Origin of the sequence: Streptomyces roseofulvus (assembly GCF_039534915.1) — a bacterium.
Taxonomy (GTDB): Bacteria; Actinomycetota; Actinomycetes; order Streptomycetales; family Streptomycetaceae; genus Streptomyces; species Streptomyces roseofulvus.
The window spans coordinates 5,691,272-5,747,047 of record NZ_BAAAWE010000001.1 but is presented as its reverse complement, the minus strand read 5'-3'; the positions used below and the strand labels follow the sequence as shown (position 1 = coordinate 5,747,047).

General features: G+C 72.3%; 51 protein-coding genes, 5 tRNA genes and 1 pseudogene (1 of these 57 running past the window's edge). 19 read left to right on the top strand and 38 right to left on the bottom strand.

Translation table 11 applies throughout. From position 1 onward, the window contains the following. Positions 1 to 121: 121 nt before the first annotated feature. The 5 genes from ABFY03_RS26690 to ABFY03_RS26670 all read right to left on the bottom strand — a co-directional run bounded on the left by ABFY03_RS26690 (position 122) and on the right by ABFY03_RS26670 (position 6,378). Positions 122 to 1,159, bottom strand: coding sequence for a F0F1 ATP synthase subunit B (locus ABFY03_RS26690; RefSeq protein WP_319007919.1), 1,038 nt, complete (start codon positions 1,157 to 1,159; stop codon positions 122 to 124). A gap of 110 nt (positions 1,160 to 1,269) precedes the next feature. Further along, positions 1,270 to 1,749: a pantetheine-phosphate adenylyltransferase gene (gene coaD / locus ABFY03_RS26685; RefSeq protein ID WP_319007934.1), complete on the bottom strand. Its 480-nt coding sequence runs from the start codon at positions 1,747 to 1,749 to the stop codon at positions 1,270 to 1,272. Positions 1,750 to 1,775: 26 nt separating this feature from the next. Next, a complete protein-coding gene (rsmD, locus tag ABFY03_RS26680) occupies positions 1,776 to 2,354 on the bottom strand; it encodes a 16S rRNA (guanine(966)-N(2))-methyltransferase RsmD (RefSeq protein WP_319007920.1) in 579 nt (192 codons plus the stop codon). Between the two features lie 68 nt (positions 2,355 to 2,422). Further along, positions 2,423 to 4,630, bottom strand: coding sequence for an ATP-dependent DNA helicase RecG (gene recG / locus ABFY03_RS26675; protein ID WP_319007921.1), 2,208 nt, complete (start codon positions 4,628 to 4,630; stop codon positions 2,423 to 2,425). A 62-nt stretch (positions 4,631 to 4,692) separates the two neighbouring features. Beyond that, the gene (locus ABFY03_RS26670) at positions 4,693 to 6,378 is read right to left on the bottom strand and encodes a DAK2 domain-containing protein (protein WP_319007922.1); all 1,686 of its coding nucleotides are present in this window, start codon (positions 6,376 to 6,378) and stop codon (positions 4,693 to 4,695) included. 232 nt (positions 6,379 to 6,610) lie between these two features. Between ABFY03_RS26670 and rpmB the strand changes: the two genes are divergently transcribed. Beyond that, on the top strand, positions 6,611 to 6,796 hold the full coding sequence (rpmB, locus tag ABFY03_RS26665) for a 50S ribosomal protein L28 (protein ID WP_003957616.1): 186 nt from the start codon (positions 6,611 to 6,613) through the stop codon (positions 6,794 to 6,796). A gap of 147 nt (positions 6,797 to 6,943) precedes the next feature. Here rpmB and thiD read toward each other — a convergent pair whose 3' ends face one another. Both thiD and ABFY03_RS26655 read right to left on the bottom strand, forming a co-directional pair. After that, a complete protein-coding gene (gene thiD / locus ABFY03_RS26660; RefSeq protein WP_346170992.1) occupies positions 6,944 to 7,747 on the bottom strand; it encodes a bifunctional hydroxymethylpyrimidine kinase/phosphomethylpyrimidine kinase in 804 nt (267 codons plus the stop codon). After that, entirely contained in the window at positions 7,744 to 8,706 is a 963-nt protein-coding gene (locus ABFY03_RS26655; RefSeq protein ID WP_319007924.1) for a thiamine-phosphate kinase, read from the bottom strand. The genes thiD and ABFY03_RS26655 overlap by 4 nt, the downstream gene beginning before the upstream one ends. A 233-nt stretch (positions 8,707 to 8,939) precedes the next feature. Here ABFY03_RS26655 and ABFY03_RS26650 point away from each other — a divergent pair, with 233 nt between their 5' ends. Then, positions 8,940 to 9,173, top strand: a complete 234-nt coding sequence (locus ABFY03_RS26650; RefSeq protein ID WP_030496958.1) for an Lrp/AsnC family transcriptional regulator — start codon at positions 8,940 to 8,942, stop codon at positions 9,171 to 9,173. A 20-nt stretch (positions 9,174 to 9,193) separates the two neighbouring features. Continuing rightward, positions 9,194 to 9,682, top strand: coding sequence for a DUF3515 domain-containing protein (locus tag ABFY03_RS26645; protein ID WP_319007925.1), 489 nt, complete (start codon positions 9,194 to 9,196; stop codon positions 9,680 to 9,682). A gap of 36 nt (positions 9,683 to 9,718) precedes the next feature. Here the strand turns inward: ABFY03_RS26645 and ABFY03_RS26640 are convergent, their stop codons facing one another. From ABFY03_RS26640 to ABFY03_RS26630, 3 genes are all read right to left on the bottom strand, one after another. After that, on the bottom strand, positions 9,719 to 10,858 hold the full coding sequence (locus ABFY03_RS26640) for a D-alanine--D-alanine ligase family protein (RefSeq protein WP_031013928.1): 1,140 nt from the start codon (positions 10,856 to 10,858) through the stop codon (positions 9,719 to 9,721). An 82-nt stretch (positions 10,859 to 10,940) separates the two neighbouring features. Then, positions 10,941 to 11,942 (bottom strand): NAD(P)H-dependent glycerol-3-phosphate dehydrogenase, encoded by a 1,002-nt coding sequence (locus tag ABFY03_RS26635; RefSeq protein WP_319007926.1) that lies wholly within the window; start codon positions 11,940 to 11,942, stop codon positions 10,941 to 10,943. Further along, entirely contained in the window at positions 11,939 to 12,691 is a 753-nt protein-coding gene (locus ABFY03_RS26630; protein WP_319007927.1) for a lysophospholipid acyltransferase family protein, read from the bottom strand. Before ABFY03_RS26630 ends, ABFY03_RS26635 begins: the two co-directional genes overlap by 4 nt. Positions 12,692 to 12,838: 147 nt before the next feature. Here ABFY03_RS26630 and cofC point away from each other — a divergent pair, with 147 nt between their 5' ends. Together cofC and ABFY03_RS26620 are read left to right on the top strand one after the other, a co-directional pair. Continuing rightward, positions 12,839 to 13,486, top strand: a complete 648-nt coding sequence (cofC, locus tag ABFY03_RS26625; RefSeq protein WP_319007928.1) for a 2-phospho-L-lactate guanylyltransferase — start codon at positions 12,839 to 12,841, stop codon at positions 13,484 to 13,486. Between the two features lie 10 nt (positions 13,487 to 13,496). Further along, a complete protein-coding gene (locus ABFY03_RS26620) occupies positions 13,497 to 13,706 on the top strand; it encodes a hypothetical protein (RefSeq protein ID WP_319007929.1) in 210 nt (69 codons plus the stop codon). 113 nt (positions 13,707 to 13,819) lie between these two features. On the opposite strand, the gene ABFY03_RS26615 is transcribed toward ABFY03_RS26620, so the two are convergent. The 4 genes from ABFY03_RS26615 to leuC all read right to left on the bottom strand — a co-directional run bounded on the left by ABFY03_RS26615 (position 13,820) and on the right by leuC (position 17,014). After that, positions 13,820 to 14,515 carry an HU family DNA-binding protein gene (locus tag ABFY03_RS26615; RefSeq protein WP_319007930.1) on the bottom strand — a complete coding sequence of 232 codons (696 nt, stop codon included), beginning with the start codon at positions 14,513 to 14,515 and terminating at the stop codon, positions 13,820 to 13,822. A gap of 143 nt (positions 14,516 to 14,658) precedes the next feature. Further along, entirely contained in the window at positions 14,659 to 14,886 is a 228-nt protein-coding gene (locus ABFY03_RS26610) for an SCO5555 family protein (RefSeq protein ID WP_031013922.1), read from the bottom strand. A 104-nt stretch (positions 14,887 to 14,990) separates the two neighbouring features. Further along, positions 14,991 to 15,584: a 3-isopropylmalate dehydratase small subunit gene (leuD, locus tag ABFY03_RS26605; RefSeq protein ID WP_319007931.1), complete on the bottom strand. Its 594-nt coding sequence runs from the start codon at positions 15,582 to 15,584 to the stop codon at positions 14,991 to 14,993. A 5-nt stretch (positions 15,585 to 15,589) separates the two neighbouring features. Continuing rightward, on the bottom strand, positions 15,590 to 17,014 hold the full coding sequence (leuC, locus tag ABFY03_RS26600) for a 3-isopropylmalate dehydratase large subunit (RefSeq protein WP_319007932.1): 1,425 nt from the start codon (positions 17,012 to 17,014) through the stop codon (positions 15,590 to 15,592). Between the two features lie 139 nt (positions 17,015 to 17,153). On the opposite strand from leuC, the gene ndgR reads away from it, so the two are divergent. Beyond that, positions 17,154 to 17,870 carry an IclR family transcriptional regulator NdgR gene (gene ndgR, locus ABFY03_RS26595; RefSeq protein ID WP_005311436.1) on the top strand — a complete coding sequence of 239 codons (717 nt, stop codon included), beginning with the start codon at positions 17,154 to 17,156 and terminating at the stop codon, positions 17,868 to 17,870. 131 nt (positions 17,871 to 18,001) lie between these two features. On the opposite strand, the gene ABFY03_RS26590 is transcribed toward ndgR, so the two are convergent. The 9 genes from ABFY03_RS26590 to ABFY03_RS26550 form a co-directional block, all read right to left on the bottom strand. After that, positions 18,002 to 18,074, bottom strand: a tRNA-Glu gene (locus tag ABFY03_RS26590). 36 nt (positions 18,075 to 18,110) lie between these two features. After that, a tRNA-Gln gene (locus tag ABFY03_RS26585) sits at positions 18,111 to 18,182 on the bottom strand. Positions 18,183 to 18,204: 22 nt separating this feature from the next. After that, positions 18,205 to 18,277, bottom strand: a tRNA-Glu gene (locus ABFY03_RS26580). A 62-nt stretch (positions 18,278 to 18,339) separates the two neighbouring features. Then, a tRNA-Glu gene (locus tag ABFY03_RS26575) sits at positions 18,340 to 18,412 on the bottom strand. A gap of 42 nt (positions 18,413 to 18,454) precedes the next feature. Next, positions 18,455 to 18,526 (bottom strand) — tRNA-Gln (locus ABFY03_RS26570). A 92-nt stretch (positions 18,527 to 18,618) separates the two neighbouring features. After that, positions 18,619 to 19,344, bottom strand: a complete 726-nt coding sequence (locus ABFY03_RS26565; RefSeq protein ID WP_319007933.1) for an HAD family hydrolase — start codon at positions 19,342 to 19,344, stop codon at positions 18,619 to 18,621. Between the two features lie 112 nt (positions 19,345 to 19,456). Further along, complete coding sequence (gltX, locus tag ABFY03_RS26560; protein ID WP_346170991.1) at positions 19,457 to 20,929, bottom strand: glutamate--tRNA ligase; 1,473 nt, start codon at positions 20,927 to 20,929, stop codon at positions 19,457 to 19,459. Beyond that, positions 20,922 to 21,707, bottom strand: coding sequence for a fumarylacetoacetate hydrolase family protein (locus tag ABFY03_RS26555; protein ID WP_346170990.1), 786 nt, complete (start codon positions 21,705 to 21,707; stop codon positions 20,922 to 20,924). The genes gltX and ABFY03_RS26555 overlap by 8 nt, the downstream gene beginning before the upstream one ends. A gap of 119 nt (positions 21,708 to 21,826) precedes the next feature. Next, positions 21,827 to 22,024, bottom strand: a complete 198-nt coding sequence (locus ABFY03_RS26550) for a hypothetical protein (protein ID WP_319012776.1) — start codon at positions 22,022 to 22,024, stop codon at positions 21,827 to 21,829. 572 nt (positions 22,025 to 22,596) lie between these two features. Between ABFY03_RS26550 and ABFY03_RS26545 the strand changes: the two genes are divergently transcribed. The 8 genes from ABFY03_RS26545 (at position 22,597) to ABFY03_RS26510 (ending at position 33,278) form a co-directional block, all read left to right on the top strand. Then, positions 22,597 to 26,526, top strand: coding sequence for a sensor histidine kinase (locus ABFY03_RS26545; RefSeq protein ID WP_346170989.1), 3,930 nt, complete (start codon positions 22,597 to 22,599; stop codon positions 26,524 to 26,526). A gap of 9 nt (positions 26,527 to 26,535) precedes the next feature. After that, positions 26,536 to 26,949: a roadblock/LC7 domain-containing protein gene (locus ABFY03_RS26540; protein WP_030496942.1), complete on the top strand. Its 414-nt coding sequence runs from the start codon at positions 26,536 to 26,538 to the stop codon at positions 26,947 to 26,949. A 156-nt stretch (positions 26,950 to 27,105) separates the two neighbouring features. After that, on the top strand, positions 27,106 to 27,516 hold the full coding sequence (locus tag ABFY03_RS26535) for a DUF742 domain-containing protein (RefSeq protein WP_030496941.1): 411 nt from the start codon (positions 27,106 to 27,108) through the stop codon (positions 27,514 to 27,516). Then, on the top strand, positions 27,497 to 28,078 hold the full coding sequence (locus ABFY03_RS26530; protein ID WP_346170988.1) for a GTP-binding protein: 582 nt from the start codon (positions 27,497 to 27,499) through the stop codon (positions 28,076 to 28,078). Before ABFY03_RS26535 ends, ABFY03_RS26530 begins: the two co-directional genes overlap by 20 nt. A 350-nt stretch (positions 28,079 to 28,428) precedes the next feature. After that, on the top strand, positions 28,429 to 31,659 hold the full coding sequence (locus tag ABFY03_RS26525) for a sensor histidine kinase (RefSeq protein ID WP_346170987.1): 3,231 nt from the start codon (positions 28,429 to 28,431) through the stop codon (positions 31,657 to 31,659). Positions 31,660 to 31,669: 10 nt separating this feature from the next. Continuing rightward, a complete protein-coding gene (locus ABFY03_RS26520) occupies positions 31,670 to 32,083 on the top strand; it encodes a roadblock/LC7 domain-containing protein (RefSeq protein WP_030496939.1) in 414 nt (137 codons plus the stop codon). 93 nt (positions 32,084 to 32,176) lie between these two features. Further along, positions 32,177 to 32,716 carry a DUF742 domain-containing protein gene (locus ABFY03_RS26515; RefSeq protein WP_319011842.1) on the top strand — a complete coding sequence of 180 codons (540 nt, stop codon included), beginning with the start codon at positions 32,177 to 32,179 and terminating at the stop codon, positions 32,714 to 32,716. After that, positions 32,697 to 33,278, top strand: coding sequence for a GTP-binding protein (locus tag ABFY03_RS26510; protein ID WP_346170986.1), 582 nt, complete (start codon positions 32,697 to 32,699; stop codon positions 33,276 to 33,278). Before ABFY03_RS26515 ends, ABFY03_RS26510 begins: the two co-directional genes overlap by 20 nt. A gap of 88 nt (positions 33,279 to 33,366) precedes the next feature. Here the strand turns inward: ABFY03_RS26510 and ABFY03_RS26505 are convergent, their stop codons facing one another. The 3 genes from ABFY03_RS26505 to ABFY03_RS26495 form a co-directional block, all read right to left on the bottom strand. Beyond that, positions 33,367 to 33,570 carry an acyl-CoA carboxylase subunit epsilon gene (locus ABFY03_RS26505; RefSeq protein ID WP_319011767.1) on the bottom strand — a complete coding sequence of 68 codons (204 nt, stop codon included), beginning with the start codon at positions 33,568 to 33,570 and terminating at the stop codon, positions 33,367 to 33,369. Positions 33,571 to 33,595: 25 nt separating this feature from the next. Then, positions 33,596 to 35,179 carry an acyl-CoA carboxylase subunit beta gene (locus tag ABFY03_RS26500; protein WP_319011768.1) on the bottom strand — a complete coding sequence of 528 codons (1,584 nt, stop codon included), beginning with the start codon at positions 35,177 to 35,179 and terminating at the stop codon, positions 33,596 to 33,598. Between the two features lie 206 nt (positions 35,180 to 35,385). Then, positions 35,386 to 35,895 carry a hypothetical protein gene (locus ABFY03_RS26495; RefSeq protein ID WP_346170985.1) on the bottom strand — a complete coding sequence of 170 codons (510 nt, stop codon included), beginning with the start codon at positions 35,893 to 35,895 and terminating at the stop codon, positions 35,386 to 35,388. A gap of 269 nt (positions 35,896 to 36,164) precedes the next feature. On the opposite strand from ABFY03_RS26495, the gene ABFY03_RS26490 reads away from it, so the two are divergent. Then, positions 36,165 to 36,776: a YceI family protein gene (locus tag ABFY03_RS26490; protein WP_319011770.1), complete on the top strand. Its 612-nt coding sequence runs from the start codon at positions 36,165 to 36,167 to the stop codon at positions 36,774 to 36,776. Positions 36,777 to 36,921: 145 nt separating this feature from the next. After that, a complete protein-coding gene (gene dnaN / locus ABFY03_RS26485) occupies positions 36,922 to 38,031 on the top strand; it encodes a DNA polymerase III subunit beta (protein WP_319011771.1) in 1,110 nt (369 codons plus the stop codon). A gap of 18 nt (positions 38,032 to 38,049) precedes the next feature. On the opposite strand, the gene ABFY03_RS26480 is transcribed toward dnaN, so the two are convergent. From ABFY03_RS26480 to ureA, 6 genes are all read right to left on the bottom strand, one after another. After that, positions 38,050 to 39,402 (bottom strand): hypothetical protein, encoded by a 1,353-nt coding sequence (locus ABFY03_RS26480; protein WP_346170984.1) that lies wholly within the window; start codon positions 39,400 to 39,402, stop codon positions 38,050 to 38,052. 54 nt (positions 39,403 to 39,456) lie between these two features. Beyond that, complete coding sequence (cimA, locus tag ABFY03_RS26475; RefSeq protein WP_319011773.1) at positions 39,457 to 41,073, bottom strand: citramalate synthase; 1,617 nt, start codon at positions 41,071 to 41,073, stop codon at positions 39,457 to 39,459. 283 nt (positions 41,074 to 41,356) lie between these two features. Continuing rightward, positions 41,357 to 41,929, bottom strand: coding sequence for a TetR/AcrR family transcriptional regulator (locus tag ABFY03_RS26470; protein WP_346172306.1), 573 nt, complete (start codon positions 41,927 to 41,929; stop codon positions 41,357 to 41,359). 93 nt (positions 41,930 to 42,022) lie between these two features. Further along, positions 42,023 to 43,042, bottom strand: a complete 1,020-nt coding sequence (locus tag ABFY03_RS26465) for an agmatine deiminase family protein (protein ID WP_319011774.1) — start codon at positions 43,040 to 43,042, stop codon at positions 42,023 to 42,025. An 11-nt stretch (positions 43,043 to 43,053) separates the two neighbouring features. Beyond that, positions 43,054 to 44,736 (bottom strand): urease subunit alpha, encoded by a 1,683-nt coding sequence (locus ABFY03_RS26460; protein ID WP_319011775.1) that lies wholly within the window; start codon positions 44,734 to 44,736, stop codon positions 43,054 to 43,056. Further along, positions 44,736 to 45,434 carry an urease subunit gamma gene (gene ureA, locus ABFY03_RS26455; RefSeq protein ID WP_346170983.1) on the bottom strand — a complete coding sequence of 233 codons (699 nt, stop codon included), beginning with the start codon at positions 45,432 to 45,434 and terminating at the stop codon, positions 44,736 to 44,738. The genes ABFY03_RS26460 and ureA overlap by 1 nt, the downstream gene beginning before the upstream one ends. A gap of 132 nt (positions 45,435 to 45,566) precedes the next feature. On the opposite strand from ureA, the gene ABFY03_RS26450 reads away from it, so the two are divergent. Next, positions 45,567 to 46,988, top strand: a complete 1,422-nt coding sequence (locus tag ABFY03_RS26450; protein ID WP_319011777.1) for a cytosine permease — start codon at positions 45,567 to 45,569, stop codon at positions 46,986 to 46,988. Position 46,989: 1 nt separating this feature from the next. On the opposite strand, the gene ABFY03_RS26445 is transcribed toward ABFY03_RS26450, so the two are convergent. The 3 genes from ABFY03_RS26445 to ABFY03_RS26435 form a co-directional block, all read right to left on the bottom strand. After that, a complete protein-coding gene (locus ABFY03_RS26445; protein WP_319011778.1) occupies positions 46,990 to 48,081 on the bottom strand; it encodes a branched-chain amino acid aminotransferase in 1,092 nt (363 codons plus the stop codon). Between the two features lie 247 nt (positions 48,082 to 48,328). After that, a complete protein-coding gene (locus ABFY03_RS26440; protein ID WP_319011779.1) occupies positions 48,329 to 49,369 on the bottom strand; it encodes a 3-isopropylmalate dehydrogenase in 1,041 nt (346 codons plus the stop codon). 79 nt (positions 49,370 to 49,448) lie between these two features. Next, positions 49,449 to 49,580: a hypothetical protein gene (locus ABFY03_RS26435; RefSeq protein WP_319011780.1), complete on the bottom strand. Its 132-nt coding sequence runs from the start codon at positions 49,578 to 49,580 to the stop codon at positions 49,449 to 49,451. A 260-nt stretch (positions 49,581 to 49,840) separates the two neighbouring features. Here ABFY03_RS26435 and ABFY03_RS26430 point away from each other — a divergent pair. After that, positions 49,841 to 50,209 (top strand): annotated as a pseudogene (locus tag ABFY03_RS26430) (alpha/beta fold hydrolase); the annotation flags it as partial. Between the two features lie 77 nt (positions 50,210 to 50,286). Here the strand turns inward: ABFY03_RS26430 and pruA are convergent. Further along, positions 50,287 to 51,918, bottom strand: a complete 1,632-nt coding sequence (pruA, locus tag ABFY03_RS26425; RefSeq protein ID WP_319011782.1) for an L-glutamate gamma-semialdehyde dehydrogenase — start codon at positions 51,916 to 51,918, stop codon at positions 50,287 to 50,289. A gap of 36 nt (positions 51,919 to 51,954) precedes the next feature. Next, positions 51,955 to 52,881, bottom strand: coding sequence for a proline dehydrogenase family protein (locus ABFY03_RS26420; RefSeq protein WP_319011783.1), 927 nt, complete (start codon positions 52,879 to 52,881; stop codon positions 51,955 to 51,957). A gap of 194 nt (positions 52,882 to 53,075) precedes the next feature. Here ABFY03_RS26420 and ABFY03_RS26415 point away from each other — a divergent pair, with 194 nt between their 5' ends. Continuing rightward, positions 53,076 to 54,410 (top strand): helix-turn-helix domain-containing protein, encoded by a 1,335-nt coding sequence (locus tag ABFY03_RS26415; protein WP_346170982.1) that lies wholly within the window; start codon positions 53,076 to 53,078, stop codon positions 54,408 to 54,410. A gap of 73 nt (positions 54,411 to 54,483) precedes the next feature. Here ABFY03_RS26415 and serA read toward each other — a convergent pair whose 3' ends face one another. Continuing rightward, on the bottom strand, positions 54,484 to 55,776 hold the 3' portion of the coding sequence (serA, locus tag ABFY03_RS26410; RefSeq protein ID WP_319011785.1) for a phosphoglycerate dehydrogenase. 297 nt of this gene lie beyond the right edge of the window; the window shows 1,293 of its 1,590 coding nt (coding positions 298–1,590); the start codon falls outside the window, past its right edge; the stop codon is at positions 54,484 to 54,486.

Here is a 55,776-nt window from a genome sequence, read left to right as displayed (position 1 = left end):
TCGCGTCGCAAGTTTCACGGGGGCTGCCGCTCGCGGGCAGCCCGGATCGCGGGCATACACGCGACCGAAGAGCTAGGATACTGGACGCTTCGCCCAGGGCCCAATCCGGCCCCTCGGCCGGCTACTGGCCCTGCTCGTACCGGCGCAGCTGCTCCAGGTCGATCATGCTCGTGTCGAAGAAGCTGGTCTCGTCGAGCGCGGCCGGCTGCTGCTGGACCTGGGGCTGCTGCTGGTAGGCGTAGGGGTCCTGCTGCGGGTAGCCGTACGCGTCGACCTGCTGGGGCTGCTGGTACGCGTACGGGTCCTGCTGCGGGTAGCCGTACGGGTCCACCTGCTGGGGCTGCTGCTGGTAGGCGTACGGGTCGGGCTCGTGCTGCGCCGGGATCTGCGCGGCGACCGGCGCGGGCGCGGGGGCGGCGGCCGGCTCCGGGTCGGCGAGCTCGGCCAGTCCGGCGAGGTAGTCGGCGTCGCTGGTGTGCACGGAGTGGCCGAGGCCGTCCTGGGCGGCCATGTGCTCGCCGAGGGCGTCGGTGGCGATCCGGCCGTGCAGCTTCTGCCGGCCGCGGCCGACGGCCTCCAGGGTCTTGGAGAGGACCGCCTCGAAGGCGCCCAGCTTGGCGTCCACGTACTCGTCGGCGCGCCCGATCAGCGTCTGCGGGTCGGCGCTGTACTCGGGGGCGTCCTCGTCGGCGTAGCCGTGCTCGTCCAGGCCCGGGCCGCGGCCGAGGAGCTTCTCGCGGCCGCGGTCGACGGCGCCGATGGTCTTGTTGAGGACGACCTCGAAGTTGGCGAGCTTGGAGTCGACGTACTCGTCGGCCTCGGCGCGGATCTCCTCGGCCTCGCGGCGGGCCTCGGAGAGGATCCGGTCGGCCTCCTCCTGGGACTGCCGGGCGATCTGGGTGTCGGAGACGATCGTGCCGCGCTCGGCGTGCGCGGCCTCGATGATCCGCTCGGCCTCCTGGCGGGCCTGCTCGACCATCTGCTCCCGCCCGCCGATCAGCTCCTGGGCCTGGGCGAGGGAGTTCGGCAGGGCGCCCCGCACCTCGTCGAGGAGGGCGAGCAGCTCGGCGCGGTTGACCACGCAGGAGGCCGACATGGGCATCGAGCGGGCGTTCTGTACGGTCGCGACGATCTCGTCGAGCTTCTTCTGCACGTCCACCGGGTGCTCGCCACTCTCTACAGCTGGATGGAGACGGACGGGACGACTGTAAGGGCAGTCGTGGCCCGTCCGACACCAGGTGACGGAGCGTCAGCGGCGGTGGCCGCGCGTCACTTCCGCCCGAGCCGCTCGGTGAGCCGGCCGAGGACCGCGGGGGGCACCAGGTGGGAGACGTCGCCGCCCCAGGCCGCGACCTCCTTGACCAGGGACGACGACAGGAAGCTGTAGGTGGGGTTGGTGGGCACGAAGAGCGTCTCGACGCCCGACAGGCCGTTGTTCATCTGGGCCATCTGCAGCTCGTAGTCGAAGTCGCTGACCGCGCGCAGGCCCTTGACGATGGCGGGGATGTCGCGCTGCTTGCAGAAGTCGACGAGCAGGCCCTGGAAGGACTCCACCTCGACGTTGCCGAAGTCGGCGGTGACCTCGCGGATCAGCTCGATCCGCTCCTCGACCGAGAACAGGCCCTTCTTGGACTGGTTGATCATCACCGCGACGTGCACGACGTCGTACAGCTTCGAGGCGCGGGCGATGATGTCGAGGTGTCCGTTGGTGATGGGGTCGAAGGACCCCGGGCAGACGGCGCGGCGCATCGTGTCTTCCTCGCTCTCCGGTGCGGTCATCGGTGGTCCTCGCCGGCCGTGACGCGGCCGTACCAGAACGTTCCCTCACCGTAGCGGCGGGAGCGCAGGGCCTCGAAGCCGTCCGGCCAGCCGAACTCCCCGCCCCGCGTGGCGCGCTCCACGGTGACGACGGCATCCTCGCTCAGCCAGCCCCCCGCGCGCAGTGTGAGGAGGATCTCGCGCAGCTCCTCGTCCGGGACGGCGTAGGGCGGGTCGAGGAAGACCAGGTCGTACGGCTCTGCCGGGGCCGGTCCGGTGACGACCTGCTCGGCCTTGCCGGTGCGGGCCTCGGCGCCGGGCAGGCCGAGCGCGCGCACGTTCTCGCGGACGGTGCGGGCGGCCCGGGCGTCGGCCTCGACGAGCAGGGCGTGGGCGGCGCCGCGGGAGAGCGCCTCCAGGCCCACGGCGCCGGAGCCGGCGTACAGGTCGGCGACCCGGGCGCCCTCGATGCCGAAGAGCGCCTCCCAGGTGGAGAAGAGGCCCTCGCGCGCCCGGTCGGAGGTGGGGCGGGTGCCGTTGCCCGGGGGCACGGCCAGGCGCCGTCCGCCGGCGGTGCCGGCGATCACGCGGGTCATCGGTGTCCTCGTCCTGAGTCGTCCAGTGCGTACGTCTCAGGATATGGCGGTACGCGCCGGGAGCGCGGTCAGCCCTTCTCCAGGTACTCCTCCCGCTCCTCGCTGAGCAGGGCGTCCAGGGCGGTGCGCAGGCCCGGGTGGGCGGCCAGGTCCGGGTCGGCGAGGACGAGGGCGGTGGCCTCCTCGCGGGCGGCGGCGATGACCTCCTCGTCGTCGATGACGGCGAGGACCCGCAGGGACGAGCGGACGCCGGACTGGGCCTGGCCGAGGACGTCGCCCTCGCGGCGCTGTTCGAGGTCGATGCGGGAGAGCTCGAAGCCGTCGAGGGTGGAGGCGACGGCGCCGAGGCGCTGCCGGGCGGGGCTCGCCTCGGGCATCTCGGTGACGAGGAGGCAGAGGCCGGGGGCGGAGCCGCGGCCGACGCGGCCGCGGAGCTGGTGGAGCTGGGAGACGCCGAAGCGGTCGGCGTCCATGATCACCATGGCGGTGGCGTTGGGCACGTTGACGCCGACCTCGATGACGGTGGTGGCGACGAGGACGTCGAGCTCGCCGGCGGCGAACCGGCGCATGACGTCGTCCTTGTCGTCGGGGTGCATGCGCCCGTGCAGGACGGCGATCCGGAGCCCGGCGAGGGGGCCGGCGGCGAGCTTCTCGGCGACGTCGAGGACGGCGAGCGGGGGGCGCTTCTCGGCCTCGTCCTCGGCGGAGGGCTTGCGCTTGGCGGCCTTCTTCTCGGCCGCCTCGTCGACGTCGTCGCCGATGCGGGGGCAGACCACGTACGCCTGGTGGCCGTTCTCGACCTCCTCCCGGACGCGCTCCCAGGCGCGGGCGAGGAAGTGCGGCTTGTCGGCGGCCGGGACGACGTGGCTGGCGATCGGGGAGCGTCCGGCGGGGAGCTGGTCGAGGACGGAGGTCTCCAGGTCGCCGAAGACGGTCATGGCGACGGTCCTGGGGATGGGGGTCGCGGTCATCACCAGCAGGTGCGGCGGCTGCTTGCCCTTGCCGCGGAGCGCGTCGCGCTGCTCGACGCCGAAGCGGTGCTGCTCGTCGACGACGACCAGGCCCAGGTCGTGGAACCTGACCTTGTCCTCGATGAGCGCGTGCGTGCCGATGACGACGCCGGCCTCGCCGGTGACCAGGTCGAGGAGGGCCTGGCGGCGGGCGGCGGCCCCCATGGAGCCGGTGAGGAGCACGACCTTGGTGGCCTGGTCGGCGCCGCCGAGCATGCCGCCCTCGGCGAGCTCGCCCATCATCTCGGTGACGGACCGGTGGTGCTGCTGGGCGAGGACCTCGGTGGGGGCGAGCATGGCGGCCTGTCCCCCGGCGTCGACGACGGCGAGCATGGCCCGCAGGGCGACCATGGTCTTGCCCGAGCCGACCTCGCCCTGGAGCAGGCGGTGCATGGGGTGGTCGGTGGCGAGGTCGTCGAAGATCTCCTTGGAGACCTTGAGCTGGCCGTCGGTGAGCGTGAAGGGCAGCTTGGCGTCGAAGGCGGTGAGGAGGCCGTCGGGGGCGGGGCGGCGGGGGACGGCGGGGAGCTGGGTGTCGGCGTGCCGGCGGCGGGCGAGGGCGACCTGGAGGACGAACGCCTCGTCCCACTTGAGCCGTTCGCGGGCGGCGGCGATGTCGGCCTGGGTGCGGGGGCGGTGGATCAGGCGGAGCGCGTCGGGGAGTTCGGCGAGGCCGCGGCCCTCGCGCAGGGCGGCGGGGAGCGGGTCGACGGCGTCCGCGGCGCTCGGCAGGACCGCGTCGACGGCCTTGGCGATCTTCCAGGACTCCAGCTTGGTGGTCGCCGGGTAGATCGGGATGAGCGCGCCGGCCCAGGCGTCCACCGCCGCGTCGCCGTCGCCGCGCAGCAGCTCGTAGGCCGGGTGGGCGAGCTGGAGGCGGCGGTTGAAGAGGGAGACCTTGCCGGAGAACATCGCGCGGGTGCCGGGCACGAGGTCGTGGTGGGGCTTGTGGACGCCCTTGCCGAAGAAGACCAGCTGGAGCCGGCCGTAGCCGTCGGTGATGGTCACTTCGAGCCGCTGGCTGCGGCCCTTGGCGCCGTTGAAGGTGTGCACCCGGGCGTCGGAGACCTGGGCGACCACCGTCACGTGCTCGTCGAGCGGCAGGTCGGAGAGGGTGGTCAGCTCGCCCCGCTCGGCGTACCGCCGGGGGTAGTGGTGGAGGAGGTCGCCGACCGTGTGCAGGTCGAGGGCCTCGGCCATGACCTTGGCGGTGGCGGGGCCGAGGGACTTCTTGAGGGGTTCGTCGAGCGCGGGCACGTCCTCCATTGCACACCACGACGCCGACAGTCGGGGCGATGCCTGTGGACAACCCGCCGGGCCGGGTCCGGCTACTCGACCCCGATGAGGAGCGGCGGGGCGCCGGCGCCCGCGTGGTAGGTGACGGTGTCGACGGCCAGGTAGCCGCGGCGGACGTGGGCTTCGAGGATGCCGGCGAGGCCGGGCGGGGTGCCGTCGGCGACGACGAGGGTGACGAGTTCGCCGCCGGCCTGGAGCATCCGGTCGAGGACGGTGCGGGCGGTGTCGGTGAGGTCCTGGCCGATGACGGCGACGTCGCCCTCGATGAGGCCGAGGACGTCCCCGGCCTGGCAGACGCCGGCGGAGGTGAAGGACTGGCGTTCGGCGACGGCGAGTTCGGCGTAGCGGGTGGCGCCGGCGGCGGCGGTCATGGCGACGACGTCCTCGTCGAAGCTGCGCTCGGGTTCGTGGACGGCGAGGGCGGCGATGCCCTGGACGGCGGCCCGGGTGGGGATGAGGGCGACCCGGATGCCTTCGGCGCGGGCGCGTTCGGCGGCGGTCGCGGCGGCGGCCCGCAGGTCGGTGTCGTTGGGCAGGAGGACGACCTCGCGCGCGTGGGCGCGGCGGACGGCGGCGAGGAGTTCGTCGTCCGCGGGCGGTTCGCCGGGCCGGGCCTGGACGGTGGTGGCGCCGGCCTCGGCGCAGAGTCCGGCGAGCCCTTCGCCGGGGAGGACGGCGACGACGGCCCGGGCGGCCCGTTCCTCGCGCGCGTGGGCGGCGGAATCGGCCGGGACGCCCGCGGCGGGCGCGGTGCTCGCGAAGTGGGTGATACGGATCCGGTGCGGCCGGCCGGCCTCGATCCCGGCCTCGACCGCGGCGCCGGCGTCGTCCACGTGGACGTGGACGTTCCAGAGCCCGTCGCCGCCGACGACGACGAGGGAGTCGCCGAGGGCGTCGAGCCGGGCCCGGAGGAGTTCGACGGCGGCGTCCTCGGCCTCCAGGAGGTACAGGACCTCGTACGCGGGCCCCTCGTCGGCGGGCCCGCAGGGCTCGCCCGGTCCGTCGGGCAGCGCCCGTACGCCGGGGGACGGCGGGAGCGCTGCCGGGGCCGAGCCGGTCACCGTCTCCACCAGTGCGCCGAGGACGGCCACCAGGCCCTGTCCGCCCGCGTCCACGACCCCCGCGCGGCCGAGGACGGCCAGTTGCCCGGGGGTGGCCTCCAGGGCGGTCCTGGCCCCCTCGTAGGCCCTCCTGGCCACGTCCGCGAGGGTGCCGCCGCCCGCGCAGCACGCCGCCGCGGCGGAGGCGACGGTGAGGATGGTGCCCTCCTCGGGGTGGGCGACGGCCGCGCGGGCGGAGGCGGCGGCGGTGGAGAGGGCGCGGGCCAGGTGGTCGCCGTCGGCGCCCTCGGCCAGCACGCCGGCCATGCCGCGGAGCAGCTGGGACAGGATGGTGCCGGAGTTGCCGCGGGCGCCGAGCAGCGCGCCGTGGGCCATGGCCCGTACGGCGTCGCGGGTGTCGGGCGCGGAGTCGCCGGCGGCGCCGGGGGCGGTGAAGACGGCCTCGACGGCCCGGTGGGCGGCGTCGGCGGTCAGGTAGAGGTTGGTGCCGGTGTCCCCGTCGGCGACCGGGTAGACGTTGATGGCGTCGATGGCGGCCCGCTCCCGTCCGAGCGCCTCGGCCGTCCGCGCGCTCCAGGCCCGTACCGTCCCGGCGTCGAGGACGAGACGCTCGTCACTCCGGACGGTGGGGTCGAAGGGCTGCGGGGCTCGCGACAACGGGGGTCCTCCTTCGGCGGTGAAGCTCACCGCAGGGTAGACCGGGGGTGCTCCGGACCGGGGGGCCGGGACGGGGTCGGCCCGGACCGTGGTAGTTTCGTTCCACCGGAGCAGTCGTTGTATGCTTCTTCGGTTGCCTGGCACTCGCCGGGCCATCCCCGGCAAGCCACTTCAGACTCCTGATTCCGGTGCGCCGGATCTCACTGTAAATCTGAAGTCTTTGGAGTGACCCGTGGCTGCCAACTGCGACGTCTGCGGCAAGGGGCCGGGCTTCGGCAACAACATTTCGCACTCGCACCGCCGTACGTCTCGTCGCTGGAACCCGAACATCCAGCGTGTGCGTGCCGTGGTCGGTCGGACGCCGAAGCGGCTCAACGTCTGCACCTCGTGCATCAAGGCCGGCAAGGTCTCGCGCTAATCGCGACGTTTCCGTGTCGTAGCGCAGCCCCTGCGGTTGCCTTGAAAGGCCGGTTCACCTCGGTGAACCGGCCTTTTGCCTTGCCCTGAAACCCTTCTGCCCCGCCCGGAACCCTTCCGCCCCGCCCCGGTCAGGGGGCCGCCGCGCTCAGCGGCGCAGCGCCCACCCGTGGTCGACGGGGCCGATGCCCTCCCCCAGGGCGAAGCCGGCGGCGATCGCCCCGGTGACGTACGCCTTGGCCTCGTGGACGGCCTCCGGGACGGGGAGCCCCTTGGCGAGTCCGGACGCGACCGCCGACGCGAGGGTGCAGCCGGTGCCGTGGGTGTGCCGGTTGTCGTACCGGGGCGCGCGCAGCCAGTGCTCCTCGGTGCCGTCGGTGAGCAGGTCCACGGCCTCCGCGGCGCCGCCGGGCAGATGGCCGCCCTTGATCAGCGCCCAGCGCGGCCCGTACCCGAGGATCGCGTCGGCGGCCCGGCGCATCCCGTCCTCGTCCTCGACCTCGATCCCGGTGAGCTGTGTCACCTCGTCCAGGTTGGGCGTGGCGACGGTCGCGGCGGGCAGCAGCTTCGCGCGGACGGAGTCCAGGGCGGAGGCGGCGAGCAGCGGGTCCCCGTGCTTGGAGACGCCGACCGGGTCGACGACCACGGGCGCGTCCGTCCCCGCGAGGAGTTCCGCGACCGTCTCCACGAGCGCGGCGGAGGCCAGCATGCCGGTCTTGACCGCGTGGACGCCGATGTCGTCGACGACGGCCCGGTACTGGGCCCGCACCGCCTCCTCGGGCAGTTCCCAGGCGCCCCGCACGCCCCGCGAGTTCTGGGCGGTGACGGCCGTGAGCACGCTCATGCCGTGCACGCCGAGCGTGAGCATCGTCTTGAGGTCGGCCTGGATCCCGGCGCCGCCGCCGGAGTCGGATCCGGCGACGGTCAGGACGAGCGGCGGGGCGGGACTCACTCGGTCTCCCCGAAGTGGTCCCAGCCGCCGGCGCTGTGCCAGGGGGCGCCGTCGACGGTCACCTGGGGCAGCGCGGAGGGGGCGACGACCTCGCCGATGACCTTCCAGCGGGCGGGCAGCTTCACGTCCGGCGGGAAGGTGGCGACGATCGCGTGGTCCTCGCCTCCGGTGAGGACCCACTGGCGCGGGTCGACGCCGACGGCCTGGCCGATGTCGTGCATCTGGCTGGGGATGTCGATGAGGCCGGAGCGCAGGTCGATGCGGACGTTGCTGGCCTCGGCGATGTGGCCGAGGTCGGCGATGAGGCCGTCGCTGACGTCGCACATGGCGGTGGCGCCGAGCCCGGCGGCCGCGGGGCCCGCGTGGTACGGCGGTTCGGGCCGGCGGTGGGCCTCGACGAAGGCGCGCGGGGAGCGGAAGCCGCGGGAGAGGACCGCGTACCCGGCGGCGGACCAGCCGAGCCAGCCGGTGTAGGCGACGACGTCGCCGGGCTCGGCGCCGCCCCGGGTGACCGGGTCGTGGTTGCGGAGGTCGCCGAGCGCGGTGATGGAGACCATGATCGTGTCGCCGCGGACGACGTCGCCGCCGACCACCGCGGCGCCCGCGACCTGACATTCGTCGCGCAGCCCGTCCATCAGTTCCGTGGGCCAGGTGACGGGGAGTTCGGCGGGGACGACGAGGCCGAGGAGGAGCGCGGTGGGGACCGCGCCCATGGCGGCGATGTCGGCGAGGTTCTGCGCGGCGGCCTTGCGGCCGACGTCGTACGCCGTCGACCAGTCGCGGCGGAAGTGCCGTCCTTCGAGCAGGATGTCCGTGCTGGCCACCACGCGCCGGTCCGGGGCCGAGACCACGGCGGCGTCGTCGCCGGGCCCGATCCGTACCGCCGGGGTGGAGGTGAGCCGGGACGTGAGCTCCCTGATGAGCCCGAACTCGCCCAGTTCTCCGACTGTGCCCTTCACCGCGTCTCACCTCGTGTCGTCGTGCCGGCCGGCGGTCGGCGGAGCGTCCGCTCGCGCCGCGGGTCGCGGGCCGTCACCGTGCTGGGTACCGTCAAGTTGACCGTCAACTTCCGTCCTGTGTACGCCACACCCCGGATGCCCCGGAAGGCGCGGGTCTCCCCGTGGCTTCCGGCGACGCGGTACCGTGGCGTCTCTTTCTCCCACAAGATCCTCGTGGCCGCCCTGGAGGTTCCGTGGTACAGGCGTACATTCTGATTCAGACCGAGGTGGGCAAGGCGTCGACCGTCGCCGACACCATCGCCAAGATCCCGGGGGTGATCCAGGCAGAGGACGTCACCGGACCGTACGACGTGATCGTGCGGGCCCAGGCCGACACGGTCGACGAGCTCGGCCGCATGGTGGTCGCGAAGGTCCAGCAAGTGGACGGCATCACGCGCACCCTGACCTGCCCGGTCGTCCATCTGTAGCCCCCGTCTACCCTTGGCCGGTGACGTCTTCCCACCGGCCTCTCGGCCTGCCCGCATCGGCCGCCGTCCTGCTGCTGGCCGTCACCGGCTGCTCCACCGACGCCCGGGCGTCGGTGCCGGTACCGACACCGCCCGCGGCGGAGGCGGCGCTCTGCCGCGCGCTGGACCGGGAACTCCCGGACGCCGTGGCGGGCCAGGAGCGGAGCGATCCGGCCCCCGACTCCGAGCTGACCGCGGGGTGGGGCGACGGAGCGATCGTACTGCGCTGCGGGGTGCCCCGGCCCGAAAAGATGAGCGATCCGCAGGCGGAGGGAGTCTCCGCCGAGGGCGTCCGCTGGATGCTGGAGCAGCCGGAGGGCGGCGGCCCCCGGTTCACCTCGGTGTACCGGGAGACCTATGTCGAGGTGACCCTGGGCGAGCGGTACGCGCACGACATCGGACCCCTGGTGGACCTCGCCGCCCCGGTGCAGCGGGCGGTGCCCTGTGCCCTGGAGCCCTCGTGCCGTTAGGCGGGGCCCGGTCCCCCCCGGCCGGGCCCGTCCGCGCTAGCGCAGGCCCGTGGAGCGGGTCAGGGCGGCCTGGATCAGCCGGTCGACCAGCTCGGGGTAGCTCACGCCGCTCTCCTGCCACATGCGCGGGTACATGGAGATCGGGGTGAAGCCGGGCATGGTGTTGATCTCGTTGATGACGAAGTCGCCGTCCTCGGTGAGGAAGAAGTCGGCGCGGACCAGGCCCTCGCAGGAGACCGCCTCGTAGGCGGCGACGGCGAGCCGCTGGACCTCGGCGGTGGCCTCGTCCCCGATCGGGGCGGGCACCAGACCGGAGGCCGAGTCGATGTACTTGGCCTCGAAGTCGTAGAAGTCGTGGTCGGTGACCGGCGGGATCTCGGCGGGCACGCTGGCCCGCGGGCCGTCCTCGAACTCCAGGACGCCGCACTCGATCTCGCGGCCGCGCACCAGCGCCTCCACGATGATCTTCGGGTCGTAGCGGCGGGCCTCCTCGACGGCCTCGTCCAGGCCGGAGAGGTCGTCGACCTTGGTGATGCCGACGGAGGAGCCGCCGCGGGCGGGCTTCACGAAGAGCGGCCAGCCGTGGTCGGCGGCGAACTCGACGATCTTCTTGCGGGCCTCGGCCGGGTTGCGGTCCCACTCGCGCGGCCGGATGACCTCGTACGGGCCGACCGGCAGGCCGTACGAGACGAAGACCCGCTTCATGTACTCCTTGTCCTGGCCGACGGCGGAGGCGAGGACGCCCGCGCCGACGTACGGGATGCCGGAGAGCTCCAGGAGGCCCTGGAGCGTGCCGTCCTCGCCGTAGGGGCCGTGGAGCATCGGGAAGACGACGTCGACCTCGCCGAGGGCCTGCGGCAGCGAACCGGGCTCGTGCAGGACGACCTCGCGGCTGGCCGGGTCGACCGGGAGGACCACGCCGCCGGTCTCCGACTCGGCGAGCTGGGCGACGTCCGGCAGGGAGCGCTCGGCGATCGCCATCCGCTCGGGGGCGTCGGCGGTCAGGGCCCAGCGCCCCTCCCGGGTGATGCCGATGGGCAGCACGTCGTACTTGGTCCGGTCGATCGCCTTGAGGACGGCGCCGGCGGTGACGACGGAGATGGCGTGCTCGGAGCTGCGTCCGCCGAAGACGACGGCCACGCGGGGCTTGCGGGGGCTCTGGGTGTTCTCGCTCATATCGCGATGAGCGTACCTTGCGGTCTCCGAACTCCTGAGCGCCCCGCTCGCGGGCTCGCGCGGACGGCTCAGCGGCGCCCGGTCAGCGCCTCTCGGGCTTGGCGCTGCGCGACATCAGCTCCTTGAGCGCGACCGTCGGCGGCTTGCCGTCGTGGACGATCGAGACGACGGTCTCCGTGATGGGCATGTCGACGCCGTGCCGGCGGGCCAGATCGAGCACCGACTCGCAGGACTTGACGCCCTCCGCGGTCTGCTTGGTGGCCTCGACGGCCTCCTGGAGGGTCATCCCGCGGCCCAGGTTGGTGCCGAAGGTGTTGTTCCGGGAGAGCGGCGAGGAGCAGGTGGCGACGAGGTCGCCGAGGCCCGCGAGGCCGGAGAAGGTGAGCGGGTCGGCGCCCATGGCGAGGCCGAGGCGGGTGGTCTCGGCGAGGCCGCGGGTGATGAGCGTGGCCTTGGAGTTGTCGCCGAGGCCCATGCCGTTGGCGATGCCGACGGCGAGGCCGATGACGTTCTTCACCGCGCCGCCGAGCTCGCAGCCGACCACGTCGGTGTTGGTGTACGGGCGGAAGTACGGGGTCATGCAGGCGGCCTGGAGCCGTTGGGCGACCGACTCGTCGACGCACGCGGCGACGGCCGCGGCGGGCTGCCGGGCGGCGATCTCGCGGGCCAGGTTGGGGCCGGTGAGGACGGCGACGCGCGCGGCGGGGACGCCGGCGACCTCGGTGATGACCTCGCTCATCCGCTTGGCGGTGCCGAGTTCGATGCCCTTCATCAGGGAGACGAAGACGGTGTCGGGGCCGAGCTTCGGCGCCCAGGCGGCGAGGTTGTCGCGCAGGGTCTGGGAGGGGACGGCGAGGACGGCGAAGTCGGCCCCCTCGGCGGCCTCGGCCGCGTCGGCGGTGGCGGTGATGCCCTTGGGGAGTTCGACGCCGGGCAGGTAGTCCGGGTTGGTACGGGTGGTGTTGACGGCCTCGGCGAGCGCGGCGCGGCGGCCCCAGAGGCTCACCTCGCAGCCCGCGTCGGCCATCACCATGGCGAAGGCGGTGCCCCAGGAACCGTTGCCGAAGACGGCGGCCTTGGTCACTTGGTGCCTCCCTCGGCGGCCTTGCGGCGCTGCTCCAGGCGGGCGCGGCGCGGGTCGTACGGCTCGGCGGGGGCCTGCTCGCCGCGGACCTCCTCCAGGAGGGCGGTGATGGCGGCCATGATGACCTCGGTGGCCTCGCGCAGCACCTCGGGGGTGGGCTCCAGGCCGTCGAAGCGGGAGAGGTCGACGGGCGGGCCGGCCTGCACGATCAGCGTCTTGCGCGGGAAGAAGCTGAACTTGTCCTTCTTGGCGTACGGCGGCATCGCGAGGTTCGCGCCCCACTGGGCCACCGGGATGACGGGCGCCTTGGTGAGCAGCGCGACGCGGGCGGCGCCGGTCTTGCCGGGCATGGGCCACATGTCGGGGTCGCGGGTCAGGGTGCCCTCGGGGTAGAAGGCGACGCACTCGCCCCGCTCGATGGCGTCCACGGCGGCCCGGAAGGCGTCCAGGGCGTTCGCGGTCTCGCGGTAGACGGGGATCTGGCCGGTGTTGCGCAGCATGGTGCCGACGAATCCGCCCTTGAAGAGGCCGGCCTTGGCCAGGAAGCGGGGCACGCGCCCGGTGTTGTACTGGTAGTGCGCGTAGGACAGCGGGTCCAGGTACGAGTTGTGGTTCACCGCGGTGATGAAGCCGCCCTCGGCCGGGATGTGCTCCGTGCCGCGCCAGTCCCTCTTGAACAGCACCAGGAGGGGCGGTTTGGCGATGACCGCCGCGAGGCGGTACCAGAAGCCGATTCTGCGGCGGGGCACGCGAAGCACCTTTCTCCGGGTCTTGCTGGGTCTTGCTGGTCTTGCCGGCAGGGGGTCAAGTGTCGCCCCATGCTCCTGCCGTGTCGAGTGACACCGTACGCCCCGGGCACCGGGCCGTACCGCCGGGGCGGGACAGAATGGGCGGCGATGAACACGGATGCGGACGACGGCTGGTCCCTGGTCGTACCCCTGAAGCCCCTGGCCCTGGCGAAGAGCAGGCTCGCCCCGGCCGCCGGGGAGCGGCTGCGGCCCCGGCTGGCCCTGGCCTTCGCCGAGGACACGGTGGCGGCGGCGCTGGACTGCCCGGAGGTGCGGGACGTGGTGGTGGTCACGGACGATCCCGCGGCGGGCCTGGCGCTGGCGGCGCTGGGGGCCCGGATAGAGCCGGACGTGCCGGCGGCGGGGCTCAACGCGGCGCTGGCGCACGGGGCCCGGGCGGTGCGGGCGCGGCGCCCGCACGCGCGCGTGGCGGCGCTGAACGCGGATCTGCCGGCGCTGCGCCCGGCGGAGCTGGCGCGGGTGCTGGCGGCGGCCCGGCAATTCCCCAGGGCATTTCTCGCGGATGCCGCCGAAATAGGTACGACATTCCTCTCGGCGGCCCCGGGGGTGGAATTGGAACCGGCATTCGGAGGTCCGTCGCGGCTGCGGCATTTGTCGTCCGGCGCGGTGGAAATCCGGCTGGCCGGGGTGGAATCCGTGCGCCGGGACGTGGACACCGGCGAGGACCTGGCGGCGGCGGACTCGCTGGGGCTCGGCCCGCGGACGGCGGCCCGGCGGCCCGCGGCGGCCGGATAGGCTGCGGTCCATGCAGGCGACCGCGTACACGTACGACCCCGAGACCCGCAGCGGCAGTGTGCTGCTCGACGACGGCACCCCGGTGGAGTTCGGGACGGATGCCTTCGACGCGGGCGGGCTGCGGCTGCTGCGACCGGGCCAGCGGGTCCGGATCGAGGCGGAGCCGGGCACCTCGGGCGCGGGCCTGCGGATCACCCTGGTGACGCTGCAGACCTTCTGAGCCGCTCCCCCGCGGGCTTCCTCCCCGCCCTCCCCCTCCGCACGGCTCCGGAACGCGCCGCGGGCCGGGCTCCCGTGCGGGGAGCCCGGCCCGGCGGACGTGCGAGGACCGTCCTACTTCTTGGCGGCGGTCTTCTTGGCCGTGGCGGTCTTGCGCGCCGTGGTCTTCTTGGCGGGGGCCTTCTTCGCCGTGACCTTCTTGGCCGGGGCCGTCTTCTTGGCGGCGGCCGTGGTCTTCTTGGCCGGGGTGGCCTTCTTGGCGGCGGCGGTGGTCTTCTTGGCGGCCGTCGTCGTCTTCTTGGCCGCCGCGGTCGTGGTCTTCTTCGCGGCCGCCGTGGTGGTCTTCTTCGCCGGCGTCGCCTTCTTGGCGGCGGCGGCCGTGGTCTTCTTGGCCGGCGTGGCCTTCTTGGCGGCCGCCTTCTTGGCCGTGGTGGCCTTCTTGGCGGCGGCCTTCTTCACCGTGGCGGAGGCGCCACCGGTCAGGCTGCCCTTGGGGGCCTTCTTGACGGAGACCTCGCCGCCCTTGGGGAGCTTCTTCGAGCCGCTGACCAGGTCCTTGAAGCCCTGGCCGGCGCGGAAACGCGGAACCGACGTCTTCTTGACCCGGACGCGCTCACCCGTCTGCGGGTTGCGGGCGTAGCGGGCCGGGCGGTCGACCTTCTCGAACGAGCCGAATCCGGTGACCGAGACCCGGTCGCCGGACACCACGGCGCGCACGATGGCGTCGAGCACGTGGTCGACGGCTTCGGCGGCCTGCTGGCGACCGCCCAACTTGTCGGCAATCGCTTCTACGAGCTGCGCCTTGTTCACGTCTTCCCCTTCGGAGACTTTGCCGGAACGAAACTGTTCAAGCTTTTTCGCACGTTAGGCATGTATATACCGCAAATCAAACACGAAACGGTCTAATCACCCTAGTGCCGCAACGCGGAAGTGCCGTTGCGGAGTTCCTGGTGTCAGTCGTCTTCAGGGAATCGGCCCTCGTCGAGGTCCTTCATCAACCGGTCCAGACGCGTTGCCGCGTCCGCGAGATCGTGCTTCGCCGCGGCCGTGACGACCAGCAGCTTCCGGGACAGCGCCATCCTTACGCCCTCCGGGACTTGCAGTGCGCGCACTCGGGTGTGCGCTTCTTTCAATCGGGCGGCGACTGCCTCGTAGAGCTCGAGTTGGCTGTCGCGTTCCATGCACCGATTGTGCCATCTAGGGCGAGTTGTCGCCCGACAGGGTCTCAACAAGCGACTGCGCCCCCCACCCGAGGGTGGGGGGCGCAGTCTTGGAAAAGCGCTGCTCAGGCCGTAATTGTACGGGGCTTGAAGGACGGCCTGGCCGCCTCGTAGGCCGCGATGTCGGCTTCGTTCTGAAGGGTGAGGCTGATGTCGTCGAGGCCGTTCAGCAGTCGCCAGCGGGCGTTCTCGTCGAGCTCGAAGTCGGCGTCGATCCCGTCCGCCAGGACCTTGCGGGCCTCCAGGTCGACGGTGATCTCGACGGTGGGGTCGGCCTCGGTGAGCTGCCAGAGGGCGTCCACCGTCTCCTGCGGCAGGACGACGGTGAGCAGACCGTTCTTCAGCGAGTTGCCGCGGAAGATGTCGGCGAAGCGGGACGAGATGACGGCCTTGAAGCCGTAGTTCTGGAGCGCCCAGACGGCGTGCTCGCGGGAGGAGCCGGTGCCGAAGTCGGGGCCGGCCACCAGGACCGTGGCGCCCTGCCGCTCGGGGCGGTTGAGGACGAACTCGGAGTCCTTGCGCCAGGCCTCGAAGAGGCCGTCCTCGAAGCCGTCGCGGGTGACCTTCTTCAGCCAGTGCGCCGGGATGATCTGGTCGGTGTCGACGTTGCTGCGGCGCAGCGGGACGGCCCGGCCGGTGTGCGTGGTGAAAGCTTCCATGGTTCTCAGACCCCCGCGGTGGTGACGGCGTCGGACAGGTCGGCCGGGGAGGCCAGGTGGCCCAGTACGGCGGTGGCGGCGGCGACCTGGGGGGAGACCAGGTGGGTGCGGCCGCCCTTGCCCTGCCGGCCCTCGAAGTTGCGGTTGGAGGTGGACGCGGAGCGCTCACCGGGGGCCAGCTGGTCGGGGTTCATGCCCAGGCACATGGAGCAGCCCGCGTGCCGCCATTCGGCGCCGGCCTCCTTGAAGACCTTGTCCAGGCCCTCCTCGACGGCCTGGAGGGCGACCCGGACGGAGCCGGGGACGACCAGCATGCGGACGCCGTCGGCGACCTTGCGGCCGTCCAGCAGGGCGGCGGCGTTGCGCAGGTCCTCGATGCGGCCGTTGGTGCAGGAGCCTACGAAGACGGTGTCGACCTTGATGTCGCGCAGCGGCTGGCCGGCGGTCAACCCCATGTACTCCAGGGCCTTTTCGGCGGCCAGGCGCTCCGAGGGGTCTTCGTACGAAGCCGGGTCGGGGACGTTCGCCGAAAGCGGGGCGCCCTGGCCGGGGTTGGTGCCCCAGGTGACGAACGGGGCCAGCTCGGCGGCCTCGATGACGACCTCGGCGTCGAAGACGGCGTCCTCGTCGGTCCTCAGGGTCTTCCAGTAGGCGACGGCGGCGTCCCAGTCCTCGCCCTCGGGGGCGTGCGGACGGCCCTTGAGGTAGGCGAAGGTGGTCTCGTCGGGGGCGATCATGCCCGCCCGGGCGCCGGCCTCGATGGACATGTTGCAGATGGTCATGCGGCCCTCCATCGAGAGTTTCTCGATGGCGGTGCCCCGGTACTCCAGGACGTAGCCCTGGCCGCCGCCGGTGCCGATCTTCGCGATGACGGCGAGGATCAGGTCCTTGGCGGTGACGTCGGCGGGCAGCTCGCCGTTGACGGTGATGGCCATGGTCTTCGGGCGGGCCATGGGCAGCGTCTGGGTGGCCAGGACGTGCTCGACCTGGCTGGTGCCGATGCCGAACGCCAGGCCGCCGAAGGCGCCGTGGGTGGAGGTGTGGGAGTCGCCGCAGACCACGGTCATGCCGGGCTGGGTCAGGCCCAGCTGCGGTCCCACCACGTGGACGACGCCCTGCTCGACGTCGCCGAGCGGGTGGAGCCGTACCCCGAACTCGGCGCAGTTCTTGCGCAGGGTCTCCAGCTGCGCGCGGGAGACCGGGTCGGCGATCGGCTTGTCGATGTCGAGGGTGGGGGTGTTGTGGTCCTCGGTGGCCAGGGTGAGGTCGAGGCGCCGCACCTGCCGGCCGTTCTGCCGGAGGCCGTCGAACGCCTGGGGGCTGGTCACCTCGTGCAGCAGGTGAAGATCGATGAAGAGGAGATCGGGCTCGCCCTCGGCGCGCCGGACGACGTGGTCGTCCCAGACCTTCTCCGCGAGTGTCCTACCCATCGCTTTCCCTCCGGCCGGCGGCTGCGCCGGCACCACTAGAGACCGTTGCGCGGTCCGTTGTGCGGCCGCCTCACCAGAGTGACAAGTTCCTCGGGAAATTGAACTTGCGTTTCACAGAGTGAGACGCGAATATCGTTGCATGGACAACTCTAGCGGCGTAGGCGTTCTCGACAAGGCAGCCCTTGTCCTGAGCGCCCTGGAGTCCGGTCCGGCCACCCTCGCAGGACTGGTCGCGGCGACGGGACTCGCACGACCCACGGCCCACCGACTGGCCGTGGCATTGGAACACCACCGGATGGTGGCCCGCGACATGCAGGGCCGTTTCATCCTGGGCCCGCGGCTGGCCGAGCTGGCCGCCGCGGCGGGTGAGGACCGCCTCCTGGCGACGGCCGGGCCGGTGCTGACGCACCTGCGCGACGTCACCGGGGAGAGCGCGCAGCTCTACCGGCGCCAGGGCGACATGCGGATCTGCGTGGCGGCGGCCGAGCGACTGTCCGGTCTGCGGGACACGGTCCCGGTGGGCTCGACGCTCACGATGAAGGCCGGCTCGTCGGCGCAGATCCTGATGGCCTGGGAGGAGCCCGAGCGGCTGCACCGCGGCCTCCAGGGCGCCCGCTTCACGGCGACGGCCCTGTCGGGCGTACGGCGCCGCGGCTGGGCCCAGTCGATCGGTGAGCGGGAGCCGGGCGTCGCGTCCGTCTCCGCGCCCGTCAGGGGCCCGTCGAACCGCGTGGTGGCCGCCGTGTCGGTCTCGGGTCCGATCGAGCGCCTGACGCGCCACCCGGGCCGCATGCACGCCCAGGCGGTCATCGACGCCGCCGCCCGCCTCTCCGAGGCCCTCCGCCGCAACGGCTGATCCTCTCCTCTGTTCATCTGTACGTTCCCCGGCCCACCGCTCCAACGCCGCAGCGGTGGGCCGGAGTTGTGTGCGCCGCGCCGGGAACAGCGAAGAAGCCCTCCCCCGAAGGGAAGGGCTTCTCTGTCGCGTACCCCCGACCGGATTCGAACCGGCGCTACCGCCTTGAGAGGGCGGCGTGCTAGGCCGCTACACAACGGGGGCTTTGGATCATGCGGGCGTTTCCGCCGCTGACCCGAGCTGGTCTACCAGGACTCGAACCTAGACTAACTGAACCAGAATCAGTCGTGCTGCCAATTACACCATAGACCAATACGTGGTTAGACCAGCGTCGTACCCCCGACCGGATTCGAACCGGCGCTACCGCCTTGAGAGGGCGGCGTGCTAGGCCGCTACACAACGGGGGCCCTAGCGATCCTGCATCGGGTCCACCTGGGCGCTACCCAAGTGATCCCGCGGGAAGGATCTGTACCCCCGACCGGATTCGAACCGGCGCTACCGCCTTGAGAGGGCGGCGTGCTAGGCCGCTACACAACGGGGGCTCGTGGATGCCAATCCACTGGTTTGCAGATGAGCTCTGCGAGCTGGCCTACCTGGACTCGAACCAAGACTAACTGAACCAGAATCAGTCGTGCTGCCAATTACACCATAGGCCACCGGGGCAACTTCCCCGCGAGGGGGATCTTGCTCGGCTTGCGCTTTCCGGGTTCTTGCCTTTCGGCTTGCTCCCCTCGGCGCAGGAAGAACATTACCCGAAGGTGGTCGGTGCTCCAAAACGGGTATCCCCGCGGAGCAGCGCGGGGAGCTGGTGCAGGTCGGTGATGCGCCGCAGGCCCGGCCGCTCGCCGGCGCCGGCGCGATCCAGCCAGATGCCGTGGAGCCCCGCCTCCTGGGCGCCGAGCGCGTCGATGTCGGGGCGGTCCCCCACGTACGCCACCTCCTGCGGAGCGAGGCCCAGGGCGGCGCAGGCCGCGTGGAAGGCCTCGGCGGCCGGTTTGGCGCTGCCCAGCTCGGCGGCGCAGAGGACGGCCTCGAAGCGGTCCCGGACGCCGAGGGCGCGCAGCTTGGGCTCCTGGGCGTGGATGCTGGAGTTCGACAGGACGGCCTGCCGGTAGTCGGCGGCCAGCAGGTCGAGGACGGGCAGGGCGTCGGGGAACAGCTCCCAGGCGGCCTCGTAGTGGGCCACGTACCGGCCGAACCAGGCGTCGGCCTCGGGGTCGGTCAGGGCGGGGCGGTCCAGGAAGGCGCGGACGCGGTGGCGCCGCTGGTCCTGCCAGGTCCCGCCGGTGCCGTCCTCGTAGAGCCGCCAGTACAGCTCGGTGAGCTCCTTCCAGCGGCCCAGGGCGGCCTCGACGGTGCCGTACAGGCCGTCCAGGCCCTCGGCGGCGAGGTGGGCGCGCATCCCGGCGCGGTCGGCTGCCGCGTAGTCGAAGATCGTGTCGTCCACGTCCCAGAGGACGGCCCGGATGGTCATGGAACCGACGGTACGCCGGTGGGGCCCGCCGCGGGGGTGTTTCCGGTACGACGACGGGGGCGGCGCCCGGAGGAGTGCTCCGGGCGCCGCCCCCGTGGGGTGCGGCGCGTGGTTACGCGGCGAGCTTCGCCAGGGCCGCGTCGACGCGGGCCAGGGTCTTCTCCTTGCCCAGGATCTCCAGGGACTCGAAGAGCGGCAGGCCGACGGTGCGGCCGGTGACGGCGACGCGGACCGGGGCCTGGGCCTTGCCGAGCTTGAGGCCGTGGGCCTCGCCGGCGGCCAGGACCGCGTTCTTGAGCGACTCGGGGTCGGTCCAGTCGGCCGACTCCAGCTTCTCGCGGGCGGTGGTGAGCAGGGCCGCGGGCTCGCCCTTCATCGCCTTGTCCCAGGAGGGCTGGTCGAAGACGGGCTCGGCCAGGAAGAGGAAGTCGACGTTGGCCGTGATCTCGGAGAGGACGGTCAGACGGGTCTGGGCGTGCGGGGCGATCCGCTCCCAGGCCGTGCGGTCGAAGTCCTCGGGCGCCCAGGGAGCGTGCGGGGCCTGGAGCCAGGGCTCGCACGCCTCGGTGAACGCCTTCACGTCCAGCATGCGGATGTGGTCGGCGTTGATGGACTCGGCCTTCTTCAGGTCGAAGCGGGCCGGGTTGGCGTTGACGTCGGCGATGTCGAACTTCGCCACCATCTCGGGGATGGTGAAGATGTCCTGGTCGGCCGAGAAGGACCAGCCGAGGAGGGACAGGTAGTTCAGCAGGCCCTCGGGGAGGAAGCCGCGCTCCCGGTAGAGGTTGAGGGAGGCCTGCGGGTCGCGCTTGGAGAGCTTCTTGTTGCCCTCGCCCATCACGTACGGCAGGTGGCCGAAGGCGGGGATCTCCTTGGCGACGCCCAGCTCGATCAGCGCCTTGTAGAGGGCGATCTGGCGGGGGGTGGAGGAGAGCAGGTCCTCGCCGCGCAGGACGTGGGTGATCTCCATCAGGGCGTCGTCGACCGGGTTGACCAGGGTGTAGAGCGGGGCGCCGTTGGCCCGGAGGATGCCGTAGTCCGGCACGTTCTCCGGGGTGAAGGTGAGCTCGCCGCGGACCAGGTCGGTGAAGGTGATGGCCTCGTCGGGCATCCGGAAGCGGACGATCGGCTCGCGGCCCTCGGCCTCGTACTGCGCGATCTGCTCGGCGGAGAGCTCGCGGCAGTGGCCGTCGTAGCCGGAGGGCTTGCCGGCGGCGCGGGCGGCCTCGCGGCGGTCGTCGAGCTCGGTGGTGGTGCAGTAGCAGCGGTACGCGTACCCGCCGGCGAGCAGCTTGTCGGCGACGTCCTTGTAGATGTCCATCCGCTGCGACTGGCGGTACGGGGCGTGCGGGCCGCCGATCTCGGGGCCCTCGTCCCAGTCGAGGCCGAGCCACTTCAGGGAGTCGAGGAGCTGCTCGTAGGACTCCTCGGAGTCGCGGGCCGCGTCGGTGTCCTCGATGCGGAAGACCATGGTGCCCTGGTTGTGCCGGGCGAAGGCCCAGTTGAAGAGGGCGGTGCGGACCAGGCCCACATGGGGGTTGCCGGTCGGGGACGGACAGAAACGGACGCGGATCGCGTTAGCCACGCTTGATCACCCTGTTGGTGAGAGTGCCGATGCCTTCGATGGTGACGGCGACCTCGTCGCCGACGGTGAGGGGGCCGACCCCGGCGGGGGTGCCGGTGAGGATGACGTCGCCGGGGAGCAGCGTCATGGCCTCGGTGATGTGGACGACCAGGTCCTCGATGGAGCGGATCATGTCGCTCGTCCGACCGAGCTGGCGTTGTTCGCCGTTGACCGTGGCCTGGATGGCGAGGTCGCTCGGGTCGAGGTCGGTCTCCACCCAGGGGCCCAGCGGACAGCTCGTGTCGAAGCCCTTGGCGCGGGCCCACTGGGCCTCGCGCTTCTGCACGTCGCGGGCGGTCACGTCGTTGGCGCAGGTGTAGCCGAAGATCACGTCCTTGACGCGCTCCCGGGGCACCTCGCGGCACATGCGGCCGATCACCACGGCCAGTTCGGCCTCGTGGTGCAGCTCGCTGGAGAAGGAGGGGAACTCGACGGCGTCACCGGGGCCGATGACGGAGGTGGTCGGCTTGAAGAACGCGACCGGGACCTCCGGGACCTCGTTGCCGAGCTCCTTGGCGTGCTCCGCGTAGTTGCGGCCGATGGCCACGACCTTGTTGGGGAGCACCGGCGGCAGGAGCCGTACCTTGCTCAGCGGGACCTTGGTGCCGCTGAGCTCGAAGTCGGTGTACGGGATGCCCTTGATGATGTCGAGGACGAGGCCGCCGGACTCGACGGTCCCCTCGCCCTCGACCGCGCCGAAGGCGACATTGCCGTCGATGGAGAATCTGGCGATGCGCACGAGTGCTGTCGCCCCTCACTTGGTACTGGCTGGAGTCTGACGCTCCAGGCTAACGCGGCGCGGGGCGGCCGACCGGCGGATATCGCCGGTGGCGGCCGACGGGTGCCGGGATGCCGGGATCAGGACTCGGTGAGGTACGCCGGGACGTGGGGGGCGGGGGCCTGCATGAGCACGGTGCGGCGCGGGTTGGCCGTGGTGCCGGGCAGCTCGGTCGCGTACTCGGGGGTGGCGCCGCGGCCGAGGGCGGCGGCGTCCGCGAGGTGGGCGAGGGTGGAGCGGCGCGGGTTGGCCGTGGTGGCGGGGGCGGGTGCAGTCATCGCGCTGGCAGACCTTTGTTCCGGGCGGGCGCCCGTGCGGGCGCGAAGGATGGTGTAAAGCGTCAGGCTAAATCAACGCGTTCCCTTCGAATGCATGGCTGAGACATCCATTCCGGTGTGAGTTTGCTCACCACTGGACGGATATTCCGGTCATTACGGACTGGCATGTCAGGTCACGGAAAGGGACATTCCGTCACTGAACCCTGCATTCCGCTCCTGATCATCGCGACTGGGACACAGGAGGGTGCCGGGTCATTGGAGCGGAAAAGTCCGAATCCTCCGTGATCATCTTCTACACGCCGTGACACCCCGCGTACGGTTGGTCATCCCCCCTGCGGTACAGACCGCAGCCCTTGTTGGAGTTCCGGCACTGTGCTGGAATTCCACGCACCGCCGCGGGTTCGACGCCGGCACGCAGGGGGCGCAACGCAGCGCCGGCCGAGTGGCGGAGAAGGGGGATCTGCGCCGGTCACCGACGACCACCTGGGGCGCACCGACGCGTCCCGACGACGCCGACACCGTCCGCTCCGGTTCCACCCGGAAGGACGCCTGGTCCAGAGGTTGCGACGCTAGTGCAGGGACGTTTCAAGAGGGATGGCGCGGGCTCCGCCCAGGCCCGCAAGGGCCGCGCGGAGGCTCCGTCGGAGCAGGAACCGCGTGCCGGGACCGATCGTGGTCCCGCGACCCCGCACCCCACCCAGCAGGCACCCGGTCCGGGCGGCCAGGGCAGGAACCAGGGCAAGGCCGCGCGGCCGAACGGCGAGTCGGGCGAAGGCTCCGCACGCCGCTCCGGCCCGTCCGCGGCGCCCGGTGAGCAGAACGCCGCGGCGCGCGGGGAGAAGGGCGCCACGCCCACGACCCCCGAGAACGCGGTCGGCCCCCGAATAGCCCTGCGCAACTGGCGCATCTCCACGCGCCTCGTGGCCCTGCTGACCCTCCCCGTGGTCGCGGCCACCAGCCTCGGCGGCATCCGCATCAACGAGTCGCTCCAGGACATGCAGCAGCTCGACCACATGCAGCTGCTCACCAAGCTGACCCGTGAGGCGACCGCGCTCGCCCAGGCCCTCCAGGCCGAGCGCGACCTCTCCGCCGGTCCGCTCGCCAACGGGCGGCCGACCAGCGACTACCAGGTCGCCAACCCCCGGCGCCGCACGGACCGTTCCTACGACGCCTTCCTCGACGCCACCCGGGCCATCCCGAACGGCGAGGACGACGAGGCGCTGCAGAGCATCCGCTCCAACGTCAGCACCATCGCCTCCCAGGTCATCGACCTCCACAACATCCGGACGAACGCCTACAAGAAGGGCGTTCAGCACTCCGTGACGGTGGAGGCGTACAGCCGTCTCATCCGCTCGCTGCTCAGCCTCTCCCAGGACATGGCGCAGGCGACCAGCAACCCGGAGATGATCAAGCGGACCCGCGCACTCGCCGCGTTCTCGTCCGCCAAGGAGTACGCCTCCATCCAGCAGGCGATCATCGCGGGCGCCCTGAAGGCCAGCGACAAGCAGCAGGGCAGCTTCCAGTCCGGTGACCGCCTCTACGGCGAGGCCGCGCTCAACGGCGAGAACAACGCCTTCAAGTCCTTCACCGCGATCTACGAGGGCACCGGCGGCGACGCCACCGACCTCACCGACTCGCTCCGCTCCGGCAACCCCACCATCGTGGACGCCGAGAAGTACGCCGAGCGGGTGCTGAAGTCCGAAGAGGCCATCAAGAAGGACCCGCGCGGCTACCTCAACTTCACCGACGAGTACGAGACCAAGATCGCGGCCATGGCCCGCATCGAGAACCAGCTCCTCGGCGAGATGGAGACGATGGCCCGTGAGCTGCGGCAGGAGTCGCAGCGCGAGGCCATCATCAACGGTGCGCTGATCCTCCTCGTCCTCGGCGTCTCGCTCATCGGCGCCTTCGTCGTGGCCCGGTCCATGATCCGCTCGCTGCGCCGGCTCCAGGACACCGCCACCAAGGTCGCCCAGGAACGCCTGCCCGAGCTGGTCAAGCAGCTCTCCGAGTCCGACCCGCAGGACGTCGACACCTCCGTCGAGTCCGTCGGTGTGCACTCCCGGGACGAGATCGGCCAGGTGGCCGCGGCCTTCGACGACGTGCACCGCGAGGCCGTCCGCCTCGCCGCCGAGCAGGCCCTCCTCCGGGGCAACGTCAACGCGATGTTCACCAACCTCTCGCGCCGTTCGCAGGGCCTCATCCAGCGCCAGCTCTCGCTCATCTCCGAGCTGGAGTCCCGCGAGGCCGACCCGGACCAGCTCTCCTCGCTCTTCAAGCTCGACCACCTCGCGACCCGTATGCGCCGGAACGGCGAGAACCTCCTCGTCCTCGCCGGCGAGGAGCCGGGCCGCCGCTGGACCCGCCCGGTCCCGCTGGTCGACGTGCTCCGTGCCGCCGCCTCCGAGGTGGAGCAGTACGAGCGCATCGAACTGGCCGCGGTCCCGGCGACCGACGTCGCCGGCCGGGTCGTCAACGACCTCGTGCACCTCCTCGCCGAGCTGCTGGAGAACGCCACCTCGTTCTCCTCCCCGCAGACCAAGGTCCGGGTCACCGGCCACGCGCTGCCCGACGGGCGCGTGCTGGTCGAGATCCACGACACCGGCATCGGCCTCTCCCCCGAGGACCTCGCGGCGATCAACGAGCGGCTCGCCTCGCCGCCCACCGTGGACGTCTCCGTCTCCCGCCGCATGGGCCTCTTCGTGGTCGGCCGCCTGTCCCTGCGACACGGCATCCGCATCCAGCTGCGCCCGTCCGACTCGGGCGGCACCACCGCGCTCGTCATGCTCCCGGTCGACGTCGCCCAGGGCGGCCGCAAGCCGGCCCCGAAGAGCGGTCCCGGCGCCCAGGGCGCGTCGCCGCAGGGCGGCAACGCCCCCGGCGGCCGTCTCCCCGGCGGCCCCGGCGCGCCCGGTGGTCCGGGTGCCGGACGTCCGGGCCTCGGCGGTCCCTCGGCTCCGGCCGGCCGCCTCGGCGCCGGCCCCGGTGCCGTGCGTCCGCAGGTCGGCCCGGCGGGCGGACCCCGCACCGCGCTGCCCGCCCGCGACGGCGCGCCGCAGGCCCCCCAGGCCCCGGCCCCGCAGCAGCCCCAGCAGCCCCAGCCGGTCGACGCCCAGCTGGAGCAGACCGGCCGGCTGCCGCAGCTCCCGCAGACGCCGCAGCCCGGCCCGGGTGCCGGTCTCATCGGCGGCGCGGCCAGCGCCATCCCGTCCCGCACCGACGTGTGGGGCGGCAGCCCGCAGGCTCCGCAGAACCAGAACCCGCAGGCCCCGCAGCAGCCGCAGGCCCCGCAGCAGCAGGACCCGCTGGGTGCCACGAACGGCTTCCCGCGCGCCGAGCTGCCCGGCGGCAACCCCCAGCCGCAGCGCCCGCAGGGCACCAGCTGGGGCAGCGACCCGGCCCAGCAGCCGGTCCGCCGCCCGCAGCAGGACATGACGCCGCTGGACGCCCCGCGCGGCCACGACGACGCCGAGACCACCGGCTCCTTCGCCGCGCCCGGCGCTCCGCAGGGCCCGGGCTCGACGGGCCAGTTCGCCCGCCCCGACTTCGGTGCCCCGCAGGCCCCCCAGGCGCCGCAGGCCCCGCAGTACCAGGACCCGGCGTCCACCTCGCAGTTCGCGCGCCCGGACTTCGGTGCCCCGCAGCAGCCGCAGGCGCCCCAGGGTCCCGGCTCCACGGGCCAGTTCCCGCGCCCCGACTTCGGTGCCCCGCAGGCCCCGCAGCAGCCGCAGGCCCCGCAGTACCAGGAGCGGCCGCAGTACGGCAGCCAGCCCTTCGTACCGCAGGCGCAGCAGCAGCCGCAGGCCCCGCAGCCGCCGGCCCCGCGCCAGCGCACCGGCAACGAGTTCGCGCCGCAGCAGCCGGGCCTCCCCCAGGCCCCGCAGCAGCCGCAGGCCCCGCAGCACCGGGCGCCGCAGGCCCCCGAGCCGCGGCAGCCGCAGCTCGGCCGGCCGCGCCGTCCGGAGGCCCTGCCGCCGGCGCCGGCCTCGGGCGACGGGCGCACTCCGCTGTACGACACGCTGGAGACCAACTGGTTCCACCAGGACCAGGGTCAGCAGCAGGCTCCGGCCCAGCCGGCGCAGCAGCAGCGGATGCCCGAGGTCGAGCAGACCATGCAGACCCCGGTCGTGCAGCAGCCCGCTCCGGCGGGTCCGCGGCCGGCCGGCGGTCCGGCCGCCGGTGACGGCGGCCGGCAGCAGGGCGCGGCCGGCTGGCGGCCCTCCCCCAACGACGATCTGGTGCGCCAGGCCGAGCGGGCGCGCAAGCCGTCCGCCGGCGGGGTCACCACCTCCGGTCTTCCGCGCCGTGTGCCGAAGGCCAACCTCGTACCCGGGACCGCCCAGGAGCAGGCCCACACGGCCGGCCCCCAGGTCTCGCGTGCACCCGACGACGTCCGTGGCCGGCTCACCAACCTGCGCCGCGGCATCCAGCAGGGCCGGCAGGCGGGCAACTCGACCACGGGTAGCTTCCACCTCGGCCCGAACCATCAGCAGGAGCGATAGTTGAGCGCGATGAGCCAGGCGGCGCAGAACCTGAACTGGTTGATCACCAACTTCGTGGACAACACCCCCGGGGTGTCCCACACGGTGGTGGTCTCCGCCGACGGCCTGCTGCTGGCCATGTCCGAAGGATTCCCCCGCGATCGTGCCGACCAGCTGGCGGCGGTCGCGTCCGGGCTCACCTCGCTGACCGCGGGCGCCTCCCGGATCTTCGAGGGCGGTCCCGTGGCGCAGACCGTGGTGGAGATGGAGCGCGGCTTCCTCTTCCTCATGTCGGTCTCGGACGGCTCCTCGCTGGCCGTGCTCGCGCACCCGGAGTGCGACATCGGCCTCGTGGGCTACGAGATGGCGCTGCTGGTCGACCGGGCCGGCAGCGTCCTCACCCCGGATCTCCGCGCGGAGCTCCAGGGCAGCCTGCTGCACTAGCGGTCCCCACCCGCTCACGGCACCTGTCCCCCCGACGGGGCGGTACGTCCCCCACACGTACCGCCCCCGGCACCGTTCAATCGTCCGGCCGCCCCATCCGGCCCCCCACCGGCCCCATCAGACGGCAGATGCCTTGCTGTCACGCCCGGAGGATTCATGACCCCGCCCCCCGCCACTCACGATCCGTACGGCGGCTCGTCCCTGGACGATCCGTACGGTCATGAGGGCGACCAGCCGCTGGTCCGTCCGTACGCGATGACCGGCGGCCGGACCCGGCCGCGCTACCAGCTCGCCATCGAGGCGCTGGTCAGCACCACGGCCGACCCGGCGCACCTCGCCACGCTCCTCCCCGAGCACCAGCGCATCTGCCACCTGTGCCGTGAGGTCAAGTCGGTGGCCGAGGTGTCCGCACTGCTGTCGATGCCGCTCGGCGTCGCCCGGATCCTCGTGGCCGACCTGGCCGAGGCGGGCATGGTGGCCATTCACCAGCCGGGCAACGGAGAAGCCGGCGGCACGCCGGACGTGACACTGCTCGAAAGGGTGCTCAGTGGACTTCGCAAGCTCTAACGGCGGCGCGGCCAGATCGACCACCAGCGCGAAGATCGTGGTGGCCGGTGGCTTCGGCGTGGGCAAGACCACGTTCGTGGGCGCCGTCTCGGAGATCAACCCGCTGCGTACCGAGGCCGTGATGACCGCGGCCTCCGCCGGGATCGACGACCTGACCCACACCGGTGGCAAGACCACCACCACGGTGGCGATGGACTTCGGCCGCATCACGCTGGACCAGGACCTGATCCTGTACCTGTTCGGCACCCCCGGCCAGGACCGCTTCTGGTTCATGTGGGACGACCTGGTCCGCGGCGCCATCGGCGCCGTCGTCCTCGTCGACACCCGCCGTCTCGCCGACTGCTTCCCCGCCGTCGACTACTTCGAGAACAGCGGTCTGCCGTTCGTCATCGCCCTGAACGGCTTCGACGGCGCCCAGCCGTACACGCCGGACGAGGTCCGCGAGGCTCTGCAGATCGGGCCCGACACCCCGATCATCACCACCGACGCCCGCCACCGCGCGGACGCCAAGAGCGCGCTGATCACCCTCGTCGAGCACGCGCTCATGGCCCGACTCAAGTAGGCCGCCCCCCAGGGCAGTTGTCATATGCCCCCGTACCGGGCCGTCCGGAGTGGATCTGTGTCCTTCGACACGGCCGGCCCGGGCTTCATAACATTTCGACAGAGAATTGGGGCGCCTCGGACACCCGACGCATCCGGTCGGTGCCGCTGCGCTCACATGAGCCCCGCCATTTGGCGGGGCTCGCTCTTTATGCCCGTTTTATGCGAGGCGTGGGCCACGGAAAGGGGGCCCGTCCCACTGTTTGGAACGGACCCCCTTCACGTGCTGCAATTCATGAACTCCCGAGTAGTACGGCCCTGAACGAAACACCGGCACGACGTAGGTGCCGACGCCGAGAGGTTGTTGGTCGAGTGAGGCGAAGCATGGATGGCTCCGCGGAGCAGGAGGCGCGGGGCAACTTCACCCCGCCGTCGCGCGGCGCTGTGTCGCCCGCGGACGTACCGGTGACGCCCGCGCCCGCACCCGCCCCGCGGGGCAGCTCCAGCCGGCTGTCCCCGCGCAACTGGCGCGTGCCCACCCGCCTGAACGCGATCCTCCTCATACCCGTGCTCGTCGGCCTCGTGATGGGCGGCTTCCAGGTCAAGGGGTCCATCGACACCTGGCAGGAAGCCCAGGACGCCGAGAAGACGGCGCTCATCGTGCGCGCCGCCTCGGAGTACTCCACCGCCCTCCTCAACGAGCGCGACCTGACGGCCGCCCCGCTGCTCTCCGGCAAGGACCGCGGCGGCGACGAGATCACCCGGGCGTACGCCGCCACGGACGCGGCCCGCGCCGCCTTCGACGAGGCCGTCAAGAACATGCCCTCGGGCCAGGGCCTCGAACGGCGTCTGCAGACGTTCAAGAACGAGGAGCCCAAGCTCGCCGCGCTCCGCAAGGCCGCCTACACGGCCGCGCACGACCCGGTGAACACCGAGCTCGGCTACACCGGCGTCCAGCACTACCTCATGGAGTTCGCCAACGAGCTCGGCCTGGGCACCGGCAACGTCACCAGCTACGGCCGGACCGTCTACGCCATCCAGCTCGCCAAGGGCGCCGGGTCGCTCCAGCGCTCCATCGGCACCCACCTGCTCGTCCGGCCCAGCGCCAAGGACGCCGTCTTCGCCCAGCAGTCGGTCGCCTTCAACTCGTACAACTACCTGGAGCAGATCGCCCTCGGCGAGTACAACTCCGGTGGTACCGCCGAGGACGTCGAGCGCCTGAAGAAGGTGATGGCCGGCAAGGCCGCCGACGGCGAGAAGAAGATGCGGGCCGCCGACGTCACCCTGCCCAAGGGCAAGGACGGATCGGTCTACTCCGGCGTCGCCGGGCTGATCGGCACCGCCGAGGACGCGGACGCGATCAAGGCGCTCGCCGCCAAGGGCGTCACCGCCGAGACCTGGCTGGCCGTCGCCACCGCCAAGTTCGACGGCTACAGCGAGGTCGAGAAGGCCCTCGTCGACAAGGCCGTGGCCGAGGCCACCGCGATCTCCGACGAGGCCAAGACCGACGCCTGGGTCACCGGCGCCATCGTCGTCATCGCCCTGCTCGCCGCCTTCATCCTCGCCGGGATGATGGCCCGCCAGATGAGCCGCTCGATGCGCGAGCTGCGCACCGCGGCCTTCGGCATCGCCGAGCAGCGCCTGCCGATGCTGGTCGACCAGCTCTCCCGGACCGAGCCGGGCCGGGTCGACACCCGCGTGCAGCCCATCCCGATCGACTCGCAGGACGAGATCGGCGAGGTCGCCCGCGCCTTCGACCAGGTCCACCGCGAGGCCGTCCGGCTCGCCGCCGAGCAGGCCATGCTCCGCGGCAACGTCAACGCGATCTTCACCAACCTCTCGCGCCGCAACCAGTCGCTGATCGAGGGCCAGCTGACCCTCATCACCGACCTGGAGAACAACGAGGCCGACCCGGACCAGCTGGAGAACCTCTTCAAGCTGGACCACCTGGCCACCCGTATGCGCCGCAACGGCGAGAACCTCCTCGTCCTCGCCGGCGAGGAGCCGGGCCGCCGCTGGGACCAGCCGGTCCCGCTGGTCGACGTGCTGCGCGCCGCCTCCTCCGAGGTGGAGCAGTACGAGCGCATCGAGATCGCCGGCGTGCCGGAGGCCGAGATCCACGGCCAGGCCGTGACCGACCTCGTGCACCTGCTCGCCGAGCTCCTGGAGAACGCCACCACGTTCTCCTCCCCGCAGACCAAGGTCCGCGTCACCGCGACCCGTCTCCCCGACGGCCGCGTGATGGTCGAGATCCACGACAAGGGCATCGGCCTCACCGCCGAGGACTTCGCGGACATCAACCACAAGCTGGCGAACCCGCCCACCGTGGACGCGGCCGTCTCCCAGCGCATGGGACTCTTCGTGGTCGGCCGGCTCTCCGACCGGCACGGCATCCGCGTCCAGCTCCGCCCCTCGGGCGAGCAGGCCGGCACCACCTCGCTGGTCATGCTGCCGGACGCGATCACCCACGGTGGCGGTGGCGAGCAGCCGGTCCAGGACGACTTCACGGTCTCCCAGATCATCCCGCACCAGCAGCAGGGCGGCTTCGAGGCCCAGGCGGCCCCGATGCGCACCGCCGCCGAGCTCGGCTTCGACGACTCGCGGTACGAGCAGCAGGGCGAGGGCCGTCAGCTCGACCCGGTCAACCGCTCGCTGATGCGCGAGGAGCGCCGGGCGGCCCTGGAGGCCCAGGTGCAGGGCGGCGACGCGCCGCTCTACGCCGAGGAGGCCGGGCAGGGCGGCGAGTACGCCCAGGAGCAGGGCTACGGCCAGGAGTACCCGCAGGAGTACGAGCAGCAGCCGCAGGCCCAGGAGTACGCCGGCGAGTACGGCCAGGAGTACGCCCAGGGCTACGAGCAGCAGCCGCAGGACGGCTACGGCTACCCCCAGCAGCAGGGGTACGAGGAGTACGGACAGCAGTCCGAGGCGTACCCGCAGCAGGCGTATGCGGAAGCGGCGTACGGCGCTCAGGAGCAGACTCACGCCGGATACGACCAGGCGTTCGAAGCCCAGTCCCACCAGGGTGAGTGGCCCGCGCAGAGCTCCTACCAGGGTGCTTTCGACCAGGGTTACCGACCGGAATCGGAATCTTCGCAGGCCGCTCCCGAACAGGGCCACGAGCGCGTAGGCTTCGACCGTCCGGCTCCGGCTCCGAGTCCCGCTCCGGACACCGGCAACGGACTGACCGACGCCGGTCTGCCGCGCCGCGGCGGTGCCGCCCCGCAGGCGCCCCAGGCGCAGCGGCCCGTGCCGCCGGCCCAGCCCGCGCAGCCGGTGGGGCAGGACCAGCAGAACCAGAACGACGGCTCCGACGAATGGCGCTCGGCCAATGACGAGCGCTGGGAGCAGGCCAAGAAGCTCCGCGAGCCGAAGGCGGGCGGAGTCACTCCGTCCGGTCTCCCCCGGCGCGTCCCCAAGGCCAACCTGGTCGAGGGCACCGCGGAGCAGACCCCGCAGGGCGGCCCCCAGGTCTCCCGCGCGCCCGAGGACGTCCGGGGCAGGTTGAGCAACCTGCGCCGCGGTGTCCAGCAGGGACGCACCGCGGGGTCGGACACGAACGGATCGGGCCTCGGCCCGGGTAATACCTACAACCAGGAGCGTTAGTGTGAGCGCGATGAGCCAGGCGGCGCAGAATCTGAACTGGTTGATCACCAACTTCGTGGACAACACCCCCGGGGTGTCCCACACGGTGGTGGTCTCCGCCGACGGACTCCTGCTGGCCATGTCCGAGGGCTTCCCCCGGGACCGTGCCGACCAGCTGGCGGCGGTCGCGTCCGGGCTGACCTCGCTGACGGCGGGCGCGTCCCGGATCTTCGAGGGCGGCGCGGTCAACCAGACCGTGGTGGAGATGGAGCGCGGCTTCCTCTTCATCATGTCGGTCTCGGACGGTTCCTCGCTGGCCGTCCTCGCCCACCCGGAGTCCGACATCGGTCTCGTGGGCTACGAGATGGCCCTGCTGGTGGACCGGGCCGGCTCCGTCCTCACCCCGGACCTGCGGGCCGAGCTCCAGGGAAGTCTTCTCAACTAACAGACACAGAGTGCGTTTCAGGTCACCGCACCGTTAGGGTGCGGTGACGCGGCTCCAAGGGACATGGACCGCGAAGCAGTCGGAGGAGGAGACGTGGGAACACCCCCGGGGGCGAACCCCTACAACGGTTTCGACGCGCATCAGGCGCCGATGGGCGACACCGCGCAGAACCGGTACAACTTCCCTTCCGCACCCAGCAGACAGGGTGTCCCCCAGCCTTACGGCCAGCCGCAGCAGCAGGCGCAGCCGGTGGCCCAGCGCGCCGCGGGCGGCGCGGGTGCCGGCGGCGGGCACAACCCGCTCGTGCGTCCGTACGCGATGACCGGCGGCCGCACCCGGCCGCGTTACCAGCTCGCCATCGAGGCGCTGGTCAGCACGACCGCCGATCCGGCCCGGCTGCAGGGGCAGTTGCCCGAGCACCAGCGGATCTGCCGGCTGTGCTTCGAGATCAAGTCGGTCGCGGAGATCTCGGCCCTTCTCTCCATCCCCCTCGGCGTTGCCCGGATCCTCGTCGCCGACCTGGCCGAGGCCGGACTTGTCGCCATCCACCAGCCCGGCGGCGACGAGGCCGCCGGCGGTCAGCCAGACGTGACACTGCTCGAAAGGGTGCTCAGTGGACTTCGCAAGCTCTAGCGGCGGCGCGGCCCGTTCTACCACCAGCGCGAAGATCGTGGTGGCGGGCGGCTTCGGCGTGGGCAAGACCACGTTCGTGGGTGCCGTCTCGGAGATCAACCCGCTGCGTACCGAGGCCGTCATGACGTCCGCGTCCGCGGGCATCGACGACCTCACGCACACCGGCGACAAGACGACGACGACTGTCGCCATGGACTTCGGCCGTATCACGCTGGACCAGGACCTGATCCTGTATCTGTTCGGCACCCCCGGCCAGGACCGCTTCTGGTTCATGTGGGACGACCTGGTCCGCGGCGCCATCGGCGCCGTCGTCCTCGTCGACACCCGCCGTCTCGCCGACTGCTTCCCCGCCGTCGACTACTTCGAGAACTCGGGCCTCCCCTTCGTCATCGCCCTCAACGGCTTCGACGGGAACCAGCCCTACGCCCCGGAGGAGGTCCGCGAGGCCCTCCAGATCGGGCCCGACACCCCGATCATCACCACCGACGCCCGCCACCGCGCGGACGCCAAGAGCGCGCTCATCACCCTCGTCGAGCACGCCCTCATGGCCCGCCTGCGGTAACCGTCCCGACGGCTCGTCGGCAGCACCGCCACGCGAAAGGGCCCCCGCTCCTCGAAGGAGCGGGGGCCCTTTCCGTGCGTCCGGGGCGTCAGCGCCAGCTGTGCGGGGCGCGGAAGCCGTTCTCGCGCTCCAGGCGGCGCCAGCCGGCGGTGGTGCGGCCGTGGTGGGCGGCGGCCGGCTCGGGCTGCGCGGCGGCGCGGGCGAGCAGGACCGCGGTGATGGCGGCCAGCTCCTCGGGGTCGGCGTGGCCCTTCTCGACGCGGAGAAGGTTGGCTGTGGCAGGCGTGGTCACTTCGGTGGACTCCTTATGCCGAGTCTTACTGAGGCGGGTTGCCGTGCTTGCGGGACGGCAGGTCGGCGTGCTTGGTGCGGAGCATGGCGAGGGACCGGATGAGCACCTGGCGGGTGTCGGCGGGGTCGATGACGTCGTCGACGAGTCCGCGTTCGGCCGCGTAGTACGGGTGCATCAGCTCGGCCTTGTACTCCTTGACCATGCGGGCGCGCATGGCCTCGGAGTCCTCGGCCTCGGCGATCTGCTTGCGGAAGATCACGTTGGCGGCGCCCTCGGCGCCCATGACCGCGATTTCGTTGGTGGGCCAGGCGTACGTCAGGTCGGCGCCGATGGACTGGGAGTCCATGACGATGTAGGCGCCGCCGTAGGCCTTGCGCAGGATCAGCGAGATCCGGGGCACGGTCGCGTTGCAGTACGCGTACAGCAGCTTCGCGCCGTGGCGGATGATTCCACCGTGCTCCTGGTCGACGCCGGGCAGGAAGCCGGGGACGTCCAGAAGAGTGATGATCGGGATGTTGAAGGCGTCGCACATCTGCACGAAGCGGGCGGCCTTCTCGGACGCCTCGATGTCGAGGACGCCGGCCAGCGACTGCGGCTGGTTGGCGACGATGCCGACGACCTGGCCGTCGAGGCGGGCCATCGCGCAGATGATGTTGCGGGCCCAGCGCTCGTGGATCTCCAGGAAGTCGCCGTCGTCGACGAGCTCCTCGATGACCTTGTGCATGTCGTACGGGCGGTTGCCGTCGGCGGGCACCAGGTCGAGCAGGACGTCCGAGCGGCGGTCGGCCGGGTCCTCGCTGGGGGCGGCCGGAGGGTTCTCGCGGTTGTTCTGCGGGAGCATCGACAGCAGGTAGCGGACCTCGGCGATGCAGGTCTCCTCGTCGTCGTACGCGAAGTGCGCGACGCCCGAGGTCTCGGCGTGCACGTCGGCGCCGCCGAGGCCGTTCTGGGTGATCTCCTCGCCGGTGACCGCCTTGACGACGTCCGGGCCGGTGATGAACATCTGCGAGGTCTCGCGGACCATGAAGACGAAGTCGGTCAGCGCCGGGCTGTAGGCGGCGCCGCCGGCGCACGGGCCGAGCATCACGCTGATCTGCGGGATGACACCCGACGCCCGGGTGTTGCGCTGGAAGATGCCGCCGTAGCCGGCGAGCGCGGAGACGCCCTCCTGGATGCGGGCGCCGGCGCCGTCGTTCAGGGAGACCAGCGGCGCTCCGGCCGCGATGGCCATGTCCATGATCTTGTGGATCTTGGTGGCGTGGGCCTCGCCCAGCGCGCCGCCGAAGATCCGGAAGTCGTGCGCGTAGACGAAGACCGTCCGGCCCTCGACCGTGCCCCAGCCGGTGATGACACCGTCGGTGTACGGCTTCTTCGCCTCCAGGCCGAAGCCCTGGGCGCGGTGCCGGCGCAGCTGCTCGACCTCGTTGAAGGAACCCGGGTCGAGGAGCAGCTCGATGCGCTCGCGCGCCGTCAGCTTGCCCTTCGCGTGCTGGGCCTCGGTCGCGCGCTCGCTGGGGCCGGCCAGCGCCTGCTCCCGCAGGACGTGCAGTTCGGCGACGCGGCCACGTGCGTCGGTGGGCTCGCTCGGGATCTCGTCGACAAGGGTCATGTACCGACCCTACGAACTCGACCAAGGAAACCCCGCCGTCGACTCCGTACAGTCTCGCGTGTCGATTCCTGGCGGGGACGGACAGAACCAGCGGGGCGGCAGAGCGAGCCCACAGCCTGAGACCCCCTTTGCTTGTGGGGGTCCCACAAAAGCAGCGCTCGGACCTCCGGATCCCGGAGGTCCGCGCGCCCGACGGGGCGGGCGGTTCAGCAGCCGCCGCAGTTGTAGAAGGTCACGTCCCAGTGGTTGCCCTCGTCGGCGTAGACGTTGCCGGCGCCGGAGCGCCACTGCGGGGCTCCGTCGCCGCGCAGGCCGATGTAGGTGAACGTGTTCTTGATGTAGCTCCCGAGGCACGTGTACTTGCTGAAGTCCAGCTTGTAGCCGTTCCAGTGCGAGTAGGTGCCACTGGCGTGGCCGACCTCGGTGCCGCCGGTGATGTTGAGGGCGCAGCCGCTGGCGCTCTTGAGGGTCTGGGCGCCCTGGGCGGTGGCGAGGTTGAGCTGCTCGAAGGAGGTGCAGGTGGAGTTGTACCGGTCGGAGCAGCCGCCGGAGGACGACCAGGTGATGCCGGAGTTCCGGAACATCGAGGTGGCGGTGGAGTGGCTGATCTTGGTGACGGCGTGGGCCTCGCCGGCCGAGGTGAGGGCGCCGAAGCCGGGGGCGAAGAGGGCGCCGAGGACGAGGGCGAGGGCGGTGAGGGCGGAGCGGAGCTTCACGGGGGATGCCTCCTGCCGGGGACCGTGGACGGGGACGGTGGTGCAGGTGGTGCCGGTGTGCTCGCGGGGCGCTTCCGCGCCTGCCGCGCAGGGGGATGATGCCGCAGTTCTACGCGCGTCCGCCAGAGGGCGTCGGGGGTCGGTGCGGGGCCGTTCGGGGGAACCTCGGGAGTAGATGTTGAAAGTTGAACGGAATGGGGTTACAGTCGTTCTCGTTGAAGGTTCAACAACAACCGACTTCAACGCCACCCCCCGACAAGGAGCACGCCATGGGTCTCTTCGGCCGCAAGAACACCGAGTCCGCCACCACCACCGCCACCCTCCCCGTGGACCCGGCCCTGGCCGCCCTGACCGGCGACTACACCATCGACGCCGCCCACAGCAGCATCGGCTTCACCGTCCGCCACGCGATGGTCACCAACGTCCGCGGCTCCTTCGGCGAGCACGAGGGCACCCTGAAGCTGAACGGCAGCGACCCGTCCGCCTCCAGCGCCGCCATCGACGTCAAGATCGCCTCCATCGACACGGGCATCGGCGACCGCGACAACCACCTGCGCGGCGGCGACTTCTTCGACGCCGAGCAGTTCCCGCTGATGACCTTCCGCTCCACCGAGGCGGCGCAGCTCGGCGGCGACAAGTACCGGATCACCGGCGACCTGACCATCAAGGACGTCACCAAGCCGCTCTCCATCGACCTGGAGTTCAACGGCACCGCCACCGACCCCTTCGGCAACGAGCGCGTCGGCTTCGAGGGCTCCGCCGAGATCCTGCGCTCCGAGTGGGGCCTCACCTGGAACGCGGCCCTGGAGACCGGCGGTGTCATGGTCAGCGACAAGGTGAAGCTGAACTTCGACATCTCCGCCATCAAGAACGCCGCCTGACCCTCCCCGCAGGACACCCGGCACACGAGCGCGCCCGCCCTCCGCGACCCCGCGGACGGCGGGCGCTCGGCGTGTCCGGAGCCGTCCCGCCCCGCCCCGTCGCAGGTCGGCACCGTTGTCAGAGGCGGTCGTTAGCGTCGGCGGCATGGAGATCCACATCGACAGTGCCGTGCTGACCGAAGCCGTCGGGCGGGCCGCCCGCGTCCTGCCCGCCCGCTCCCCCCTGCCCGTCCTCGGCGGGCTGCTCCTGGAGGCCGGCGAGGACGGCCGGCTGAGCGTCTTCGGGCTCGACCACGAGGCGTCCGCGCGCGTGGAGGCCGAGGCGGAGACGGTGACGCCCGGCCGCGTCCTGGTGCTCGGCCGGCGCCTGCTCGACATCTGCAAGGTGCTGCCGCGCGGCCGGACCGCCCTCGCCGTCGAGGGCCCCCGGCTCTCGGTCTCCTCCGGCGACGTCCGCTTCGGCCTCTCGCTGCTGCCGCTCGACGCCCATCCGGCCGCCCCGGCGCTGCCGCCGGTCCTCGGCGAGGTCGACGGGGACGCCTTCGCGGAGGCGGTGGCCCAGGTCGCGGCGGCGGCCGGGCGGGACGACGCGCTGCCGGTCCTCACCGGGATACGGCTCGCGCTGGACGGCCCGGAGATGACCCTGGCCGCCACGGACCGCTACCGGTACGCGGTCCGCACCCTGGAGTGGTACCCCGACCCCGCCGCCGCCCCCGCCGAACCGGCCGACGTCGTGGTCCCGGCCCGCCGCCTCGCCGAGACCGCCCGCTCGCTCGCGGCCGGCGGGCGGGCCAGGATCGGCCTGGACGCGCACTCCCTCGGCTTCGAGCGGGCCGGGCTGCGCGCCACCACCCGGCTGCTCGACGGCCGGCTCCCCCGCCACGACAAGCTGTTCGCCCTCGGCGACCACGCCGTCGCGGTCACCGGCCGGGCCGCGCTCGTCGAGGCGGTGAAGCGGGTCTCCGTCGTCGCCGAGGGCGACAGCCCGGTCCAGCTGGCCTTCGACGGGACGGCGCTCCGGCTCCGGGCGGGGTACGAGGACGACGTCGCCTCCCAGCGGCTGCCCGCCGCCCTCGACGGGGCGCAGGAGATGACGGTCGCCTTCAACCCGGGCTATCTGCTGGACGCCCTGGACCGGTTCACCGCCGACGACGTACGGCTCCACCTGCTGGGGCCGGGCCAGCGTGCCCTGCTGACCGACGGCGACGACGGCCGCCACCGGCACCTGCTGATGTCGGTGAAGCCGCTGGTCTGACCGGGCGGAGCCCGGCGGTCAGAAGCCTCCGCCGCCGTCGAAGCCGCCCCCGCCGCCGAAGTCCCCGCCACCCCCGAAGTCGCCGCCGCCGAAGTCCCCTCCGAAGTCCCCGCCCCCGCCGAAGTCGCCGCCCTCGTCGCCCTGGAAGTCGGGACCGCCGTACTCGGAGGCGTAGGCGGGGGTGGAGAGGGCGGAGCCGAGGAGGGTGCCCATCAGCAGGCCGGGCAGCAGGCCGCCGCCGAAGTAGCCGCCGGCCCAGGGGCCGTACGCCGGCCCGGCCTCCCAGTAGGGGCGGCGGCCGTACTCGGTCTCGACGGTCCGGGCCCGCGGGTCCTCGCCGTCGTCCAGCCGGGCCGCGTCGGCGGCGCAGACCGGCACCTCGCGGGCCGCCCCGCCGACCGGGGTCCAGGTGCGGTCCTCGGTGGACGGGCCGTGGCGCGGGTCGAAGAAGCACGGGGGCCGGCGCTCGGGCAGCGGACGGGAGGCGCGGCGGGCGTCGAGCACCGCCAGCGCGTAGCGGCCCTCGTCCAGCGCCTCGGTCACGCCCCGGACGTCGTGCGGCCGGGTCGCGGAGCCCATCAGCGACTTCGCCCGGTCGTAGGAGTCCAGGGCCCGTTCGTAGTCCGCGCGCATCGCCTCGTCGGCGCCGCGCTCGGCCGGGTGGAAGTCGAGCCGTTCCAGCTCCTCGCCGAAGGCGGTGATGTCCTCGTCGACGACGACCCGGAGCTTCTCCAGGGCGGCCCGCTCCTCCGCCTCCTTCCGCTTCCGCCGGCCGCGGACCACGGCGTAGGCGGCGGTGCCGCCGACGGCGGCGACCGCGCCCAGGGTGACGAGGCCGGCGACCGGGACGCCGGAGTCCTCCGCGGCGCCGCCGGGCCAGGCGGCGGGCGCGGAGCCGCGCATCGCGGGGAGGGCCTGGTCGGCGAAGGCGTTCAGCTGGGTGGCGGCGTCGGTGCCGGGCCGGGCGACGGCGGCGACCATGTTCTCCACCGCGCCGGCCGACAGCACCCGGGCGTCGGCCTTGGCGTCGAACCGGTCGCCGAGCCGCACCGCGTACACCCCGGCGAGGCCGGTCTGCTCGCGCAGGTTGTCGATGAGCCCCTGCGGCGGGTACTCCGCGCCCTCCGGCAGCACCGCCACGAAGAGGGGCTTGTCGGCGTCCTCGATCCGCTGCGCGAGGGCGGCCGCGTCGGCCGTCGAGAGCTGGTCGGCGGCGCCCGGGTCGACGTAGACCGGGCCCTGTCTCAGGGCCGCGCCCGCGTCCGGGACGCCGGTGGCCCTGGCGCCCGCCGAGGCGGGAGCCAGGGCCAGGAGCAGCAGGAGCACCAGCCCGGCGAGGGCCGGCCACACCGAAATCGCCCTGGTCCTCATGGTTCGAAATTACCCGAAGGGGATCGAACTAGACATACCGGGCGGAAATCGGTCTCACTCGGCGGGGTCGACCCCCGCCCGCAGCAGCCCGTAGGTGAAGGCGTCCTCCAGGGCCTGCCAGGAGGCGGCGATCACGTTCTCGCCGACGCCGACCGTGGCCCACTCGGCGTTGCCGTCGCTGGTGGTGACGAGGACGCGGGTGGTGGACTCGGTGCCGTGCCGGCCTTCGAGGATGCGGACCTTGTAGTCGACCAGCTCGAACTTGGCGAGCTGCGGGTAGATCCGCTCCAGGGCGACCCGCAGGGCGCGGTCGAGGGCGTTGACCGGGCCGTTGCCCTCGGCGGTGGCCAGCATCCGCTCGCCCTTGGCCCACAGCTTGACCGTGGCCTCGTTGGCGTGGGTGCCGTCGGGGCGGTTCTCGGTGATCGCCCGCCAGGACTCGGTGCGGAAGTAGCGGCGCGCCCGGCCCTCGGCCTCGGCGCGGAGCAGCAGCTCGAAGGAGGCGTCGGCGGCCTCGTACGTGTAGCCCTGGAGCTCGCGCTCCTTGACCCGCTCGACCACCCGGGCCACCAGGGCGCGGTCGCCGCCGAGGTCGACGCCGAGCTCCTTGCCCTTGAGCTCGATGGAGGCGCGTCCGGCCATGTCGGAGACGAGCATCCGCATGGTGTTGCCGACCAGCTCGGGGTCGATGTGCTGGTAGAGGTCGGGGTCGACCTTGATGGCGGAGGCGTGCAGTCCGGCCTTGTGGGCGAAGGCGGAGACGCCGACGTACGGCTGGTGGGTGGAGGGGGTGAGGTTGACGACCTCGGCGATGGCGTGCGAGATCCGCGTCATCTCGGCGAGGGCGCCGGCGGGCAGCACCCTCTTGCCGTACTTGAGCTCCAGGGCGGCGACGACCGGGAAGAGGTTGGCGTTGCCGACCCGCTCGCCGTAGCCGTTCGCCGTGCACTGGACGTGGGTGGCGCCCGCGTCGACGGCGGCGAGGGTGTTGGCGACGGCACAGCCGGTGTCGTCCTGGGCGTGGATGCCGAGCCGGGCGCCGGTGTCGGCGAGGACGGTGGCGACGACGGCCTGGATCTGGGCGGGGAGCATGCCGCCGTTGGTGTCGCAGAGGATGACGACGTCGGCGCCGGCCTCGTGCGCGGCGCGGACCACGGCCTTGGCGTAGTCCGGGTTCGCCTTGTAGCCGTCGAAGAAGTGCTCGCAGTCGACGAAGACGCGGCGGCCCTGGGCGACCAGGTGGGAGACGGTGTCGCGGACCATCTCCAGGTTCTCGTCGAGGGTGGTGCGCAGGGCCAGCTCGACGTGCCGGTCGTGGGACTTGGCCACCAGGGTGATCACCGGGGCGCCGGAGTCGAGCAGCGCCTTGACCTGCGGGTCGTCGGCGGCGGTGCCGCCGGCCCTGCGGGTGGCGCCGAAGGCGACGAGCTGCGCGTGCCGGAAGTCGATCTCCTGGCGGGCGCGGGCGAAGAACTCGGTGTCCCGCGGGTTCGCGCCGGGCCAGCCGCCCTCGATGAAGCCGACGCCGAACTCGTCGAGGTGCCGGGCGATGGTCAGCTTGTCCGCGACGGTGAGGTTGATGCCCTCGCGCTGCGCTCCGTCGCGCAGGGTGGTGTCGAAGACGTGAAAGCCGTCGTCGGGGCGCGAGCCCTCGGCGTTCTCCGTGGTCATGGCTGTGATGGCTCCTGTCGGATGTGGCTCCGGAAGGTATGGATCCACTTGCCCCCATTCTCACGCGTCGTCCGTCTCCGGCCGAGGTGGGGCCGGAAAACGAAAAAACCCCTCGCGGGTGCGAGAGGTCTGCGCGCGGGTCTGGGGCACGATGTCCACTGCCGCGGGGGGTCGTGTCGCGGTTCAGCGGTCACTGCGGACCGGCGCGCTGCTGCCGATAATCATCGTGGTAGCGAGCACGTCCGCAGTGTGCCACAGGCCCGTGCGTCCACGGACCCGGATCTCACGATGCGGAATACGCGTCCGGGTCCGGCGCCGGGGGCACGAGGGTCTCGTCGACGAACTCCCGCACCTGGGCGAGGACCTCGGCCCGGCCGGTGCCGGGCAGGCCGACCGCGACGTGCACGCTGTAGCCGTCGAGGAGGGCGCGCATCCGGGTGGCGAAGCGGTCCGGGTCCACGGGCCGGAACTCGCCGCGCGAGACGCCCTCGGCGAGGATCGCGACCAGGTCCCGGTGCCAGGCGCCCTCGATGGCGGCCTGCCGGGCGCGGGCGTCCGCGTCGGCGTTCTGCGAGCGGTTCCAGACCTCCAGCCAGAGCGTCCAGTGCGGGTCGCGCGGCCCGTCGGGCACGTACACGTCGACGTACCCGTCGAGCCGCTCGCGGCAGGTGCCGGGCCGGGAGAGCAGCGCGCCCCGCTCGGCCCCGAGCCGCCCCTCGCTCCACTCCAGGGTCTGGAGCAGCAGTTCGTCCTTGGTGCGGAAGTAGTAGAGGAGGTGGCCGCTGCTCATCCCGACCTGCCGCCCGAGCCCGGCCATGGTGAGCCCGTCGAGCCCGCGCTCGGCGACGGTGTCCATCGCCGCCGAGAAGACCTCCTCGCGGGGCGGGGCGGCCTGGTTGCGGCGGCGGGGGGCGGGGGACGGGCTGCTGCTCTGACTCACTCGTACGTTCTACACCGCGGGCTGCTGCTGGGTGATGCAGTGGATGCCGCCGCCCGCCGCGAAGATCGTCCGGGCGTCGACGAGGACGACCTCGCGGTCCGGGAAGAGGCGGCGGAAGATCTCGGCGGCGAGCTCGTCGTGCGGGTCGTCGAAGGCGCAGAGGATCACGGCGCCGTTGCACAGGTAGTGGTTGATGTAGGAGTAGTCGACCCAGTCGCCCTCCTCGTCCTTGAGGACGGTGGGGGCGGGGACCTCGATGACCTCCAGGGGGCGGCCCTGGGCGTCGGTCTGGGCGCGGAGGATGTCCACGTACAGCCGGGAGCGGGCGTAGTCCGGGTGGTTCGGGTCCTGCTGGCTGTGGACGAGGACGGTGCCGGGGCGGGCGAAGGCGGCGACGATGTCGACGTGGCCCTGGGTGCCGTACATGCCGTAGTCGCCGGCCAGGCCGTGCGGCAGCCAGATCGCCTTGGTGGTGCCGAGCTTGGCGTGGATCTCCCGCTCGACCTGCTCGCGGGTCCACTCGGGGTTGCGGCCGGAGCCGAGCTGGACGGTGTCGGTGAGGAGGACGGTGCCCTCGCCGTCGACGTGGAGGCCGCCGCCCTCGTTCACCAGGGCGCTGCTCAGCACGCGTACCCCCGCCGCGTCCGCGACGTGGCGGGCGATCTTGGAGTCGTGCTCCCAGCTCGCCCAGTCCTGGGCGCCCCAGCCGTTGAACACCCAGTCCACGGCGGCCAGGGAGGTGCCGTCGGTGACGAAGGTGGGGCCGATGTCGCGCATCCAGGCGTCGTCGAGCTCCCGCTCGATCAGCGCGACGCCGTCGCCGAGGAGCGCGCGGGCGCCCTCCGCGTCGCCGGGGGCGACGACCATCGTCACCGGCTCGAAGCGGCGGACGGCCCGGGCGACGGAGGCCCATGCCTCGCGGGCCTCGGCGAGCTCGGCGTCGTCGGTGAAGGTGGCGTTGGGGCTCGGCCAGGCCATCCAGGTCCGCTCGTGCGGGGTCCACTCGGCGGGCATGCGGTACGAAGTCATGAGGGCGGGTCCTAGAGGAAGTAGAGGCGGTTCAGCGAGACGGAGTCGGCCGGCTCGGAGCGGATCGGGGAGCCGTCGAGCGAGACGAGGCCGGTGCGGTCGTCCACCTGGACGGAGCCGGTGCGGGAGTTGAGGAGCAGGTCGGCGGGGCCGATCCCCCGGGTGCCGCGCACGGGGACGCGGCGGCGCCGGGTCGGCATCCGGTCGCCGCCGAGGTCGACGGCGGCCTGCGCGACGAAGGCGACGGAGAGGTCCGCCGCGGTGGCGCCGTGGCCGCCGAACAGCGGGCCGAGGACGAGCGGTTCGCAGGTGTCGGTGGCGGCGTTGGGATCGCCCACGACCCCCCAGGCGGGGAAGCCGGCCTTCAGCACCATCTGCGGTTTGGCGCCGAAGAACTCCGGCCGCCACAGCACGATGTCGGCCAGCTTGCCGACCTCGACCGAGCCGATCTCGTGCGCGAGGCCGTGGGCGATCGCCGGGTTGATGGTGAGCTTGGCCAGGTAGCGCAGCACGCGCGCGTTGTCGTCGTGCGCGCCGTCGCCCTCCAGGGGCCCCAGCTCGGCCTTCATCTTCCCGGCCATGGCGAAGGTCCGGCGTACGGTCTCGCCGGCCCTTCCCATCCCCTGCGCGTCGGAGGAGGTGATCCCGATCGCGCCGAGGTCGTGCAGGACGTCCTCCGCGCCCATCGTCCCGGCCCGGATCCGGTCGCGCGCCATGGCGGCGTCGCCGGGGAGGTCGGTCTTCAGGTCGTGGACGGAGACGATCATCCCGTAGTGCTCGGCGACCGCGTCGCGGCCGAAGGGCAGGGTGGGGTTGGTGGAGGAGCCGATGACGTTCGGCACGCCGGCCATCTTCAGGACGTTGGGGACGTGTCCGCCGCCGCAGCCCTCGATGTGGAAGGCGTGGATCGTACGGCCCTCCAGGACGGCGAGGGTGTCCTCCACCGACAGGCACTCGTTCAGCCCGTCGCTGTGCAGGGCGACCTGGACGTCGTGCTCCTCGGCCACCCGCAGCGCGGTGTCCAGGGCGCGGGTGTGGGCGCCCATGTCCTCGTGGACCTTGAAGCCGGACGCGCCGCCCTCGGCGAGCGCCTCGACCAGCGGCGCCGGGTCCGAGGAGGAACCGCGGGCCAGGAAGCCGATGTTGACCGGCCAGGCGTCGAAGGCGTTGAAGGCGTGGTGGAGTGCCCAGGGCGAGTTGACGCCGACGCCCCAGACGGGGCCGAACTCCTGGCCGATGATCGTGGTGACGCCGCTGGCGAGCGACGCCTCCATGATCCGGGGCGAGAGCAGGTGGACGTGGGTGTCGACGGCGCCGGCGGTGGCGATGAGCCCCTCGCCGGAGACGATCGAGGTGCCGGTGCCGACGACGACGTCGACGCCGTCGAGGGTGTCGGGGTTGCCGGCCCGGCCGATGGCGTGGATCCGGCCCTCGCGGATGCCGATGGAGACCTTGCGGATGCCCTGGACGGCGTCGATCAGCAGGACGTTGCTGATGACGACGTCGCAGGTCTCGCGGACGGCGGCGGCCTTCAGGTGCAGGCCGTCGCGGGCGGTCTTGCCGAAGCCGGCCAGGAACTCCTCGCCCGGCTTCTGGGAGTCGGCCTCGACCCGGACGACCAGCCCGGAGTCGCCGAGGACGACGCGGTCGCCGGCGCGGGGGCCGTGCACGGAGGCGTACTCGTACGGGTCCATCAGTCGTCCTCCTTCGGGGCCGTGACGCCCAGGTAGCCGCAGGCCGCGGCGCGCCGCAGGGCCTCCTCCTTCGCGCCGGGCGCGTCCAGCGGCCCGTCGACGAGGCCGGCGAAGCCGATGGCCACGCGGGCGCCGCCGATGGGCAGGAGCCCGACCTCGGCGGAGCCGCCGGGGTCGAAGCGGAAGGAGGCGCCGGCGGGGATGGCGAGCCGCATGCCGTAGGCGGCGGCGCGGTCGAAGTCGAGGCGCGGGTTGGCCTCGAAGAAGTGGAAGTGGGAGGTGACGCTGACCGGGACCGTCGCCGTGTTCCGTACGACGAGGGTGAGCGCGGGCTCCCGCTCCGGGTGGCCGGGGCCGGGCAGCAGCGCGCCGGGAGCGCCGGCGCCGAGCGTGCCTCCGCCGATCGGGTCGGTGACCACGGCGAGCCGGGAGCCGTCGTCGAAGACGGCCTCGACGTGCACCTCGGTCACCACGTCGGCGACGCCGGGCAGCACGTCCTCGGGGCCGAGGACGGAGCGGGCCGCCTCGATGGCCTCGGCGAGCCTCCGGCCGTCCCGGGCGGCCTCGCAGACGGTGTCCGCGATGAGGGCGGTCGCCTCGGGGACGTTGAGCCGCAGCCCGCGGGCCCGGCGGGCCCGGGCCAGTTCGGCGGCGCCGAAGAGCAGCAGCCGGTCGCGCTCGGTGGGGGTCAGTCGCACGTCATGCACCTCCTGTTTGAGCGACACTCTAAATGCTGAGACGCTTGCTTCCAAGGATTGACGCCAGGTCCTGGGACAGGTCACATTGAGCGCCACTCAAAACGTCCCCCCTCTCGCTCCCCCGGAGGTCCCATGGCGATCGAACAGCGCGGAGTCGACACCGTCCCCGAGGCCGAACGCACCAGCGGCCCCCGCGACCTGGTCGCGATCCTGCTCGGCTCCAACCTCTGCCTGGGGGTGATCGTCTTCGGCTGGCTGCCGGTCTCCTTCGGCCTCGGCCTGTGGGGCGCGGTGACCTCCGTGGTCGCGGGCACGGTCGTCGGCGTCGCCGTCACCGCCCCGCTGGCGCTGGTCTCCCTGCGCACCGCCACCAACCTCTCCACCTCCTCGGGCGCCTTCTTCGGCGTCCGCGGCCGGCTCGTCGGCTCGGTGGTGGGGCTGCTGCTCTCGCTGGGCTACACCGCCCTCACCCTGTGGATCGGCGGCGACGTCATGGTGGGCACCCTCGCCCGCCTGACCGGCCTCTCCGCCGGCGACGGGACGCACGCCGTCGTCTACGCGCTGCTCGCGGCCTGCACGGTGGTGGGCGCCGTGTACGGCTACCGGCTGCTGCTCCGGCTCAGCAAGGCGCTCGCCGTCGGCATGACCGTCCTGCTGGCGGCCGGGCTCGTGGCGTACGCCGGCGACTTCACCGCCGCGCCGGTGCCGGACACCCCGTACCTGCTCGGCTCCTTCTGGCCGACCTGGCTGCTGTCGGCGGTCGCCGCCGGACTCAGCGGCCCGGTCGCCTTCATCACCCTGCTGGGCGACTACACCCGGTACGTCTCCCCCGTCCGGCACAGCGCGCGGAGCGTCTGGCGGGCCACCTGTCTGGGGCTGCTCGTGGGCCTGCTCGTACCGCAGCTCTTCGGCACCTTCACGGCGCTCGCCGCCCGCGCGGGCCTCGACTACGCGGGGCCCCTGGTCGCCGCCTCCCCCGCCTGGTACCTGGTCCCGCTACTGCTCGCCGCCACCGCCGGCTCGGTCGGCAACGCCGGTCTGATGCTCTACTCGATGGGCCTGGACCTGGACGCGATCCTGCCCCGGGCCACCCGGGCGCGGGCCACCCTGGTGGTGGCGGCGGTCGCCACCGGCTTCGTCTTCCTCGGGCACTTCGCCTCGGACGCCCAGTCGGCGATGACCTCGTTCGTACTGCTCCTGACGGCGATCGGCACGCCGTGGGCGGTCATCACCCTGATCGGGCACGTCCGCTGCCGCGGGGAGTACGACCCCGAGGCGCTCCAGGTCTACAACCGGCGCTCGCGCGGCGGGATCTACTGGTTCTCGGCCGGCTGGCACCCGCGCGCCACGCTCTCCTGGGCGCTCGGCGCGGCGGTGGGCCTGGCGGCCGTCTCGACCCCGCTGTACGAGGGCCCTCTGCTGCCCCTGACCGGCGGGATCGACTGCAGCTTCGTGCTCTCGGGAGTCGTGGGCGGCGTCCTGTACGCGGCCCTGACGCCGCACAGGGCTCCCGGGACCGTGACGGCCCCGGAAGCCCTGGCGACGACGGAGTGACCTACTTGCCGAGCTCGTGCATCCAGCCGTTGGCGTCCTCGGCCTTGCCGGTCTGGATGGCGAGCAGCGCCTCGCGCAGCTTCATCGTGACCTCGCCGGGCTGACCACCCGACTGCTGCCACTCGCCCCGGGCGGACTTGACCGTGCCGACCGGGGTGATGACGGCGGCGGTGCCGCAGGCGAAGACCTCGGTGAGGGTGCCGTTCGCGGTGTCGGCCTGCCACTGGTCGATGGAGACGCGGGCCTCCTCCACCTCGTGGCCGAGGTCGGCGGCGAGCTTGAGGAGCGAGTCGCGGGTGATGCCCTCCAGGATCGAGCCGGTGAGGGTCGGGGTGACGATCTTGTTCCCGTACACGAAGTACAGGTTCATGCCGCCGAGCTCCTCGACCCACTTGTGCTCGACCGCGTCGAGGTAGCAGACCTGGTCGCAGCCCTTGGCCGCCGCCTCGGCCTGCGCGAGCAGGGAGGCCGCGTAGTTGCCGCCGGTCTTGGCGTCGCCCATGCCGCCGGGGACGGCGCGGACGCGGTCCTCGGAGGCCCAGATGGAGACCGGCTTCACGCCGCCGGGGAAGTACGGGCCGGCCGGGGAGGCGATGACGACGAAGAGGTACTCGTTGGCCGGGCGGACGCCCAGGCCGACCTCGGTCGCGATCATGAACGGGCGCAGGTAGAGGGACGCCTCGCCGCCGTGCGCCGGGACCCACGCCTCGTCCTGGCGGACCAGCGCGTCGCACGCCTCGATGAAGGTCTCGACGGGCAGCTCGGGCATGCCGAGGCGGTGCGCGGAGCGCTGGAAGCGGCGGGCGTTGGCGTCCGGGCGGAAGGAGGCGACCGAGCCGTCGGGGCGGCGGTAGGCCTTCAGGCCCTCGAAGATCTCCTGGGCGTAGTGGAGGACGTTGGTCGCCGGGTCGAGGGAAAGCGGGCCGTACGGCACGAGCTCGCCGTCGTGCCAGCCGCGGCCCTCCGTCCAGCGGACGGTGACCATGTGGTCGGTGAAGTGGCGGCCGAATCCCGGGTTGGCCAGGATCGCCTCGCGCTCCGCGGCGGACAGCGGGCTGGAGGAGGGCTTGAGCTCGATGGTGGGCTTCGTCATGAGTGCGTGTCCTTCACCGGTTGTGTGGGTCGGACCGCGCCCACGGCGTGCCCGCATGCCGCGGCCCCACGTTCGATTATCGCCCGGCGGAACCGGTGGACGAAACGGGTGTGCGCGGCGCGGGTGAGCGCGGTCCTGTGAGGGGGAGGTTAGGGGTTCCCGCACCCGGTGGCCGCGTACGACGAAGCAGCCGCCGGGTGTCGGTACGACCCGGCGGCTGCTCTGTGGTGTCAGTGGGGCGCGCGGGTCAGCTCGCTACTCGCGCGGCGAGCGCGTCGCCGATCTCGTCCGTCGTGCGGACGGTGGCGCCCCGCTCGGTGAGGTCGGCCTCGACGGCCTTCTCGACCCGGGCGGCCTCGGCCTCGTAGCCGAGGTGGCGCAGCAGGAGGGCGACGGAGAGGACGGTGGCCGTGGGGTCGGCCTTGCCCTGGCCCGCGATGTCCGGCGCGGAGCCGTGCACCGGCTCGAACATGGACGGGAACTCGCGGCTCGGGTTGATGTTGCCCGAGGCGGCGACGCCGATGCCGCCGGAGACGGCCGCGGCGAGGTCGGTGATGATGTCGCCGAAGAGGTTGTCGGTGACGATGACGTCGAAGCGGGCCGGGTCGGTGACCAGGAAGATCGTGGCGGCGTCGACGTGCAGGTAGTCGGTGGTGACCTCGGGGTACTCCTGGGCGACCTTGTGGAAGGTGTCGGTCCAGAGGTGGCCGGCGAAGGTCAGCACGTTGTTCTTGTGGACCAGCGTCAGCTTCTTGCGCGGGCGGGCCTGGGCGCGGGCGAAGGCGTCCCGGACCACGCGCTCGACACCGAAGGCGGTGTTGACGGACACCTCGGTGGCGACCTCGTGCGGGGTTCCCTTGCGGATGGTGCCGCCGTTGCCGGTGTACGGGCCCTCGGTGCCCTCGCGGACCACGACGAAGTCGATCTCGGGCTGGCCGGCGAGCGGGGTCGCGACACCGGGGAGCAGCTTCGAGGGGCGCAGGTTGACGTGGTGGTCGAAGGCGAAGCGCAGCTTCAGGAGGAAGCCGCGCTCCAGGACGCCGGACGGGACCGACGGGTCGCCGATCGCGCCGAGCAGGATGGCGTCGTGCTTCTTGAGCGAGTCGAGGTCGGCGTCGGTGAGGGTCTCACCGGTGGCGTGGTAGCGCCGGGCGCCGAAGTCGTACTCCTCGGTCTCCAGCTTCACGTCCTGCGGAAGCACGGCGGCGAGGACCTTGAGGCCCTGGGCCACGACCTCCTGGCCGATGCCGTCGCCGGGGATGACTGCGAGATTGATGCTGTGAGACATGGCGGCACCCTACTCTTCGTCCCATCGTCTGACACGCATCGTCCACCATGTGGACGAACGGACAGCCGTCGGGGTCCGGTCAGTGACCGGTGGAGCCGCCGTTGTCGCGGCGGTCGAGGGCGCGCTGGAGGGCTGCGGCGGCGTTCTGCCGGGCCTCGTCGCTGGGGCGGCTGACGGAGTGGCGGACGCGGGGGGCGGTCTGAGCGGCCATGAGGGATCGACTCCTTGAGATCAGTGGTGATCCGGGCGTGCGGAGATCAGTGGTGATCGAAGGCGCCGGAAGGGGCGGGGAGCGCCGCCGCAGGGGTTGCCTGCACAGGGGCGTCGCGCTCTCGTCCGCCGTTCGCTGATGAAGCGAGACGTTCGGCTCCTACAAAGCTAGGGCAGCCCTCCTCATCTGTCTCCACAATTACTCGGACTTCCTACTATCTGAGACGGCCGGCTCCGCTCGGTCAGCCTCTAGCCACGACCCAGTACGAGACCGGCGTCCTCGCCGCGTACCCCGACCTGCTCGTCCCCGACGCCTGGCACCACGACGCCGCTCTGATGGCCCGCGAGGGGCAGGACGAGATCCAGCTCGCCCTGATCTCCGACTACGGCTCCGACTTCGCCCTCTACCCGGCCTTCCAGGAGTGGTTCCGCACCTCCCGGGTCCCGCTCCTCGCCGTCTGGGGCGAGGGCGACGAGGTCTTCGTCCCGGCCGGCGCCGAGGCGTTCCGCCGCGACCTCCCCGACGCCGAGATCCACCTGCTGCCCACCGGCCACTTCGCCCTGGAGACCCACACGCCGCGCGTCGCCGAGCTGATCGGCGACTTCCTGCGCCGCACGGTGGGGGAATGAGGACCGCCCCCGTCCCCGGCCTGGGGGGACCGGGGAGGGGGGCGGTGATCAGGGGCCGCTCACGCGGCGGACGGGCCTCAGCCCATGTGCGGGTAGCCGTACTCGGTCGGCGGGACCAGCGTCTCCTTGATGGCGCGGGTCAGCGTCCAGCGCATCAGGTTCTGCGGGGCGCCGGCCTTGTCGTTGGTGCCGGAGGCGCGGCCGCCGCCGAAGGGCTGCTGGCCGACGACGGCGCCGGTCGACTTGTCGTTGATGTAGAAGTTGCCCGCGGCGAAGCGGAGCTTCTCCATCGTGTGCGCGGCGGCGGCGCGGTCGTTGGAGATGACCGAGCCGGTCAGCGCGTAGTCGGAGACCGACTCCATCTGCTCCAGCATCTCGTCGTACTTCTCGTCCTCGTAGACGTACACGGCGAGGATCGGGCCGAAGTACTCGGCCTTGAAGACCTCGTTCTCCGGGTCGGTGCACTCGATGACGGTCGGACGGACGAAGTAGCCCTCCGAGTCGTCGTAGGTGCCGCCGGCGACGATCGTGCAGCTCGGGTCGGAGGAGGCACGGTCGATCGCCGCCTTGTTCTTGGCGAACGAGCGCTCGTCGATGACGGCACCGATGAAGTTCGACAGGTCGGTGACGTCACCCATCTTGATGCCGTCGACCTCGGCCGCGAACTCCTCCTTGAAGCCGTCGTTCCAGATGGAGGCCGGGATGTACGCCCGCGAGGACGCGGAGCACTTCTGGCCCTGGAACTCGAAGGAGCCGCGGGTCAGCGCGGTCTTCAGGACGGCGCGGTCGGCGCTGGGGTGGGCGACGACGAAGTCCTTGCCGCCGGTCTCGCCGACGATCCGCGGGTACGAGCGGTACTTCTCGATGTTGGTGCCGACCGTCTTCCACAGGTGCTGGAAGGTCTTGGTCGAGCCGGTGAAGTGGATGCCGGCCAGGTCGCGGTGGTTCAGGGCCACCTCGGAGACGGCGATGCCGTCGCCGGTCACCAGGTTGATGACGCCCTTCGGCAGGCCGGCCTCCTCCAGGAGCTCCATGAGGAGCACGGCGGAGTGGGTCTGCGTCGGGGACGGCTTCCAGACCACCACGTTGCCCATGAGGGCGGGGGCGGTGGGCAGGTTGCCCGCGATGGCCGTGAAGTTGAACGGCGTGATCGCGTAGACGAAGCCCTCCAGCGGGCGGTGGTCCAGTCGGTTCCACACGCCCGGGGAGTTCGCCGGCGGCTGCTCGGCCAGGATCTGGCGGGCGTACGCCACGTTGAAGCGCCAGAAGTCGACGAGCTCGCACGGGGTGTCGATCTCGGCCTGCTGGGCGGTCTTCGACTGGCCGAGCATGGTCGACGCGGCCAGCGTCTCGCGCCACGGGCCGGCCAGCAGCTCGGCGGCGCGCAGGATGATCGCGGCGCGGTCGTCGAAGGACATCGCGCGCCAGGCCGGGGCGGCGGCCAGGGCGGCGTCGATGGCGTCCTGGGCGTCCTGCTGGGTGGCGGCGCGGAAGGTGCCGATGACGGACTTGTGGTTGTGCGGCTGGACGACGTCGAACGCGTCGCCGCCGCCCATGCGCTTCACGCCGCCGATGGTCATCGGCAGCTCGCGCGGGTTGTCGGCCAGCTCCTTGAGCTTGGCCTCCAGACGGGCGCGCTCGGGCGAACCGGGGGCGTAGCCGTGCACCGGCTCGTTGACGGGAGCGGGGACCTGGGTCACAGCGTCCATGAGGCTCTTGACTCCTTCAAAGAGGGGTAGGTGGGCTCAGCCCTTGGTCAGGATGGAGCGGACGAAGAAGAGCAGGTTGGCCGGCTTCTCCGCGAGGCGGCGCATGAAGTAGCCGTACCAGTCGGTTCCGTAGGCCGTGTAGACGCGCATCCGGTGGCCCTCGGCGGCGAGGCGGTTCTGCTCCTCGGAGCGGATGCCGTACAGCATCTGGAACTCGTACTCGTCCAGCTTGCGGCCGGCGCGGCGGGCCAGCTCCTGGCCGATGGCGATCAGCCGCGGGTCGTGCGAGCCGATCATCGGGTAGCCCTCGCCGTCCATCAGGATCTTCATGATCCGGACGTACGCCTTGTCGATCTCGGCCTTGTCCTGGAGGGCGACGGAGGCGGGCTCCTTGTAGGCGCCCTTCACGATCCGGACGCGGGAGCCGTTGGCGGCGAGGCGGCGGGCGTCCTCCTCGGTGCGGAAGAGGTACGCCTGGATGACGCAGCCGGTCTGCGGGAAGTCCTTCCGCAGCTCCTCGTGGATGGCGAACATCGAGTCGAGGGTGGTGTGGTCCTCGGCGTCCAGGGTGACCGTGGTGCCGATCTCCGCGGCGGCGACGACGACCGGGCGCACGTTGGAGAGGGCCAGCTCGTGGCCGTCCTCCAGCGACTGGCCGAACATCGACAGCTTCACGGACATCTCGGCGCGCTCGCCGAGGCCCAGCTCCTTGAGGCGGCCGATCAGTTCCAGGTAGGCGTCACGGGCGGCGTAGGACTGCTCGACGGTGGTGATGTCCTCGCCGACGACGTCGAGGGTGACCTCCAGGCCGCGGGCGGTCAGGTCCCGGACGATCGGGACGACGTCGTCCACGATCTCGCCGGCGATGAAGCGCGCCACGACCTGCTTGGTCCCGGGCGCGGCCGACACGAGACGGCGCATCTTGTCGCTGCGCGACGCGGCGAGGATCACGGGACCCAGCACGGGGCACCTCCAAAGGGGCGAGGAAGAACAGGGCCATTACCGGATGCAGGGGTACGAACCGGGAACAGCACGGGTAACCACCGTGAAACCTAAGGATCGCACCGATCCTGCGCCATCTACAGCTGTCACGCATCCGTGCGCGCGGCCTCAGACATCTGTCTGAAGCAAGCGGCGGGCGGTGCGAGAATGGGCCCGTGAAGGGCGATTACCAGGAGCTGGTGGACGAGATCTCGACGCTGCTCGGCACCCCCGCGACCCTGGAGAACCGCGATTTCGGGCTGATCGCCTTCGGGGCCCACGACAGCGACGACGACAGCGCCATGGACCCGGTCCGCACCCGCTCGATCCTGACCCGGAAGTCCACCCCGGCGGTCCGCGCCTGGTTCGAGGGCTTCGGCATCACCCGGGCCACCGGCCCCGTCCGCATCCCGGCCGCCCCGGACGCGGGCGTCTACCGCGACCGGATCTGCCTCCCGGTACGCCATCGGGGTGTCGTCCTCGGGTACGTCTGGCTGCTCGACGCCGAGCCGGGCCCCTCGCACGAACGGCTGACGGCCGCGATGGACGTCGCCGCCCGGATCGGCGAGCTGCTCGCCGACGAGGAGCGGGCCGGCGCCGACCTCTCCCGCGAGCTGCGGGCCGTCCTCGCGGCGGAGCGCGGCTGGCAGTACGACATGGCCGTCGCCGCCCTCCGCACCGCCCTGGGCCCGGACGCGGAAGGCCTGCACGCCCTGGTCTGCGTCGCCCCCTGGACCGGCGAGGACTCCCCCTCCCCGCGTACGGTCCCCGGTGCGGCCGCCGTCTGCGCCCTCCCCTGGCTCGGCCCGGCCGGCCCGTACGCCGCGGGCCCCGCCCGCGCCGGCGGTGACCCGGACACCGCCCCCGGCGGCGGGCCCCACGGCCCCGGCAGGGGCCGGGCCCGCCCGGCGGCCGGCGGCCCCGGCGCCACCCGCGACCCGGCGCCCGGACCCGGGCCGTCCTCCGGGGCCTCGTCCGACGGCGGGTACGCCCCCGGCCCCGGGCCGCGGCGGGCGCTCGCCGTGCTGGTCCGGCTGCGGTCGGCCGACAACCTCTCCCCCGCCGCCACCGCCGCCGAGCGACTGCGCGCGGCGGCGGGCCCGGCGGCCGTCGCCGGGGTCGCCGCGCCCCGCCGGGGACTCGGGGAGCTCGACCACTGCTGGCACGAGGCGACCGCCGCCGCGCGCGCCGCGCACGCCCAGCCCCGGCTGGGTCCGCTCGCCCACTGGTCGGAGCTCGGCGCCTACCGGCTGCTCACCGCCCTCCCGCAGGCCGAACCGGATCCGGCGGTACGGGCGCTGCTCGCCCCCGCGCACACCGAACTGGCCCGCACGGCCGAGGTGTTCCTCGACCACGCGGGCCAGGCGGGGCGCGCGGCGGCGGCGCTCGGCATCCACCGGCAGACCCTCTACTACCGGCTCTCCCGGGTCGAGCAGCTCACCGGCCTCGACCTGGACGCCGGCGAGGACCGCCTGCTGCTGCACATGGCCCTGAAGACCGCCCGGCTCTGAGGCCCCGGAACGCGCCGCACCCGGCCGCCGGACGGATGTCCGGGGGCCGGGTGCGGGTGGTCTCGGGAAGGGCTCAGACCAGGTTGACCGAGCGGGCCGAGGTGGCGCCGATCTCCGTGGCGATCTCCGCGATGACGGCCGCGGGGACGGTGTCGTCGACGGTGAGCACGACGAGCGCCTCGCCGCCCTCCTCCGTACGGGAGACCTGCATGCCCGCGATGTTCAGACCGGCCTCGCCGAGGATCCGGCCGACGGTGCCGACGACACCGGGACGGTCCTCGTAGCGCAGCACCACCATGTGGTCGGCGAGCGCGAGGTCCACGTCGTAGTCGCCGACGGCGACGATCTTCTGGAGGTGCTTGGGGCCGGCCAGGGTGCCGGAGACGGCGACCTCCTCGCCGCTGGAGAGCGTGCCGCGCACGGTGACCATGTTGCGGTGGTCGGGCGACTCGGAGCTGGTGGTGAGGCGGACCTCGACACCGCGCTCCTGCGCGAAGAGCGGCGCGTTCACGTACGACACGGTCTCGTCGACCACGTCCTCGAACACGCCCTTGAGCGCGGAGAGTTCGAGCACCTTGACGTCGTGCTGGGTGATCTCGCCGTACACCTCGACGTCGAGGCGGGCCGCGACCTCGCCCGCGAGGGCGGTGAAGATGCGGCCGAGCTTCTCGGCGAGCGGCAGACCCGGCTTCACGTCCTCGGCGATGACGCCGCCCTGGACGTTGACCGCGTCCGGCACCAGCTCGCCGGCGAGCGCGAGGCGCACCGACTTGGCGACGGCGATGCCGGCCTTCTCCTGGGCCTCGTCGGTGGAGGCGCCGAGGTGCGGGGTGCAGACGACCTGGTCCAGCTCGAAGAGCGGGGAGTCCGTGCAGGGCTCCTTCGCGTACACGTCGAGGCCGGCGCCGGCGACCCGGCCCTCCTTGATGGCCGAGTACAGCGCGGCCTCGTCGACGATGCCGCCGCGGGCGGCGTTGACGATGCGGACGCTCGGCTTGACCTTGTGCAGCGCCTCGTCACCGATGAGACCGACGGTCTCGGGGGTCTTCGGCAGGTGGACGGTGATGAAGTCGGCGACCTCCAGGAGCTCGTCCAGGGCCAGCAGTTTCACCCCCATCTGGGCGGCGCGGGCCGGCTGCACGTAGGGGTCGTACGCGACGATCTTCATGCCGAAGGCGGACATGCGCTGCGCGACCAGGACGCCGATGCGGCCGAGGCCGACGACGCCGAGGGTCTTCTCGCTGAGCTCGACGCCGGTGTACTTGGAGCGCTTCCACTCGCCGTTCTTCAGCGCGGTGTTGGCCTGCGGGATGTTGCGCGCGGTGGCGACGAGCAGACCGCAGGCGAGCTCGGCGGCGGTGACGAT

Excerpts from the sequence above, each read along its gene's own strand:
- cimA (WP_319011773.1), bottom strand. The coding sequence starts at position 41,073 with ATGACCACGGAGAACGCCGAGGGCTCGCGCCCCGACGACGGCTTTCAC.
- ABFY03_RS26565 (WP_319007933.1), bottom strand. The coding sequence starts at position 19,344 with ATGACCATCCGGGCCGTCCTCTGGGACGTGGACGACACGATCTTCGAC.
- ndgR (WP_005311436.1), top strand. The coding sequence starts at position 17,154 with ATGGACAACTCTAGCGGCGTAGGCGTTCTCGACAAGGCAGCCCTTGTC.
- leuD (WP_319007931.1), bottom strand. The coding sequence starts at position 15,584 with ATGGAAGCTTTCACCACGCACACCGGCCGGGCCGTCCCGCTGCGCCGC.
- rsmD (WP_319007920.1), bottom strand. The coding sequence starts at position 2,354 with ATGACCCGCGTGATCGCCGGCACCGCCGGCGGACGGCGCCTGGCCGTG.
- ABFY03_RS26540 (WP_030496942.1), top strand. The coding sequence starts at position 26,536 with ATGAGCCAGGCGGCGCAGAACCTGAACTGGTTGATCACCAACTTCGTG.
- ABFY03_RS26450 (WP_319011777.1), top strand. The coding sequence starts at position 45,567 with ATGGCGATCGAACAGCGCGGAGTCGACACCGTCCCCGAGGCCGAACGC.
- leuC (WP_319007932.1), bottom strand. The coding sequence starts at position 17,014 with ATGGGTAGGACACTCGCGGAGAAGGTCTGGGACGACCACGTCGTCCGG.
- ABFY03_RS26520 (WP_030496939.1), top strand. The coding sequence starts at position 31,670 with ATGAGCCAGGCGGCGCAGAATCTGAACTGGTTGATCACCAACTTCGTG.
- dnaN (WP_319011771.1), top strand. The coding sequence starts at position 36,922 with ATGGAGATCCACATCGACAGTGCCGTGCTGACCGAAGCCGTCGGGCGG.
- coaD (WP_319007934.1), bottom strand. The coding sequence starts at position 1,749 with ATGCGCCGCGCCGTCTGCCCGGGGTCCTTCGACCCCATCACCAACGGA.
- recG (WP_319007921.1), bottom strand. The coding sequence starts at position 4,630 with ATGGAGGACGTGCCCGCGCTCGACGAACCCCTCAAGAAGTCCCTCGGC.
- cofC (WP_319007928.1), top strand. The coding sequence starts at position 12,839 with ATGAACACGGATGCGGACGACGGCTGGTCCCTGGTCGTACCCCTGAAG.
- ABFY03_RS26610 (WP_031013922.1), bottom strand. The coding sequence starts at position 14,886 with ATGGAACGCGACAGCCAACTCGAGCTCTACGAGGCAGTCGCCGCCCGA.
- ABFY03_RS26550 (WP_319012776.1), bottom strand. The coding sequence starts at position 22,024 with ATGACTGCACCCGCCCCCGCCACCACGGCCAACCCGCGCCGCTCCACC.
- ABFY03_RS26445 (WP_319011778.1), bottom strand. The coding sequence starts at position 48,081 with ATGACGAAGCCCACCATCGAGCTCAAGCCCTCCTCCAGCCCGCTGTCC.
- ABFY03_RS26435 (WP_319011780.1), bottom strand. The coding sequence starts at position 49,580 with ATGGCCGCTCAGACCGCCCCCCGCGTCCGCCACTCCGTCAGCCGCCCC.
- ABFY03_RS26465 (WP_319011774.1), bottom strand. The coding sequence starts at position 43,042 with ATGACTTCGTACCGCATGCCCGCCGAGTGGACCCCGCACGAGCGGACC.
- ABFY03_RS26490 (WP_319011770.1), top strand. The coding sequence starts at position 36,165 with ATGGGTCTCTTCGGCCGCAAGAACACCGAGTCCGCCACCACCACCGCC.
- ABFY03_RS26460 (WP_319011775.1), bottom strand. The coding sequence starts at position 44,736 with ATGGACCCGTACGAGTACGCCTCCGTGCACGGCCCCCGCGCCGGCGAC.
- ABFY03_RS26620 (WP_319007929.1), top strand. The coding sequence starts at position 13,497 with ATGCAGGCGACCGCGTACACGTACGACCCCGAGACCCGCAGCGGCAGT.
- pruA (WP_319011782.1), bottom strand. The coding sequence starts at position 51,918 with ATGGACGCTGTGACCCAGGTCCCCGCTCCCGTCAACGAGCCGGTGCAC.
- ABFY03_RS26640 (WP_031013928.1), bottom strand. The coding sequence starts at position 10,858 with ATGAGCGAGAACACCCAGAGCCCCCGCAAGCCCCGCGTGGCCGTCGTC.
- ABFY03_RS26500 (WP_319011768.1), bottom strand. The coding sequence starts at position 35,179 with ATGACCCTTGTCGACGAGATCCCGAGCGAGCCCACCGACGCACGTGGC.
- ABFY03_RS26480 (WP_346170984.1), bottom strand. The coding sequence starts at position 39,402 with ATGAGGACCAGGGCGATTTCGGTGTGGCCGGCCCTCGCCGGGCTGGTG.
- ABFY03_RS26470 (WP_346172306.1), bottom strand. The coding sequence starts at position 41,929 with ATGGACACCGTCGCCGAGCGCGGGCTCGACGGGCTCACCATGGCCGGG.
- ABFY03_RS26535 (WP_030496941.1), top strand. The coding sequence starts at position 27,106 with ATGACCCCGCCCCCCGCCACTCACGATCCGTACGGCGGCTCGTCCCTG.
- ABFY03_RS26440 (WP_319011779.1), bottom strand. The coding sequence starts at position 49,369 with ATGTCTCACAGCATCAATCTCGCAGTCATCCCCGGCGACGGCATCGGC.